This is a genomic window from Micromonospora sp. B11E3 (assembly GCF_039871625.1).
Taxonomy (GTDB): domain Bacteria; phylum Actinomycetota; class Actinomycetes; order Mycobacteriales; family Micromonosporaceae; genus Micromonospora.
Genome location: NZ_JBDPMC010000031.1, coordinates 1 through 55,411 on the forward strand (window position 1 = coordinate 1; position 55,411 = coordinate 55,411).

The following is a 55,411-nucleotide window of genomic DNA, read 5'->3' on the forward strand; positions in this document are numbered from 1 at the left end:
CGGATACGCCCATATCGCCGACGTAGCGGCATCCCCGCCACACAGACGCGCCCATATCGCCGGCGACGCGCATCGCCCAACACCGGGGCGGGGCGCCCGCCCCGGCGCAGTGATCGACTCCATGTCGCCGACATGGCGAGGTCCCCGCCATGCGGATACGCCCATATCGCCGACGTAGCGGCATCCCCGCCACACAGACGCGCCCATATCGCCGGCGACGCGCATCGCCCAACACCGGGGCGGGGCGCCCGCCCCGGCGCAGTGATCGACTCCATGTCGGCGATACGGCGGGGTCCCCTCCATGCGGATACGCCCATATCGCCGACATAGCGGCATCCCCGCCACACAGACGCGCCCATGTCGCCGACATGGCGGGGTCCCCGCCCACACCCGGAGGGTCAGGCCGTGTGGGAGGTGCGGCCCGACTGGTACGGGCGGCCGCGCAGGCCGCCCGCGCGGCGGTACGAGACGGAGCCGCCGCTGGCCGCCGCCGGCAGGTCCGCGGGGCGGTCCAGGCCCATCGCCGTACGGCGTACTGCCTCGCGCTGGGCCGCCAGGCGGCGCTGCGCCTCCCGGCGGGCCGCCTGGCGGCGGGCCTGCTCCCGGCGCACCTCGGCCTGCCGGGCGGCCAGCCAGGCGGCCTCGCGGGCCCGGGCCCGCCGCCGGCGGCGCTCGGCCAGCACCCTCCTGCGCAGGTGCGCGACGTACGCCACGAGCAGGGTGGCGGTGACCGAGAAGCTGATCCAGAACCCGGGGCTCACCAGCAGCACCCCGATCAGCTCGACGAGGTTGAGCAGCAGCAGGGCGGCCAACACCCGCCGGCGCCGGTAGACCGCGGGGGTGTGCGGCCGACGCCGGGGCGGGGTCCGTCGACGGGACTTCTCGGGCGGCGCCACGGCCCGCAGCCGGCTCGGCCGGCGCCGGGAGGGGGCCGGGGCGGGCGGCGCGGAGACCGGCGCGGACAGACCGCCCGTGACCGGATCTTCGCTCAGGGTGATGACGAGTGAGCGGGGTGCGTTGACCGGCCGGCGGCCGGGAACAGTGCGGCGCCGTCGGCGGCGTTGGAGCACCCGCGCCGTCGACTGCGCCCGCTCCGCCACCAGCCGCTCGGTGGCGTCGTACCGGCGGACGAGCGCCGGGGCGAGGGCGAGCAGACCGGCGGCGGCGAGGACGGCGAGGAGCACCGAGGTCGGCACCCTCACCCCTCCCGTCACCGAGTTCGGGCAACCGCCGTACGGCCGCAGGATCTTCGACGGTGCCCGGCGCGGGCGGTCGATCATGCGGACGGCCAGCCGTCGCCGCAGCTTACAGTTACTTGAGGTTACGGGCCGCCGACCGCGATGATTGCGCGCCGCGCCGAGCCGACGGGGGTGGGACGGTTCACCCGGTGGTCGCGCGCAGCCGGTGCCAGCGGGCCAGCAGACCGCCCTCGGCGAGCACTTCCTCGCTGGTCATCGCGTATCCGATGTGGTCGCGCCAGGCGCCGTCGATGTGCATGTAACGCACGTGGTACGACTCCTCGCGGAAGCCCAGCTTCTCCACCACCCGGCGAGACGGCGCGTTCTCCGGCCGGATGTTCACCTCGATCCGGTGCAGCCCGCCGGGGCCGAAGGCGTGGTCGACGGCGAGCGCCAGCGCCGTGGGGATGACCCCCTGGCCGGCGACCCGCGAGTCGACCCAGTAGCCGGCGTACGCGGAGCAGAACGCCCGCCGGACGATGCTGCCGATGTTGAGGTGGCCGACCAGCCGCTCCCGCCCGCACTCGCGCAGGCACACCGCGAACGGCATCCCGTCGCCCGTGCGGGCCGAGCGGCGCAGGTCCCGGTACATCCAGCGGAACGCGGCAGGCGAGTTCAGCTCGTCCCAGCTCCCCGGCAGGGAGGACTCCCACGGGGCCAGCCAGCTCCGGTTGGCGCGGCGCACCTCCGACCAGGCCGCCGCGTCCGAGCGCCGGTACGGGCGCAGCAGCACCGGACCGTCCGCGAGCACCGCCGGCCAGCCCGGCGACCGCCCGAACCACCCAGAACTCACCGGCGCCGGTCCAGCAGGAGGACGTCCACGGTGGAGCCGGCGGCGGCCGTGGTGACCCGCTCGCCGAGCACCATCAGCCCGTTCGCCTCGGCCAGCCCGGAGAGGGTGAACGGCCCGCCCGGCAGCGGCTGGACGGTGTAGCCGCCGCCGCGCCGCTCGGCGACGTGCGCCGGGCGGAACTCGCGCAGCCCGCCCGGCGAGGTGATGGTCTCCAGCAGGTGGGCGCGGACGCTCGGCCGGAACACGGGCTCCGCCCCGGCCAGCAGGTTGATGGCCGGGCGGGCCAGCACCTCGAAGCCGATCAGCGCCGCGCCGGGCTCACCGGGTAGACAGACCACCGGCACCTCCTCGGCGCCGACCGTACCGAACCCGAGCGCGGTTCCCGGATACAGGGCGACCTCCGTGAAGGCGACCGGTCCCGCCCGGCCGCCCTCGCGGCGGGACAGGATGCGGCGGACCATGTCGCCCGGCCCCGTCCCGGTGCCGCCGGTGGTGATGATCAGGTCGGCGCGCAGCGTCTGGTCCTCCAGGAGGCCGCGCAGCCCCTCCGGGTCGTCGTCGCAGATGCCCACCCGGTACGCCAGCGCGCCGACCTCGGCCGCGGCGGCGGTCAGCGCGTGCGAGTTGGCGTCCACCACCTGGCCCGGCTGGCTGCCCCGACCGACCTCGACCAGTTCGTCGCCGGTGGCCACGACGACCACCCGGGGGCTGGGCCGGACCACCACGTGCCCGATGCCGGTAGCGGCGAAGACGGCGACGAGCGCCGGGGTGACATACGTGCCGGCACGGGCGAGCACGGTGCCGGCCGGCAGCTCCTCGCCGGCCCGGCGCACCCCGTACCCGCGCTTGGGGGTGCGGAAGATCTCCACCGCGGCCATGCCCTGGTCGGTCCACTCCACGGGCACCACCACGTCCGCGGCGATCGGCAGCGGCGCCCCGGCGGCCACCGAGAAGCACGAGCCGGGGGTGAGCCGGACCGGCCGCCAGCTCGCCGCGCCGAGGTCGCCGACCACGTTGAGCCGCACGGTGCGCCCCGCGGGGCCGGAGCCGCGGTATCCCGCGACCCGGCCCGCGCCGGAGAGGTCCTCCCAGCGGGCCGCGTACCCGTCCACCGCCGCCTGGTCGAAGGCCGGGAACGAGTGCGGCGCGACGACGTCCTCGGCGAGGACGTTGCCGTACGCCTGGGTGAGGTCGAGGTCGAGCGGAGGCAGCGCGCGTAACCTGCGCAGCACGCTGCCCAGGTAGTCGGCGAGCGGCGTCAACTCGTTCGCGGCCGCCTCGGCGTCGGCCGTCGTGGTCATGTACTAGGACCGCCCGACGCGCCGCGCGCCCCGTTCAGGATCGCCGAGGTGACCGTCTCGTCGCCGGCGTTGACGAAGTCGGTGAGCCACGCGCGGAACGCGGCGCCCAGGTCCTCGCGCTCGCAGGCGATCTGCACCACGGTCTGGAGGTAGCCGAGGGGCATCCCTGTGTCGTAGCGGATGCCGCGGTAGACGATGGCGTGTACCGGGGTGCCCTCGGTGCGCAGCAGTTCCATCGCGTCGGTCAGCTGGATCTCGCCGCCGCTGCCCGGCTTCGTACGGCGGATCGCGTCGAAGATCTTGCTCGGCAGCACGTACCGGCCCAGGACGGCGAGGTTGCTCGGCGCCTCCTCCGGTGTGGGCTTCTCCACCAGGCCCGTCACCCGGACGACCTCGCCGATGTCGGTCAGCTCCGCCTCGGCCGGCTCCACGGAGGCGATGCCGTACCGCTTGGTCTCGGCCGGGTCGACCTCGAAGAATGCCAGCACCACGCCGCCGGTGCGGGCCTGCAGCTCCAGCATCGCGGGCAGCAGCGGCTCGGAGAGGTTGACGAACTCGTCGCCGAGCAGCACCGCGAAGGGCTGGTCGCCGACGTGCGACTCGGCGTACCCGACGGCGTGGCCGAGGCCGAGCGCCTGCGGTTGGCGGCAGGTGTAGATCTCGGCCAGTTCGCTGGGGCGGCGCACCGCCGCCAGCCTGGCGGTGTCGCCCTTCTCCTCCAGCTTCGCCTCCAGGTCGGGGCGCTGGTCGAAGTAGTCCACCATGGCTGTCTTGCCCCGACCGGTGACCAGCAGCACGTCGCCGATGCCGGCCTGGGTCGCCTCCTCGACGATGTACTGGAGGACCGGCCGGTCGACCACCGGCAGCAGCTCCTTCGGCACCGCCTTGGTGGCCGGCAGGAACCGGGTGGCCAGGCCGGCGGCCGGAATGACGGCCTTGACCGCGCGGGCGCGGCCGGTCGCGGCGGCCGCTGAGGAGTTCGCTGAGTGCTCCGACATGTCGCGAGACTATCGGCCACGGCTCTGCCGCGGCGGGTGAGGACCGGAAGACGCGCCGCCCGGTGCGACCCGCGCCACGTCCGGATCGGCCCGCGCCGGGTCGACCTCGGCGGGGCCGACCAGGGCGGCCCGCGCCACGGCCGGGTCGATCCGCGCGGGGTCGACCTCGGCCGGGCCGACCGGCGCGACCGCCCGGGGCGGGTCGTCCGGCGGGACCGCGGGAGCGCCCGCCCGCGGCAGACCGTCGGCCGGGGTGACCGCCCCGGCCAGGACGGGAAGTTCCCGGGTCGGGGGCCAGGGGCGCGGGTCGGCCAGCCGCCAGGCGTCCCGCCCGGCCGCCTTCGCCGCGTACAGGGCCTCGTCGGCGGCGTCGAGGACCTGCTGGCCGGTGGTGGCGTGGTCGGGATACACGGCGATGCCCACGGAGACGGTGACGGCGATCGCCACCCCGTCCGGGCCGTCGAGCGCCACCGGGGCGCCCCGGACCGCCGCGCCGAGGCGCTCGGCCACGATCGTCGCGCCCCGCGCGTCCGTCTCCGGCAGCAGCACCACGAACTCCTCCCCACCCTGGCGGAACGCCAGGTCCACCTCGCGGATCTCGCCCCGGACCCGCCGGGCGAACTCGACGAGCACCGCGTCCCCGGCGGCGTGCCCCCAGGTGTCGTTGACCGCCTTGAACCGGTCCAGGTCCAGCGCCAGGACGCTGAGCATCCGGCCGAACCGACTGGCCCGCTCCACCTCCCGGCGGATCGACTCGCGCAGGTAGCGGTAGTTCCACAGCCCGGTCAGCGGGTCGGTCAGCGACAGCCGCTGGGCCTCCTCGTGCGCCCGGACGTTGTCCACGGCCACCGCCGCGTGCCCCGCGAAGGTGCGCAGGGTGACCAGGTCGTCGTCGTCGAACTCGTCGGCGCCCAGCCGGTCGTAGAGAGCCAGCACGCCCAGGGCCGCCGCGGGTGGCGCCGGCTCCGCCCCGACCGGGTCCACGCCGGACCAGGCCGTCCCGCCCGGGTCCATGCCCGCCCGGGCCGCCCCGCCCAGGTCCACGCCGGACCGGGCCGGGCCGCCGGGGGCCGCGAAGGGCACCGCCACGTACGTCTCGCAGCGCGGCTCCCCCGTCAGGGGCGCGAACGGCTCCGCCCTCCCCCGGCGCGCCTCCCCGGTCGCCGCCACCGCGCCGACCACCCCGCTGCCCACCGGCACCCGCAGCGCCGACGCGTCGGCCGGCCCCGGCGCCGGGCTGGTGGGCCAGCGCCCGTCCAGGCCCTCGGCGCACTGCCCCACCAGCACGGCGCCGTCCACCAGCAGAACGGCCCCGGCCCGGGCGCCGGTGGCCGCGATCGCGCTGTGCAGGATGACCCGCAGGATGCGCTGCAGGTCGTGGGTGCTGGCCAGGGTGTCACCGAGCACCGCGAGGTGCCCGCGCAACTGGTCCCGGCTGCTGGTCAGCACCTGCACGTACGAGCCGGTCTCCTGGGTCATCCGGTTGAACGCGCTGGCGAGCCGGCCGATCTCGTCCCGGCTGCGCACCGGCACCCGGGTGTCCAGTTCGCCCTGGGTCACCCGGTCCACCGCGCCGGCCAGCTCCACCAGCGGCCGGGTGGTGACCCGGGCCAGTCGCCAGGCGGCGAGCACCGCCAGCAGCGCGGCGAGCACGACCGCGCCGGTCAGCGCCGCGTACAGGCCGGGGGGCTGCTCGCTCCGCACGGAGAGCACCAGCGGCAGGGGCTGCCCCGGCGCGGGACCCGCCCGGCGGACGTACCGGCCGTCGGCGGTCTCGGCGACCCGGTCGCCCGCGGCTGTGCCGGCGGCGGCCAGCACCGCGTCGCGTACCCCGGCGGCCTCGGTGGTGTGCGCGACCTGGTCGGCGCCGCCGGCGTCGTCGAGGAGGGTGACGGCGACCCCCGTGACCGCCGCCAGCCGGGCGACGAACGCCGGGTCGACGGGTTGCGCCGCGGCGACGGTGCCCAGGTCCCTGCCGGCCCGGTCGCGCAGCCCGACGCGGGCGCCGAGCACCCGCACCGGGCCGGGGGCGGGCCGTGCGGCGGAGCAGTCCAGCCAGGGCTGGGCGGGGGCGCCGGGGGTGGCGTAGCGGACCTGCCCGGTCACGTCGGCGACCACGACCGCGGCGGCCAGGCCGCGGCTGACCACCTGCCTGGCCGCGCCCGCCCGCCCCGCCGCGTCGGGGGCGAGGGCGACCGAGTCGGCCGCCGCGCGCAGTTGCTGGCAGAGGGCGTCGACCGAGGTACGGACGGTCGCGGCGGCCAGGCCGAGCCGTTCCGCCGACCGGCCGCGGTCGACGGCCGCCATGGTCGTGCCGACGAAGAACGCTCCGAGCAGGACGGGGCCGAGGACCACCACGAGGAAGGCCGCCGTCAACCGCCCGCGTAGCGTCAACGCTTCCCCCCGGAAGTTGCGCGTTCGATGCTAGCGATGCTGACACAGTGCGACGGCGGGGTAAACGTTGCGTCAGGAGTGTTGCGTGCCGGATTTTTCTGATGAAGCGGAAGTGACCCACGAGGCGAAACGCCGCCTCCGGGTGGAGTTGCTGGCCCGCCGCCGCGCGCTGCCGGCCGCGCGCCGGGCGCAGGCGGCGGCGTCCGTCCGGGCCGCGCTCGTCGACCTGGTACGCCGGCTGCGCCCGGCCCGGATGACCGCGTACGTCCCGGTCGGCTCGGAGCCGGGCGGGCCGGAGCTGCCGGAGGCGCTGCGCGCCGCGCTGCCGCCCGACGCCGAGCTGCTGCTGCCGGTGCTGCGGGAGGACCTGGACCTGGACTGGGCGGCGTACCCGGGTCCGGGGTGCCTGGTGGCGGCCGGGCGCGGGCTGCGCGAGCCGGCCGGCCCCCGGCTGGGCTGCTCGGCGGTCGCCGACGCGCAGCTGGTGGTGGTGCCCGCCCTGGCGGTGGACCGGGGCGGCCGGCGGCTCGGGCGCGGCGGCGGCTCGTACGACCGGGCGCTGGCCCGGGTCGGCGGGACCGCCCTGACGGTGGCTCTGCTGCACGACGGTGAGCTGCTGAAACACCTGCCCGCCGAGCCGCACGACCGGCCGGTGCGCGCGGTGGTCGCCCCGGCCACGGGGCTGCGTACGCTGGCAGCCGGCCCGGTGTCGGCCCCGGCACTTCCGCTGGACGAACCCGGGTCGGATGACGCACCATTGGCACTCGAATAAGTCGAGTGCCAACAGGCCGTGCCAGATCCGGAGGAGAACGTGCCCACGTACCAGTACGCCTGCACCGCGTGTGGCCACCAGCTCGAGGCGGTGCAGTCCTTCTCTGACGAGCCGCTGACCGAGTGCCCCGCGTGTGAGGGACAGCTGCGCAAGCTCTTCAACTCCGTCGGCATCGTCTTCAAGGGCTCGGGCTTCTACCGCACCGACTCCCGCTCCGGCTCCGGCTCCGGCTCCGACACCGCCAAGAACGGGTCCGGCAAGCCGGCCAAGTCCGAGTCGTCCTCCGGCGGCGACTCCGGCTCGTCGAGCACGTCCGGCGGCTCCACCAGCGCGTCCAACGGGTCGTCCGGCTCCTCCGGGTCGTCCTCGGGCGGCGCGGCGAAGGCCCCGGCGGCCAGCGCCTCCTGACCCGCCCCGTAGCAGATCCGCGCGCCCGGTGGGGGTTTTCCACAGGCGCCCCCGTTGTCCACAGGCCGTGCCCCGACCCGGGCGCGGCCTGTCGTCCGCCGCCTAGCCTGCTGCTCCCGGCGCCACCGCGGCGCGGGTGACGAGGCGGGAGGGCGGCATGGCGGCCAGCGGGGCGGTGGGGTCCGGGTCACTGCGGCCGGTGCGCTGGCCACGCCACCCCCGCCGGTCCACCCTGTTGCGGGCCGCCCTGGTCGCCGCCCTGCTCGGCCTCGCCGCGGCGGTGCTCCAGACGCCGTCCGGCTGCCCGTCGGCCCCCGGCGCGTCCGGGTCCCACGGGGCCACGGCGTCCCCGGGCGGCGGGCCGAGCGCCGGCAGCGGACCGGACGGTGCCTCTGGGACGAGCGGCGGGGCCGGGCCGAGCGGGCCGCCGACGGCCGCCGCCCTGCCACTGCCCGACGGGGCGGTCGGCGTGCCGGTCCGGCTGGCTGAGCCGGCCGCGCTCGCGGTGGTACGCCCCGGCGCCCGGGTCGACCTGCTCGCCGTACCGGCCGACGACCGGGCCGCCGAGGCCGACCTGCTGGCGCCCCGCGCGCTGGTGCTCGACGTGGTCGGGGCCGGCGCCGTGGACGGCTCCTCCGCGCTCTACCTGGCGCTCAGCCCCGAACAGGCACACCGCGCGGTGGGCCTGCCGGAGGGCAGCCGCTTCGCGATCGTGGTCCGCGGCTGAGTCGTGGTCCGCGGCTGAGTCGTGGTCCGCGGGCTGACGGCGCCCGACGCGGGCGGGAAGGCCGGCGAGAGCCGGGCACGAAGCGGACGGGAAGGCCAGGTGCGAAGCGGACAGGAAGCCCGACGCGAGGGTGCTCAGTCCCAGTGCGGGGGGCGCTCGGCGAGCAGCCAGTCGTCGTTGCTGCCGGACACCTCGCCCCAGCCCCGGTCCGTGTCGTCGGACGTCTGCTCGGGCAGCACCACGAAGTCCTCGCTCAGGTCGACGGCGCGGTCGTCGTCGCCGCGCGCCTGCGTCCCCGGGTCGATGCTCACGAAGGGCAAGAATACCCGGAATCGGACCCGCCTCCGACCGGCCGCGCGGCCCGCGGATTGGTAGCGTCGGACGACGTGACGACGCCCAGCGGTGAGCGCCCCGAGGACGACTTCTGGCGACGCCCGCCGGACACCCCCGGCGGCGCCTCCGGGCCGACCGCGGCGGTGCCGTCGAGCCCGACCGCAGCGGTGCCACCGGGGGGCCAGCCGCCGAGCCCGACCGCAGCGGTGCCACCGGGGGGCCAGCCGTCGGGCGCGCCCCCGGTGGGCGGCGCGGCCACCGGGTACGCCGGTCCGCCGCCGACCACGCCACCGCCGCCCGGCTGGCGGCCCCCGCTCCACCTCCAGGCGCCGCCGCCGCGGCGGTTGCCGCCGCAGGACATGGCCGAACTGGACGCCGCGGAGCAGCGGGCCCAACTGGTCACCTGGAGCGTCGGCGGGGTCGCGGCGGTGGTGCTGGTGGTCCTCGTCTGCGTGCTCTGCTCGCGGATGCTCTTCTGAGCGGCCCGCCCGCCGCCCGGGCGCGGGTCCGGACCCGGCCCGGACCAGGACCGGACCGGACGGTGGGTCAGAGAGTGCCGCCCCAGACGGCCTGGGCGCCGGTGTCGCCGGTCAGCACGCCGTAGACCAGCGCGGTGGCGGACAGCACGACCACCACGACGGTCAGCAGCAGGGGCGCCCAGGACGGCAGCCGGGACACCCGGTCGTCGTTGCGGGTCACCAGCAGCAGGAGGATGGCCGCCACGGCGAGGCCCACGGTGAACCAGAGCAGCGTGTCGCCGTACTCGGCGTGCTCGCGCACCTTGTCGAGGATCTGCGGCGGGTAGCCCTTCTCCGCCAGCACGCGCTCCAGTTCCTCGCCCGACTCGGTCGCCACCCAGGCGACGATCGGGCCCAGCACGGCCAGGATCGCCACCGCCCAGCCGAGTCGGGGACGCCACCGGGGCACCAGTCCGTACGCGGAGGCGAGCAGCGCCAGCAGCGGAACGAACACCACGGCTGCATGGACGATCAGGGCGTGCCCCGGCAGTCCGTTGATCTCCCTGAACACCGACACCTCCGGCAGTGGACGCGGTACCGCGGGCAGCCAGCGTACGACGACCAGCCGGGCGCGGCAGTACTGACGATCTGGCACACGCACGCGCCGGGCGCGCGGTTCAGCCACCAGCCCGGGCTCGGCGCGATGTCGGCGACATTGGGGACTCCGAACCTTCCCAATGCCGCCATGTCGGCGACATGGCGGCAACACCCCCGGATGGCGGCGCCCGGCCCGGGTGGGCCTCGCCGACGCTGTGGTCCGTGCCACCTGCCAGGACGCTCGGTTGTCGCCAGGTGGGGCGCGTGCTGTCATTGACTCATGACCAGCGGCGAGGAACTGCTCCGGTCGAGGGGCCTGCGGGTCACCCGGCCGCGCCTCGCCGTGCTGGAGGTCCTGGCCGCCGGCGGCCACCTGGAGGTCGACGAGATCACCCGCCGGGTGCGGGAACGCCTCGACTCCGTGTCCATCCAGGCGGTCTACGACGTTCTCGGCGCGCTCTCCCGCGCCGGGCTGTCCCGCCGGATCGAGCCGGCCGGCAGCCCCGCCCGGTACGAGGCGCGGGCCGGCGACAACCACCACCACGTGGTCTGCCGCGGGTGCGGCGAGATCGCCGACATCGACTGCGCGGTCGGCGCCGCCCCCTGCCTCGACCCGATCACCTCGCACGGGTTCGAGGTGGACGAGGCCGAGGTGACCTTCTGGGGCCTCTGCCCGGCCTGCCAGGCCCGCCGCTCCGCCGACGACTGACCTGGGCCCCGCCGCTCCGTCGACGACCGGCCGGCGGTCCGCCGCACCGTCGACTATCCACCTGGACGGCGTGGCAGGCTGGGGCGGTGAACTCCGATGACCTCGGCCTGTTCGGTCCGGGATCGGTCACGTGGAAGGTGCACGGGGAGCCGATCCTGATCGTCGCCGGCCTGCGCGCGCTCTACCTCCAGGCGTTGCACCCCCGGGCGATGGCCGGAGTGGCACAGAACAGCAACTACCGGGCCGACGCCTGGGGCCGGCTGGCCCGCACCGCCACGTACGTGGCGACCGCCGTCTACGGCACGACCGCCGAGGCCGAGGCGGCGGGCGCCCGGCTGCGCCGGCTGCACGCCCGGCTGCGGGCCACCGACCCGTTCACCGGGGAGCCGTTCCGGATCGACGAGCCGGAGCTGCTGCGCTGGGTGCACGTCACCGAGGTCGAGTCGTTCCTGAGCACCGCGCGCCGGGCGGGCCTGCCGCTCACCGACGCGGAGGCGGACCGTTACTACGCCGAGCAGCGCCGGACGGCGGCCCTGGTGGGGCTGGACCCGGCCGAGGTGCCGGGCAGCGCGGCCGAGGTGGCCGGATACTACCGCCGGATCCGGCCCGAGCTGCGGCTCACCCGGGAGGCGGCGGAGACGGCCCTCTTCCTGACCGCGCCGCCGCTGCCGTGGAAGCTCAGCCTGCCGGCCCGGCTCGGGTTGAACCTCGGGCCGGCGCGGTGGGCGTACCTGGGGGTCGCCGGCACCGCGTTCGCGCTGCTGCCGGCGTGGGCCCGCCGCCGGTACGGCGGGCTCGGCCTGCCGGTCACCGAACTGTCGGCGGACCTCACCGTGCGCGCCCTGCGGCTCACCCTGGCCGCCCTGCCCCGCCGCTGGCGGGAGGGACCCCTGCAGCAGGCCGCGAAGGAGCGGGCGCGGCTGGCCACCGCCGGCCTGACCGGTTGAGCCGCCGGTCCCGCGCCGGTCAGGACTCGTCGGGTACGGGGCCGGCGGGGCGTTCCAGCGCCGCCCAGGGCTCCTTTCCCGGCGCCTGGGCGCCGGCCGGGCAGGTACGGCGGTAGTCGCACCAGCCGCAGCGCGGCCCCGGGGTGGTCGGGAAGGCGTCGTCCGGGTCGGCGCCGTCGGCGACCGCCCGCTCGGCGGCCATGATGTCCCGCGCGGCGTCCTCGGCGCGGGTGACCTGGCGGGCCAGCGACTCGGGGGTGTGCTCGTGCGCCGCGACGGTGCCCGTCGGCAGGTGGTGCAGCTCCACCCGGCGGCACGGCCGGCGGAACACCCGCTCCGCGGCGTACGCGTAGAGGGCCAGCGCCTGCGAGCCCCGCGCGTCGTCCGCGTCCAGCCCCGTACGACCCGTCTTGTAGTCGACGATGACCAGCTCGGGGCCGCCGGGGCCGGGCCGCGCGTCGATCCGGTCGGCGCGGCCGTTGAACGCCAGCACCGCCGTCTTCACCGCCACCACCCGCTCGACGCCGACCGGCTCGGCTTCCGGCTCCAGGGTGTCGACGTAGGACTCCAGCCAGGCCAGCGCCCGCCGGTACGCGTCGCGCTCCTGCTCCTCGTCGCGGTAGCCCTCCCGGACCCACGTGCCCTTCAGCAGCGTCGGCAGCGCCTCGGGGCGGCGGCGGTCGGCGGGCAGGGCGTACCAGTTCTTCAGGGCGTTGTGCACGCTGGCGCCGAGCGAGTTGTGCGCCCACGGCGGGCCCTTCGGCGGCGCGGGCCGGTCCACGTACGAGTAGCGGTAGCGACGCGGGCAGTCCGCGTACGCGCCGAGCTTGCTGGGGGTGCAGACGAAGAGCCGCTCCGGCATGCCCTCGAAGCCGAGCTGCTCGGGCTGGGCGGCGCGGGGCCGGGGGGCCCGACCGGGCTCGGCGGCGGGTCGGCCGGATCGGCCGGACGGGGAGGGGGGTCGCACTCCGCGATCCTGCCACGCCCGTACGACATCCCGGCCCAGGCGGTCGCCGCGCGCCGGGGACGAGCGCCGGCGGGCGGCTCAGGCCATGTTCGCGTACTGGGTGACGAAGCTGGCGATCGCGTCGGCGATGAGCTGCACGGCGATGGCGGCCAGCAGCAGGCCGGCGATCCGGGTGAGCACCTCGATCCCGCCGGGGCGGAGGATCTTGACGATGCCGCCGGAGAAGCGCAGCACGACCCAGACGGTGAGCATCACCGCGACGATCGCCGCGGCGATCGCGGTGTAGTCGGCGGGCGAGTAGGCCTGCTGGACGAAGAGCATGGTCGCCACGATGGCGCCGGGGCCGGCGAGCAGGGGGGTGCCGAGCGGCACCAGCGCGACGTTCGAGGTGGCCTGCTGGGCGGGGTCGTCGGCCTTGCCGGTCAGCAGTTCCAGGGCGACCAGCACCAGCAGCAGGCCACCGGCGGCCTGGAGCGCCGGCAGGTCCACGTGCAGGTACGCGAGCAGGGTCTGCCCGGCCACGGCGAAGACGACGATCACACCCAGCGCCAACGCCACGGCCTGCCAGGCCGCCCGGTTCCGGTCCCTGGCGGGCAGCGCCCCGGTCAGCGCGACGAAGATGGGCATCATGCCGGGCGGGTCGACGATCACCAGCAGGGTCACGAAGACCTCGCCGAACAGCTTGAGATCCACTCCGCCACGGTAGCGGCGGGACGAGGAATGCTCAGGTCGAAGCGACGGGGGTCACCCCGGTGGCGGCGGCCACGATCCGCTCGTACGCCTCGACGTCGGTGGTGAACGCGCCGAGCCGGACGGTCTTGTGCGTGCCGTGGAAGTCCGACGAGCCGGTGACGAGCAGGCCCAGCTCGGCGGCGAGCGCCCGGACGTGCGCCCGCTCGGCCGGGGAGTGGTCCTCGTGGTCGGCCTCCAGCCCGGCCAGCCCCGCCCCGGCCAGCTCCACGATCAGCCGGTCGGGCACGATGCGGCCCCGCCGGGTGGCCCTCGGGTGGGCGAAGACGGGCACCCCGCCGGCGGCCCGGACCAGCCGCACGGCCCGGAACACGTCGATGTCCTCCTTGGGCAGCCGGTACCGCTCCCCCAGCCACGCCGGGCCGAACGCCTCGGTGGTGGTCGCCACGAGCCCCGCCCGGATCAGCGCCTGGGCGATGTGCGGCCGGCCCACCGTCCCGCCGGCCGCCCCGGCCAGGACCTCGGGCCAGCTGACGTCGACGCCGTCGGCGCGCAGCAACTCGACGGTCCGCTCGGCGCGCACCTCGCGGGCGGCCCGCACCCGGGTCAGCTCCGCGGCCAGCTCCGGCTCGGCGGGGTCGAACAGGTACGCGAGCAGGTGCAGCGGCACGGACGGTTCGACGCCGTACCAGCGGCAGGACAGTTCCGCGCCCCGGACCAGGGTGAGCCCCGGGGGCAGCGCCCGTACCGCGGGCTCCCAGCCGGCGGTGGTGTCGTGGTCGGTGATCGCGAGCACGTCCAGGCCCGTGTCGGCCGCGGCCCGGACCAGCTCGGCCGGGGTGAGGGTGCCGTCGCTGGCCGTGGAGTGGGCGTGCAGGTCGATCCGGGCGGTGGCCGCCACCGGGTACGCGCTCATCGCCCCGACGCTACCCGGCGCCCCCGGCGGGTGCCGCGTCGGCGACGACCACGATCCGCGTACCCGGCTTGACGCCGGTCACCGGGGTCGAGCCGGCCGCCTCGCCCGCGAGCGCCCGGTCGAGGCGTACCAGCACCAGGCCGCCGCGTCCGTCGACGTACCAGGCGGTCTGGGCCGGCGTCCAGGACACCGCGCCGGTCAGCGGCGGGCCGGCGGGCCGGGCCACCGGCGTCCGGTCGAGCGTGGACAGGTCGACCAGCAGCGCCGCGGCCGCCGACGAGCCGGCCCGGCCGTTCGCCAGCAGCCAGCGGCCGTCGGCGGAGACCGCGCCGGGCCCGTCGGCGTCGAGCGCCGGACCGCAGGCGGTACGGGTGGCGGCGAGGCCCCGGGCGGGGTCGAGCAGCGCGAGGCAGGGCCGGCGCGGCGTACCGGCCGAGACCAGGCCGACCGCCTGCCCGTCCGGTAGGGTCCCGTGGACGGCGAGGACGTCCCGTCCGGCCCCGGTGGTCAGCCCTCCGGCGAAGGGGCGCCAGAGCGCGTACCCGGGGCGGGCCGGGTCGAGACGGACCAGGACGGCGTCGCCGACGAAGCCGGCCGGCACGGCCGCGGCGGGGGCCGGCGTGCTGGTGACCGCGATCAACTTGCCGCCGGTGAGCCCGGCGACGGAGAGGTGGTCGCCGTCGCGCCAGGCGACCTGCCGTCCGTCGGCGGCGAGGACGATCGCCTGGGCCCCCACGAGCAACCGCTGGGTGGTCCCGTCGGCCCGCACGGACATCAGGGTGCGGCCCGCCGCGCTCGGCGCGCCCACGACCAGCCACCCCTCCTCGTCGCGGACGCGCTGCGCCCGATCGACCGAGGCGATCCCGGTCAGGACGATCTGCCGGTCCCGGGTCGTGGTGAGGACGTCGCCGACGACCAGGTCGACGGCGGACCGGACCACCGGCCGCGCGGGTCCGGTCGACGGCGTGGGCAGCGGGTCCGGGGAGGTCATGCCGGCGGCGCCGCGCGGGTCGCCGAGCACCACCGTGTCGGTGGCCGGCGGTCCCGCCTGCCCGCTGATGTTCACCATGCCGGCGCCGATCAGCACGGTGGCCACCCCGGCCAGGGCGGTGCCGGTCAGGGCGCGGCGGCGGCGGATGCGCCCGGCCCGCCGGATGGCCAGGCCGGCCGGGTCGGCGGCGAGCGGTCGGGGCGCGGCGACCTGCCGGGAGAACGTCTCCCGTACGGCTCGCTCCAGCTCGTCCCGTGTCACGTCCAGTTGACGCTCCCGGGCGGTCGTCCGGTTGTCAGCGGGGGTCGGCACGCCACTCACCTGCTCTCCGCGCCGACCACGTCGACCACGTCGACGGGCAGCGGCATCGCGCCGGCCTCCGCGGGCGGGGCGGGAGCCACGACGGGCGGCGTCGCGGGCGGCGTGGAAGCCACGGCGGGCGGGGTCGGTGCCGCCCGGCGCGGGGCCGGCCGGGCAGCACCGGGTCGGCCCCCGCCACCGGTACGGCCGCCGGCGCCGGAGGTCGTCGGCCGGTCGGCGCCCCTCGCCCCCGCCGTGTCGTCGGGCAGCTCCAGCGCGGCCTGCTCGCCCAGCCGGCGCCGTAGGGTGGCCAGCGCCCGGGAGGTCTGGCTCTTCACCGTGCCGGGCGAGATCTCCAGCAGGGCGGCGGTCTGCGCCTCCGACATGTCCTCGTAGAACCGCAGCACCAGTACGGCGCGCTGCCGGCTGGGCAGCGCCCTGAGGTGCCGCCACAGCACGTCCCGGTCGAGCTGCTGCTCGATCTCGTCCACGCCGGCCCGCTCGGGCAGCACCTCGGTCGGCCGCTCGCCGTGCCAACGCCGCCGCCACCAGCTCGTCGAGGTGTTGACCATGACCCGTCGCGCGTACGGCTCGATCGCCTCGATCCCGCCGAGCCGTTTCCACGCCAGGTACGTCTTGGTCAGCGCGGTCTGGAGCAGGTCCTCGGCCGTGGCCCAGTCCCCCGCGAGCAGGTACGCGGTGCGCAGCAGGGCGCCGGAGCGGGCCGCGACGAACTCACGGAACTCCTCTTCCAGCGGGTCCCTGTCGACCACCGCTCACCTCCCCGCCCCCGTGCCTGCTGGCAGGCTGTCATGCCGGGAAGAGTCGGGGCGAGGGCAAACGGTGCGCTTTTCCTCCGATGTTCGGACGAAAAGTTTCAGGCGCCGTCGTCGGCCTTGGCCTCGTCGGCCTCCTTGCCCAGGCGCGCCTCGACCGCCGCCGGCTCGTACATCTCTTCGACCACGCGCAGGTAGAGCTCGTTCGGGTTGGGCAGGTTCTTGATCTCGCGGAGCGCCTGGTCCTGACCAGCGGACTCCAGCACGAACGTGCCGTAGTTGAGCGCGCGGCCGGCCGGGCTCTGCTCGTACTTCATGTCGGTGACCCGGGCCAGCGGCATCATCGCCACCTTGCGGGTGACGATGCCGTTGACCACCATCACCCGCTTGTTGGTCAGGATGAACCGGTCGTACCACCAGTCGGCGACCCGCCACGCCACCCAGCCCATCACGGCGAACCAGAGCAGCACCGCGACCGTGGTCAGCGCGCCGACGTCCTGCCCGGCGAGGAACCCGGAGAGGTAACCGAGCACGAAGGTCGCCGCGATGCCCACCGTGATCGGGGTGGCGAGGTGGACCCAGTGCCGCTTCCACTCTCCCCGGTACCGCTCCGTGGGGAATAGGTAGCGCGCCGTCAACGAGCTGGGCTCGTCCTCCAGCGGCAGGACCCGCCGCGAGCCGGACGGGATGCCGGACGCGTCCACCCGCAGGCCGGCCAGCTCGTCCTCGGTGATCTGCGGAGGCTGGTAACCGGCCTCGGGATCGCGGACCCACGCGCGCCCGGAGCGACCCTCGCCCGAGTACGGACCGTCGCCGTAGCCGAAGTCGTCCGAGAAGGACGGACCGTCGGGACGGCCGTGGCCCGGGCCGGGCCCGTCCTCGGGCCCGATCCTCGGAATCGGTTCCGTGTCTCGCTCGCGGCGCTCCCGGTCGGGATCGTCGGGGTCGAAAGGGGGACCGGAGGGGCTTCCCATGGCCGGCTAGGCGATGAGGCTGGTGAAGAAGTCGCCGAAGCCCTGTGCGATGTCCATGATGCCGCCGCCGATGGACTTGAAGACGTCTGCGGCGGAGTTGGGCCGGTAGGCGACAAAGAAGATCAAGAACGCGATTCCGGCCCAGGTGAGGACCTTCTTGACCATGGCGGGCCATCCTCTCGCGCGGCGCCGGGTCCACTTACCGCAGCGGCACCCAGAGTATCAGTACGGTGTCGTAAAGTGAATCTCTGCGTCCGTTCTCCGACAGTCCGGGACGGTTGTCAAGCCTTCCCGTGCAGATACGGAGACGGTGCGCCGTACACGAGCTCGGCGGGCGTCCACTCGATGAGGTCGCACAACTCGACGTCCTCGGCGAGCAGATGCCCTGCGCTCGCCGGCCAGGTTATCGCATGAAGCCACATTCCCCGAGCCTCGCCGGCGTACGCGCTTCGATCCGTGAGGGAGTTCACCAACCACAGTGGAGTCGGATGGCCGGCCACCCGGATCCTGGCCTGCCCGATGTGCTCGGGGTGCCCCGGACCGGGATCGGACAGCGCCTCGGCGAGCTGCGGGCCGGGATCGGGGCCGGGCATCCCGGCGAGCCGGGTGCCCAGGCCGACGCCCGGCGCCTCGGCCACGAAGACCAGGTCGGCCGGGCCGCCGCCGAGCGGCTCCGGCCCCGCGCAGGCGACCGCGGTGGCCCGCACCCCGTCCCGCTCGTCCCCCGCGTACGCGACGCCGGTCAGGGTCCAGCCGGGCGGCAGCGGCCAGGGACACCAGAGCGGGGTGGCCGGGCCGTCCGGGGGCGAGGTGGCGGCGATCCGGTCCACCACGCTCGCCACGATCTGCGCGCCGATGTGCTCGGGCACGTGCAACGGCGCCACCGGGCCGCAGCGCGGGCACCGCCACTCGCTGTGCATCAGGTCCGGCTTGCGGACGGATCCACCGCACCTGGGGCAGCTCACCACGACACTCACGTTCCCACCGTCACCCCGCCGTGGTCGCCCGTCAAGCCGAGACGGGGTTTTCTCCGGCCACCGGACGGGCGCGGGCGGCGGCCCGGCCATGGGAGGGCGCGGTGCGGGGGCTCAGTCCGCCGGCGGCGGAGGCGCGGTGCGGGGCGCTCGGTCCGTCGGCGGCGGGCCGGCGGGGGCGCGGTGCGGGGGCGCTCAGTCCGTCGGTGGCGGGCCGGCGTGGGCGCGGATCCAGGCGTGCATCGCGATGCCGCTGGCCACCCCGGCGTTGATCGACCGGGTGGAGCCGTACTGGGCGATGGAGAACAGCTGCGCGCAGGCCGCCCGGGCCGGGTCGGACAGGCCCGGCCCCTCCTGGCCGAACAGCAGCACGCAGCGGCGCGGCAGCGTCGTCGTCTCCAGCGGCCGGGAGCCGGGCAGGTTGTCGATGCCCACCACCGGCAGCTCGCGCTCGGCAGCCCAGGCGACGAACTCCTCGATCGTCGGGTGGTGCCGCACGTGCTGGTAGCGGTCGGTCACCATGGCGCCCCGCCGGTTCCACCGGCGGCGCCCGACAACGTGCACCTCGGCGGCCAGGAACGCGTTGGCGTTGCGGACCACCGTGCCGATGTTGAAGTCGTGCTGCCAGTTCTCGATCGCCACGTGGAAGTCGTGCCGGCGCCGGTCGAGGTCCGCGACCACGGCCTCGCGCCGCCAGTACCGGTACCGGTCCACCACGTTGCGCCGGTCGCCGGTGGCGAGCAGCTCCGGGTCGTACCGGGGGTCGTCCGGGGGGTCGCCGGGCCACGGTCCCACGCCGACGTCGAGCTGGTCACCGGTCACGGTCTGCAGAGGGTACGGCCCGACCGGCCGCCCGGGGCCGTCGGGTGACCCGGCTCAGCCCAGGTCGAGCGCCCCGCCGAGCCGGTCCAGGAAGCGCCGGTCGGCCGGCGCGGTGGCCGGGGCGGCCGGCCCGCCGGCGGGGGCGGCGCGGCAGACCCGGGCGGCCACCGACAGCACCCACTGCCGGTACGCGGCCGAGTCGGCGGGGTCGGCGCGGCGGCGCAGTACGCGGACGGCGGCCCGGCACGCGGCCAGCAGGTCGACCAGGTCGGTGAGCCGGTCGGCCGGGGGCGTCGAGCCGTCGTGCCGGGAGTAGATGGCGGCCACCACGGCGCGGACCAGATCGCTGTCGAAGGCCCGGCCGGCCGCCACCGCGTCGAGGCCGGCGAGCCCGGCGGCCACGCCGCGCGGTGGGTGCCCGGGGGCGGGGGTGGCGGCGGCGACGAGCACCCGCCCGGGAAGGCCGGTCAGCAGCGTCCACTCGGCGGCGGAGTAGACGGCGGTGGTCAGCGGTGCGGCGCGACGGCCGGCGGCCGGCGGCTCTCCGGCGACGGAGTGGCTCATGGGAACCTCCGGCGCCAGCATATGCCCCGGATCGCGCGCCGGACCCCGCCCGCGGAGAACCCGGCGGGCGGGCCCCAGCGCGTACGGCGGTGGGGTCAGCGCGGTTCGGGGAAGCTGGGCCGCTCCGGGTCGACACCCTCCGCGACGGCCGTCGCGGCGTACTCCCGCTTGGGGACCATCACCCGACGGCGGAAGACGCAGACCATGGTGCCGTCCTGCTTGTAGCCACGGGTCTCGACCGACACCACGCCCCGGTCCGGCTTCGACTCCGACTCGCGCTTGTCCAGCACCGTCGTCTCGCCGTAGATGGTGTCGCCGTGGAAGGTCGGGGCCACGTGCCGCAGTGACTCGACCTCCAGGTTGGCGATGGCCTTGCCGCTGACGTCCGGCACGGACATGCCGAGCAGGAGGGAGTAGATGTAGTTACCCACCACCACGTTGCGCTTGAACTGACTCGCCGACTCGGCGTAGTGGGCGTCCATGTGCAGGGGGTGGTGGTTCATGGTGAGCAGGCAGAAGAGGTGGTCGTCGTACTCGGTGACGGTCTTGCCCGGCCAGTGCCGGTAGACCGCGCCGACCTCGAACTCCTCGTAGTAACGGCCGAACTGCATCGGTGTCCCCTTCAGGGCGGGCGACGGAGTTCGACCCAGGATGCCTTACCGGAGGTTAAGGTGGCGGCCGGGCCGGCGTCGAGAAATGTCACATCGATCGCGACCTGGGGAGACGCAATGAGCGGCGGGGCCCTCCCCGGCACCCGCCGCCCACGCTTTGATGAGGAAGATTCTGCCCCAGGCAACGACGGGCGCATAGAGATGGACGTCACATTTACGTTTCTGTGACATTACGATGAGTAGCCGGAGGCCGCCCCTCGAGCGACCTCCCCAGGCTGGATCGATGCCTGTCAAGCATCAGATCACCGATCCGTAACGGCTGGATGCGGCGGCCTCCTTGGAAGCGCTCTCATCACTCCTCGTCACGCAAGTGCTTCCTGCATGTGCGTCCTGCAACACTTGCCCCACAGATCTGGGTCGATATCCTGGCTCAGGCCGGCGGCCCGGCGGGGTTTCGGTGGCGACCACCCGGGAATTCGACGGAACCTGTCCTGGTTGCAGGAGGCGTAGGTGATTCCGCGGTGATCGGAGACTGCAAATGGCAACCGTTGAGCTGACCACGGCGAACTTCGACGAGGTGACCGGCAGCGACGGTATCGTCCTCGTCGACTTCTGGGCCGAGTGGTGCGGCCCCTGCAAGCGGTTCGCCCCGGTCTACGAGCGCTCCTCGGAGAAGCACCCGGGCATCGTCTTCGGCAAGGTCGACACCGAGGCGCAGCAGGCGCTGGCCGCGAAGTTCGACATCCGGTCCATCCCGACGGTCATGGCGGTGCGGGACGGCGTGATCGTGTTCGCGCAGCCCGGCGCCCTGCCCGAGTCGGCCCTGGAGAACCTGATCCAGCAGGTCGAGGCCCTCGACATGGACGACGTCCGCAATAAGCTGGCCGAGCAGAAGCACTGAGCCGAGCCCTCCGACGGCCGGGCCCCACCGGGGTCCGGCCGTCGGTGCGTCCGGCGGCGGCCGGCACACGGCCGACCCCTCGCCGGTGGCCGGTCAGGCGCCGCGCCGATCACGGGCCAGGCACCGCGCTGGTCACGGGCCAGGCACCGTGCCGATCACGGGCCAGGCGCCGTGCCGGTGACGGGCCAGGCACCGCGCTGGTAACCCGGTCAGGCGCCGGCGGTGGGACGCCCGGCCGGGCCGTAGAGGCGCTCGCGGGCCTCCTGGGGCAGCGCGCAGGCGGCGGTGCCACCGGGCAGCCGGTGCCGGTTGCGGGCCACCCACCGGTACGCGGGCCAGGCCAGCGCCCGCGCCGGCGCCAGGCGCAGCCCGGCCCCGGCGGCCCGCCAGAGCGGGCCGCTGCCGCCCAGCAGCTTCGCGATCGCGTCCGGCCCGGCGGCGCGGAAACCGTCCGCGCCGACCCACTGCACGGCCTCCTCGCACTCGGCGGCGGTGAGACCCAGCGCGTCGAGGTCGGCGAACTGCCAGGGCACCACGCGCGCCCCCGTGGGGATGCGGCGCTCGATGAACTCGGCGCAGCGGGTGCAGAACGCGCAGTCGCCGTCGTAGACGAAGGTCGACGTCTCCATTCCCCCATCCTCCCCCGCGCGGCGACGCGCCGGGCGCCGGTGTCCGACAGGTCACTTGCACTTCTCTCGTACGCATGTTCGAATGATGGCCATGCGCTGGGACAACCTCTCCGCTCCCCCGGACGAGGGGGTTCCCGAGCGGGCAGCGCCGGCGGCTCCACCCCTGCCGCTGGCGCTGCCCGGCGCGATCGCCCGCACCTTCGACACCCCCGGCTTCGCCGGGATGACCTTCTACGAGGTGCGGGCAAAGTCGATCATCAACCGGGTGCCCGGCGCGTCGCGCGTCCCGTTCGAGTGGACGATCAACCCGTACCGGGGCTGCAGTCATGCATGTCTCTACTGCTATGCGAGAAACACGCACACCTACCTGGACCTGGACGCCGGGGCGGACTTCGACCGGAAGGTGGTCGTCAAGGTCAACGCTGGCGAGCTGGTCCGGCGGGAGCTGGCCGCGCCCGGGTGGCGCGGCGCGCACGTCGCGATGGGCACCAACGTGGACTGCTACCAGCGCGCCGAGGGGCGCTACCGGCTCATGCCGCAGATCATCGAGGCGCTGCGCGACTTCGCCAACCCGTTCTCGATCCTCACCAAGGGCACGCTGATCCTGCGGGACCTGCCGCTGCTGCGCCAGGCCGCCGAGGTGACCCGGGTGGGCGTCTCGTTCTCGGTGGGGTTCGTGGACGAGGCGCTGTGGCGGTCGGTCGAGCCGGGCACGCCGAGCCCGCGCCGCCGGCTGGACGCCGTCCGGGCGCTCGCCGACGCGGGCTTCGCCGTCGGGGTGCTGATGGCGCCCATCCTGCCGGGGCTCACCGACACCGACGAGTCGATCGACGCCACCGTGGCGGCGATCGCCACCGCTGGCGCCACCAGCGTGACGCCGCTCGCCCTGCACCTGCGCCCCGGCGCCCGGGAGTGGTACGCGGGCTGGCTCGGCCGGGAGCACCCCCGGCTGGTCCCCCGCTATCGGGAGCTGTACGGGGCCGGGGCGTACGCGCCGCAGGCGTACCAGCGGGAGCTGACCGCCCGGGTGCGGATGGCCGCACGCCGGCACGGCCTGCACCGCGCTGAGGTCGGCGACAATCGCCGGCTGCCGGAGCCGCCGCCGAAGGCGCCGCCGGCCGAGCAACTCACCCTGCTGTGAGGTCGCCTGTCGATTAGAGTCGCGGGGTGCGTACCGCTCAGCAGATCCTCGCCGACGCCGCCGTGATCGCCGTCGTCGGCGCGTCCAGCGACCCCAGCAAGCCGGCGCACACCGTGCCGGCGCAGATGCAGCGGTACGGCTGGCGGATCATCCCGGTCAACCCGTGGCTGGAGGGCGAGCTGTTCGGCGAGCGGGCGTACCGGTCGCTGGCCGACATCCCGCACCCGGTCGACCTGGTCAACGTGTTCCGCCGGCCGGCCGACGCCGTCGAGGTGGTCCGCCAGGCGGTGGCGATCGGCGCGCCCGCGGTGTGGTTGCAGCTCGGAATCATCTCGCCGGAGGCACGGCGGATCGCCGAGGAGGCCGGAATCGACTACGTCGAGGATGCGTGCCTCATCATCGAGCGCGCCGCCGCCGGCCTCACCCGGCTGGGCTGACAGCGGGCTGCCTCGCTGTCAGATCAGATGGCGCGGGCGACGGCGATCGTCGTGTGCAGCCGCTGACCGGCCTCGTAGAACATGTACTGCACGCCGTCCTGGCTGCCGAACGAGGCGGCGGCGCTGCGTCCGTTGTCGGGGGCGCCGGTCATCGCGTAGTGGAAGACGCCGAGATGGATCTCACGGTCGAGGTTCGGGCCGACCTCGGTGATGAACATGTTGCCGCCGTTGCCGTGGTAGATGACGTAGGCGGTGCCGTTGCGGGTCACGAACGTCGGCGCCGCGATGTCAGTCTGCCCGTCCGGCTCCGGCCTGACGAGCGGGGTCGGGTCGAACTGGAACGTCTTACCCGTCGATGACCAGCCCCAGAAGATCTTCCGGGTCCCGTTCGTGACGCCCATGAACAGCATGATGTACTTGTTGCCCAGCCCCGCCACGCTGTGCTGGAAGACGCGGGCGTACGAGGTCTCCGTCGAGCCGGGGATGACGCCGGTGTGCAGAACCCGGCCGTAGTAGTTGAAGTGGATGCCGTCGGTGGACCAGGCCATCCGGGTCGTCGTGTTCTCACCGTGGAAGTACAGGTAGAACTGGCGCGCGTCGGCGTCCCAGATCACGTGGGGCGAGGACACGTGGCTCACGCTGTAGTACGGCGACCAGACGTTGGAGATGATCGGGTTGTACGGGTACTCCGTGAACTGGCCATCGAGCGAGTTGCCGTAGGCGAGGCAGATCCCGCCCGGCGCGTCGTGCGGCGCGTAGTACAGGTAGTAGCGGGCGAGCGCGGTGCTGACCTTGTCGGAGACCCCGCGGATGCAGGGGAAGATCAGCTCGCCGGTGGGGTTGTAGCGCAGGTTCGCCTTGGTGAACGGTGTGCCGATGTACTGGTAGCTCGGGAACCCAGCCGGCGCCGCGAAGGCCGGGGCCCCACCCGTCGCGGCGCCGAGGCCACCGACGGCGGCCGCTCCGCCGAGCAGCGCCGCGCCGCGCAGCACCTGCCGGCGATCCATGGGGATGCTCATGGTCATACCTCCGTTCAATCGATCGAGTGATTGATGAGTCTCCGACTCCGATCGAACGGCGTCAAGATGCTAATACGAATTAGCAAGGGCTTACAGGGCCTGCTGAAGAGTCCGCCGGGCCACGCCCGGGTGTTGTGTCCCTGCCCGCGGATCCGGGTCAGAGCTTGTACTCCTTGAGCAGGCCGCGGGAGATGATGGTCTTCTGGATCTCCGAGGTGCCCTCGCCGATGAGCAGGAACGGCGCCTCCCGCATCAGCCGCTCGATCTCGTACTCCTTGGAGTAGCCGTAGCCGCCGTGGATGCGGAACGCCTCCTGGACGACCTCGGCGCAGTATTCGGAGGCGAGCAGCTTGGCCATGCCGGCCTCGACGTCGTTGCGCTGGCCGGCGTCCTTGAGCCGGGCGGCGTTGACCATGAGGGCGTGCGCCGCCTCGATCTTGGTGCCCATCTCGGCGAGCTTGAACGCCACGGCCTGGTGCTTGGCGAGCGGCTGGCCGAACGTCCTGCGCTGCTGAGCGTACGCGACGGCCAGCTCGAAGGCCCGGATGGAGATGCCGCAGGCGCGGGCGGCGACGTTGACCCGCCCGACCTCGATGCCGTCCATCATCTGGTAGAAGCCGCGGCCGAGCCGCTCCGGGCCGCCGAGGATCGCGGTCTCGGGGACGGCGACCCCGTCGAGCACCATCTCGGTGGTCTCGACGCCCTTGTAGCCCATCTTCTCGATCCTGCCGGGGATGGTGAGGCCGGGCGCGGTCTCGCCGAAGCCGGGCTCCTTCTCCAGCAGGAAGGTGCTCATGTTGCCGTACACCGAGTCGGCGCCGGTGTCCGTCTTGACCAGGGTGGCGACGACCGACGAGTATGCGCCGTTGGTCAGCCACATCTTCTGCCCGTTGAGGACGTACCGGTCGCCGTCGCGGACCGCCCTGGACTTGATGGCCGAGACGTCGGAGCCGCACTCCGGCTCGGACATGGAGAACGCGCCGCGCACCTCGCCGGTGGCCATCCTCGGCAGCAGCCGGGACTTCTGCTCGGCCGAGCCGTGCTGGGAGATCAGGTACGCCACGATGAAGTGCGTGTTGACGATGCCGGAGATGGACATCCAGCCCCGGGACAGCTCCTCCACCACGAGGGCGTACGTCAGCAGGGACTCGCCGAGCCCGCCGTACTCCTCGGCGATGGTGAGGCCGAACAGCCCCATCTCGCGCATCCCGTCGAGGATGTCGGCGGGGTACTCGTCGGCGTGCTCCAGCCGCTGGGCGTGCGGAATGATCTCCTTGTCGGCGAACTCCCGGACGGTCTCCAGGATCGACCGCTGCACATCGGTCAGGCCGGGTGTCTGGGCGAGTCGGGCCATCTCAGCCTCCGGGGATCGACGCATTACTCGTAGGTAACTGAACGCGCGGTCAGTATCGGCCCGCCCGGCCGGGAAGGCCAAGGTGACCAGTCCACACAACCTTTGTGAAAAGGTTCACCGGTGCGGGTAGCGTCCGCAATACAGGCCTGGTCACAAGGTGCGAGGGAGGCGGCGGATGGAGCACCCACCGCGGGAGCCGGACCAGCCGCCGTCCCCGTACGAGCCGCCGGGCGCGGGCGGCCACGGCCCATCGGGCCTGGGCGGCCACGGCACGCCCGGCCCGCCGATCGGGTACGGCCCACCGCCGGGGTACGGCCCGCCCGGCGGGTACGGCCAGCCGGGTCCGGGCCGGCGGACGAACGTGCTCGCGGTGTTGTCCCTGGTGTTCGCGTTCGTCTTCGCCCCGGCCGGGATCGTGCTCGGGCACGTGGCCAAGCGGCAGATCCAGCGCACCGGCGAGGAGGGCGACCAGCTGGCCACCTGGGGGCTGATCCTCAGCTACGTCTTCACCGTGCTCTGGGTGCTCGCCTGCTGCGGCTGGATCGCACTCGCCATCTGGGCGAATCACGACGGCGGCATGTACCGCTGAGACGGCCCGCCCGCGCGGCGACCGCCCGCGCGAAGGGGCGGCTCAGCGGAACCGCGCCTCCCGGACGCTGTTGCCGCCGTCCACCACCAGCATCTGGCCGGTGATGTAGGACGCCGCCGGCGAGCAGAGGAAGGCGACCGCGGCGGCCACCTCGTCGGGGGTGCCGGGGCGGCCCACCGGTGTGCCGAGGCCCTGCCGCAGCTCCGCCACGGTGGACGCGGCGGTGTGGATGATGCCGGGGGCCACGGCGTTCACCGTCACCCCGTCGGCGATCATCTCCATGGCCAGCGCCCGGGTCAGCCCCACCACGCCCGCCTTCGCCGCGGCGTACGCGGCCTCGGTGGGCAGGGCGTTGACCGGGCCGGCGGTGGCCGCGACGTTGACGATACGCCCCCAGCCCCGCTCGGCCATCCCGCCGATGAACGCCCGACTGCACAGGAACGCCGTGGTCAGGTTCCGGTCGATCTCGCCGCGCCACTCGTCGTAGCTCAGCTGGGCCACCGGGCGCAGCACCTCGGGGCTGGCTCGGCTCGCCAGGCCGGCGTTGTTGACCAGGACCTCGACGTCGCCGAACTGCTCGACGACCGCGTCGGCGAGCGCGCCGACCTCGGACTCGTCGGTCAGGTCCGCGACGAAGCCGGTCACGCCCAACTCCCCCGCGCGCTCATGGATGCGGCGGGTGGTGGAGACGATCGCCACCCGGGCGCCGAGGTCGGCCAACCGGCGGGCGGTGGCGTACCCGATGCCGTCCGGGCTGCCGGCCCCGGTGACCAGGGCGACCCGGCCGTCGAGCCGCATGGTGACCGGCTCGGCCAGCGGCGCCGGCGCGTCCTGCCCCGTCCGCACGTCGATTGCCATGCCGCGATCCTGCCCGCTTCCGGCGCACGGGGCAATGCGCCGCCCGGCGACGCGTGCACCCGATTTTGCCTCGGTCTGGCTACCCTGACGGCGCACCCTCGACCAGACGGAGACGAACCGATGACATATCCTCCGCCGTCCGGCGGCCCGAACGACCCCTGGGCGCAGCCGTCGGCCCCGCCGGCCGACCCGACACTGGCGATGGGCGGGCAGCCGATCCCGGCCCAGCCGGCCAACCCCGACCCGTACGCCCCGGCCGACCCGTACGCGGTGGCCAAGTCGGACCAGGTCCCGGCGGTGGGCGGCGACCCGTACGCCGCGCCGGGCTACGGGCAGCCCGGATACCCGCCCGGTTACCCCACGCCTGGTTACCCCACGCCCGGTTACGGCTACGCGCCGCCGCAGAAGACCAACGGGATGGCCATCGCCGCCCTGGTGCTCTCCCTGGTCGGCATCGCGTCCTGCATCACCGCGCCGATCGGCGCGATCCTCGGGCACGTGGCCCGCAAGCAGATCCGGGAGACCGGCGAGGGCGGCGAGGGGATGGCGAAGGCGGCCATCATCGTGGGCTGGATCCTCACCGGCCTGCTGGTACTGATGATCATCTTCTACGTCGTGGTCATCGTGCTGGCGATCGCCACCGCCGACACCGGCGGCAGCACCCCCACCTTCTGACGCGCGGTGCCGCCCCGGGGCCCGGGGCGGCACCGGCGGCGAGAGCCCGGCCGACGACGGGGCTCAGCCGGCCGGCGGGGTGAAGCTCGACGTGCGGGTCATCCCGGCCGCGCGGCCCTTGGCCGCGATCACCAGCGCCATCTTCCGGGACGCCTCGTCGATCATCTCGTCGCCCAACATCACGGCGCCGAGCCTGCCGCCCGCCTCCGAGGTGTAGTGCTCGTACGCGTCGAGGATCAGCTCGGCGTGGTCGTAGTCGGCCTGGCTCGGCGAGTAGACCTCGTTCGCGGCGTCGATCTGGCCCGGGTGCAGCACCCACTTGCCGTCGAACCCCAGCGCGGCCGAGCGCTTCGCCACCTCGCGGAACGCGTCCACGTCGCGGATCTGCAGGAACGGGCCGTCGATCGCCTGCTTGTCGTGCATCCGGGCGGCCATCAGGATGCGCATCAGGATGTAGTGGTACGGGTCGCCGGGGTAGTCGGGGATCAGCGCGCCGACCGCCAGGGACTTCATGTTGATCGAGGCCATGAAGTCGGCCGGGCCGAAGATGATGGTCTCCACCCGGGGCGAGGCGGCGGCGATGGAGTCGACGTTCACCAGGCCGGCGGCGTTCTCGATCTGCGCCTCGATGCCGATCCGGCCGACCTCCAGCCCGAGGGTCTTCTCCAGTTGGGTGAGCGTCAGGTCCAGCCACTGCACCTGGGCCGCGTTCTGCACCTTCGGCAGCATGACGCAGTCCAGGTTGGCGCCGGCGCCCTCGACGACCTCGATCACGTCCCGGTACGTCCACGGGGTGGTGAGGTCGTTGACCCGGACCACCCGGGTCTTGCCGGCCCAGTCGCCCTCGTTGAGGGCGGCCACGATGTTCTTGCGGGCGTCCGGCTTGGCGAGCGGGGCGACCGCGTCCTCCAGGTCGAGGAACACCTGGTCGGCGGGGAGGCCCTGGGCCTTGCCGAGCATCTTCACGCTGGAACCCGGCACGGCGAGGCAGGACCGGCGGGGGCGACCGACAGCGGCCATCGAGTGCGCTCCTTCCCGCGTCGGCGGACGGGCCGACGGGCAGACGGATGCCGCCGCACCGGGCGGACTTAACGATCCCAAAGGTGTTTGTGACGTCACGGTAACCTCGCGCCATGACCGGGGTGAATGGACCTGTGGAAGATCTCACTGGGCGTCGGATCGTGGTGGTGACGGGCGCCAGCTCCGGCATCGGACTGGCCGCCGCCGTCGACCTGGCGCGCCGCGGCGACCAGGTGGTATTGGTCGGTCGGGACCCGGCCCGCCTCCAGTCGGCGGGCGACCGGGTACGCGAGGCGTCCGGCGAGCGTCCCGAACTGTTCCGCGCCGACTTCGCGGTCCTCGACGACGTACGCGGGCTGGCGGAGCGGCTGCGCGCGGCGTACGACCGGATCGACGTGCTGGCCAACAACGCCGGCGCGATCGTGCTGCGGCCGGTCACCACCGTGGACGGCTTCGAGCTGTCCATCCAGGCCAACCACCTGGCCCCGTTCCTGCTCAGCAACCTGCTGCGGGACCGGGTGGGCCGGATCGTGGTCACCGCCTCGGGGGCGCACCGCAGCGGGGTGCTGGACCCGGGCGACCTGAACGCGACGCTGCGCGGCTACCGGCCGATGCGCGCGTACGGCACCAGCAAGCAGGCGAACATCCTGTTCACCGCCGAGGCGGCCCGGCGCTGGCCGGAGATCCCCGCGTACTGCTTCCACCCCGGCGTGGTGCGGACCCGGTTCGGCGCGGACAGCCGGCTGGTGGCCCTCGGCATGCGGCTGCTGCCGTTCCGCAGCCCGGAGCAGGGCGCGGAGACCCTGGTCTGGCTGGCCAACCAGGACCCGGCGCGGCTGGCGGACGGCGGCTACTACTTCGACCGTCGGCCGCGGCGACCGCTGCGCAAGGCGGCCGATCCCGGCCTCGCCGCCCGCCTCTGGGCGACCAGCGCGCAGGCGGTCGGCCTCCCGGAGGCGTAGCCCCGTGGGGCCGGGGCAGGCCGTGACTAGCCGCGGCCTCACCGGGTACGCGTCCGCCATGGGTAGCCACAAACCAAACAAACACGACAGCGGCGGCGAATCGGCGCGGGCCGGGCGGAATCCGGGCAGCGGCGCCCGGGGCCGGCAGGGTTCGGAGGTCGAGCACTCGCCGAAGCGCCGGCACGAGCGGGCGGCGACGGGCACCTCCGGCAGCGAACGCGACCACGGCCGGTCCAAGCTCGCGCACGAGGGGCGGATCCACCGCCAGGGTTCGGGGTGAGCGGGTGCCGGACCCGTACCCGAGCGGCCCGCACGTGAGGTGCGGGCCGCTCAGACCGTACGCTCCTCGGTCACCGGGCCGGCGGCGGCCGGGAACATGTGGCGTACGTCGGGATCGTCGTCGGCGATCTCCCGGACCCGCTGCTCGGCCTCCTGGTCGGCCTCGGTGAGCCGGCCCCCGTGCTGGCGCAGGTGCTCGTCCCAGGACGGCACCAGGTAGACCTCCACGAAGCGGTCCCGGCACTCCGCCTCGTGGAACAGCCCCCAGCGCATCGCGCCCGTACGCTGCCGCGACCCGCGGACCAGTTCCATCGCCGTCAGGAAGTCCGCCTTCCGCTCCGGGCGCACGGTGTAGGTGATCTCGATCAGCACCGGCCCGACCCGGGGATCGGGCTGGAGCGCGAGGTTCAGGCGCGGCCAGTAGGTCGCCGGGTCCCTCTTGACCCCGCGCAGTTCGGGCAGCGGCCAGATCTGGGACGTCACCGCGCTCAGCAGCATCAGCGCGCCCGCCCCGACGAACGCGGCGACCAGCCCGGCGATGTCCGCGACCACGCCCCAGGCGAACGCCCCGACGGCCTGCCCGCCGCCCTGCACCACCTGGAAGACGGCCAGCCCCCGGGCGCGGACCCAGCCGGGCAGGAACAACTGGATCTCGGCGTTGACGTTGGCGAGCACGACGACCCAGGCCAACCCGGCCGGCAGCAGGGCGACCAGCACCACCGGGACGATCCGGACGGACGCCACCACGAGCAGGGTCGCGCCGTAGAGCACCCCGGCCAGCAGCAGGAACTGGTTGGCCGTCAGCCGGGTCCGGATCCACGGCAGCAGCACGCCGCCCGCGATCGCGCCCACGCCGAGGGCAGCCAGGAGCAGGCCGTACCCGCTGGAGTTCATGCCGAGCCGGCGGCTGGCCACCAGCGGCAGCAACGCCCACAGCGCGCTCGCCGGCAGCACGAACACCAGCGCCCGCCGCAGCAGGCGGCGGACGATCGGCGAGTGCCGGACGTACCGGCCGCCGGCGCGCAGCGCCGCCGTGAAGCGCTCCGGGACCTCGACGGCGCGGGCGTCGCCGGGCCGCCAGCGCAGCAGCGCGTACGCGAAGACCAGGAACGCCACGCCGTTGAGGGCGAACACGGGCGCGACGCCCAGCCGGGCGATCAGCACGCCGGCCACGGCCGGCCCGACGGCCCGGGCCAGGTTCACGCTGATCGAACCGAGCGCGGAGGCCGCCCGCAGGTGCTCCCGGGACACCAGCTCCGGGATCACCGACGCCCAGGCCGGCAGGGTGAGCGCCTGCCCCACGCCGAACGCGAAGGTGAGCGTGAGCAGCAGCGCGGGCGGCATCCGGCCGGCCGCGGTGAGCAGGGTGAGCGCCGTCGCCACCCCCACCAGGAACAGTTGCACCGAGATCAGCAGGTGCCGGCGGTCGAAGGTGTCGGCCAGCGCGCCGGCCGGCAGCGCCAGCAGCAGCACCGGCAGCAGGCTCGCGGTCTGGACCAGCGCCACCAGCGTCGAGGCGTTCGACTGGTTGACCAGCAGCCACTGCGCGCCGACCGTCTGCATCCAGGTGCCGATGTTGGCGGCCAGCAGGGCCAGCCACAGGTTGCGGTAGACGGCGGTCCGCAGCGGCGCCCACGCCGAGGCCGTCGGCTCGGTGCCGCCGCCCGGCGTCACCACCGTCCGTCAGCGCGCAGCACGCGCTCCCCGGAGACGTAGAGGTCGTCGGGGTCCAGCAACAGCAGTCGTACGACCTCCTCGGCGACCTGCTCGGGCAGCGCGTAGACCTCGTCGAGGAAGTGGTCGCCCACCCGCTCCTGCAGCCGCGTCGGCATCGGCCCCGGGTGCAGCTGCATCACCTTGATCCGGTTGCTGTGCTGGGCCTCCGCCAGCGACTCGACCAGGCTGCTGCCGTAGCTCTTGGTGGCCCGGTAGACGGGGATGCCGGGGCGCGGCTGCACCACCGCCATGGCGCCGACGTAGACCACGTTGCCGTAGCCCTGCCGGCGCAGGTGGTGCAGCGCCTCCTTGAGCACGTACGTCGTGCCGAGCGCGTTCACCTCCACCGCCCGGCGGATGTGGCCCGGGGTGAGCTGCTCCAGGTCGCCGCCCGCCCACACCGAGGCGCAGGCCGCGACGCCGTCGATCACGCCGTACCGGTCGGCCACCTCGGCGAAGACCGCGCGCACCTGGTCGTACGACGAGACGTCGCAGACGGCGCCGGCGCAGCCGAGTTCGTCGCTCGCCCTGTCGACCTCCTCCTGCTGGTCGCCGAGCACGACCACGCGCTGCTCCTGGACGAGCAGCCGGGCGACGGCCAGCCCGAGCCCGCTGGTGCCGCCGGCGACCACGAAGGTGCGGGCAGCCGGGTCTCCGGCCGCCGCGGCGTTCGACGGGTCGCGCACGGGCGCCGCCTTCCCGCTGCCGCGGGTTCCACACCCGGACCACTCTCCCGCCGCGCGACGGTCGCCTTCGCCGTCAGCCGGGCAGGTGCACCGGGACGCTGGTCACCACCACCCCGGGCAGTCTGCGCAGCGCCCGGCGCAGCCGCTGCTCCGCCTGGCTGTGCAGCGGGCGGTACCAGCTGCGGCGCAGCACCACCTCCGGCACGATCACGGTGAACACGAGGTCGGGCCGGGAGGCGTGCAGCGCCTCCAGGTAGTGCGCCAGCGGCCCGATCACCGCCCGGTACGGCGAGACGACCGTCTCCAGCCGCACGTGGTCTCCCCACGCCTCCCACTGCTCGCGGAACCGGTCCGCCTCCCGCTCCTCCGGTGCGAGGTGCACCGCCAGGGTCGGCTGCCCGAGCGACGCCGCGTACGCCAGGGCGCGCAGTGAGGCCAGGTTGAGCCGGGCGACGGGCACGATCACGAGGTGTCGTACCTGCTGCGGCGACTCCTGCCCCTCCGACGGGCCGGGCGCCCGGTCGTCGGGGGCGGGGCCGGCGGCGGGCGGCACCCCCGGTGGTCGCAGGGCCAGCGCGCGGTTCAGCCGCCGGTAGTGCACCTGCACGCGGTGGAGCAGCAGCACCAGCAGCGGCACGGCGACGACGACCACCCAGGCGCCCTCGGTGAACTTGGCGGACGCGGCGGTCAGCAGCACCAGCCCGGACAGCGTCGCGCCGAGCGCGTTGACGGCCAGCCGGTGGCGCCAGCCCGCCCCCCGGCGCCGGCGCCAGTGCACCACCATCCCCGCCTGGGACAGGGTGAACGCCAGGAACACCCCGACCGCGTACAGCGGGATCAGCGACTGGGTGTGCCCGCCGAACGCCACGAACACCACCGCCGCCGTGACCGACAGCACCACCAGGCCGGCGCTGAACGCCAACCGGTCGCCCAGGTGCAGGAACCGGCGGGGCGCGTGCCCGGCCCGGGCCATGAAGAACAGCAGGCGCGGAAACCCGTTGTACGCGGTGTTCGCCGCCAGCAGCAGGATCAGCGCGGTGGCCGCCTGCACCAGCGCGTACCAGGGCCCGGTCGGGAAGCTGTGCCGGGCCAGTTGGGACAGCACCGTCTGCCCCGGCGCCGGCACCACGCCGTTCAGGTGGATCAGGACGACGATGCCGGCGAAGAGGGCCACCAGCATGCCCACCATGAAGCTGAGCGTGGTGCGGGCGTTGCGCCACTCCGTCGGCCGGAACGCCGGCACCGCGTTGGACACCGCCTCGATGCCGGTCATCGACACCGCCCCGGAGGCGAACGCCCGCAGCACCAGCAGCAGGCCCAGCCCCTCGACGGCCGGCACGGGCGGCGGGGGCAGCGGCGCGAACCCCCGCCCGGCCGCCTGGACGAAGCCGGCGCCGAGCACCGCCACCAGCGCGAGCACGAAGGCGTACGTGGGAATCGCGAAGATGTTCCCGGCGGTGCGTACGCCGCGCAGGTTGCCGGCGAGCAGCAGCGCGATGACCAGGATGCCGAGCGGAACGGTGAACCGGGTGAGCCCCGGCAACGCCGAGGTGACGGCGTTGACGCCCGCGGCGATCGACACCGACACGGTGAGCACGTAGTCCACGATCAGCCCGGCCGCGGCGGCCAGGCCCGCCACGGGACGCAGGTTGTCGCAGGCCACGACGTACGAGCCGGCGCCGTGCGGGTACGCCGGGATGGTCTGCCGGTACGAGACGCCGACCGCGACCATGAGCACCACCAGCAGGGCGGCCAGCGGCAGCGACAGCCCCAGCGCGCCGCCGCCGGCCAGCACCAGCACGGACAGCATCGCCTCCGGCCCGTACGCCACCGAGCTGAGCAGGTCGGACGAGAGCACCGGGAGGGCGACCAGCTTGCGCATGCGCTCGTACAGCACGGCGGAGCTGCGCAGGGGCGGGCCGAACACCGCGCGGCGCAGCCGGGCCAGGCCCCGGCCGAGGCGGGACCCGGGCAGGGTGGCCGGCTCGGTGGCGACCAGCTCCTCCGGCTCGTTCTCCTCCGATCGTTTCCCGCCTGCCGCGGCCTTCCCCGGCGGCTCTCCGCCCGCCGCGTTGGCCCGGAACATCTCGATCGGCGTCAGCCGGCCGAACCGGCTGGGCGTGGGACGACCCCGGTACCGGCCGAGCGTCGGATCGACCGGCAGCTCCCGGGACCGGCCCGGGCGCCCCGGGGCCGTCCGCCACTGCGCCCCGATGCGCCGCAGCGCGTCGAGTTCAGCCGGGGTCAGCGGCGGGAACTCCGCGGAGGGCGTGACGACGGTCCCCTCACCGCGCCCCTCGCCCACCCGCCACCACCCCTCTCCCCTTCGCACTCTCACCGAAAGCGCCCGGTCCGGCGGCGGAATGCCGAGTCTTTCCGGAAAAATGCGCGCGGCGTCGGGCCGGCCCGCGGCAGCGCGGGTCAGGTGGTGGGCAGTCCGGGAGGGGCTGGGCGGCAGCGGGAGATGGCCGCCCCGGGAGCGGCCGGCGGCGGACTCAGGCCGGCGGGCGCTCCGACAGTGGGGTGGCGTCGGCCGGCAGCGGGGTGGGAAGCGGCGCGGCCGGCCGGGCGGCGCGGGCCGCGCCGAGCACGACCACGACGACCCCGAGCAGGAGCACCGCCAGCCCGGGTAGCGCGACGGCCGGGGGCAGCTGCCCGAGCCACACCCAGGCGACCAGGGCCGCCCCGGGCGCCTCCAGCAGGGCCAGCACGCTCACCGTCGTCGCGGGGATCCGCCGCAGCAGGTGGTTGAACATCGAGTGGCCGAGCAGTTGGGCGCCGCCCACCAGCCCCAGGATCGCCAGCCAGGTGCCCGTGTCGTACCCGGCCAGCGGCACCCCGCCGACCAGGCAGACGACCAGCAGGATCAGCGCGCAGACCCCGTAGCAGACGGTGGTGTACGTGGTCGTGCTGACCGTGGTCCGGGCCCGCTCGCCGAGCGCGGTGTAGACCGCGGCGAACGCGCCACCCGCCACCGCGAGCAGGTCGCCGGCGAACGCCCGCCCGGAGACGGCGAAGTCGGCCCCCGAGGCGAGCACCGCCCCGGCGACGGCCACCCCGATGCCGGCCCACACCGCCGCCGGCAGCCGCCGTCCCTGGGCCCGGGCGATGAGCCCCTGCCAGACCGGCTGGGTGGCCACCAGGGCGGTGGCGGCGGCCACCGAGGTCAGCTTGGTGCTCGGCATCCAGGTGGCGAAATGGGCGGCGAGCGCCACCCCGGACAGCACGCAGTACCAGCCCTCGCGCCGGCCCGTGCCCACCGTCAGCGCCCGGAACTCGGCCCGCCGCCGGGCCAGCGCGAACGGGCCGAGCGCGGCGACCGAGAGCAGGTTCCGCCAGAACGCGATCGCCAGGGCCGGCGCGGCGGCGAAGGCGACCAGCGGTGCGGACGAGGAGACCGCCGCGACGGCCAGGACCACGATGCCGGCGGTCAGCAGGTCGGGCGAACGGTGGGGTACGGGTGCGGCCACGGGACGGAATCCTGGCACGAACAGGCCAACACACACCGTCAGCATTCCATTACGATCATGGACATCCCGCCGGCAACCTCCTCGACCATCCGGAGGCACTTCCGCATGCCCGTCTTCCAAGCGGTGCTGTTCGACTTCTTCGGCACGCTCACGTGTCCCGTGCAGCGGGGCAGCGCGCACCGGCTCACCGCCGAGCTGCTCGGCTGTCCGGTCGACGCGCTCGCCGCCGTACTCGACCGCAGCTACTACGAGCGGGCCAGCGGGCGGTTCGGCACCGCCGAGGCGACCATGCGATGGGTGTGCGACCAGGCCGGCGTACACCCGCCGGAGGGCGTGCTGCGCGCGGCGGTGGCCTCCCGGCACTCGGCGGTACGGGCGGACACCCGGCTGCGCGACGAGGCGGTACCGGTCCTGACGGGGCTGCGCCGGCGGGGCGTACGCACGGGTTTGATCAGCGACTGCACGCATGAGCTGCCGGCGTTCCTGCCGGAGCTGGCCGTGGCGCCGCTGCTCGACGTCCGGGTGTTCTCGGTGCAGGTGGGGCGGTGCAAGCCCGACCCGGCGCTCTACCTGGCGGCGTGCGGGCGGCTCGGTCTGACACCGGCCGACTGCCTGTACGTCGGGGACGGCGGCAGCCGGGAGCTGACCGGCGCCGAGCGGGCCGGCATGACGGCGGTGCGGCTGGCCGCCCCGGACCTCACCGGGCACATGGTCTTCGACGCCGAGCCGGCCTGGGGCGGGCCGGCGCTGCGCTCGCTCGACGAGGTCCTCGACGTGGTGGACCGGGCCGACGTACCGGCCGGCTGCCGCTGACCACGGCCTCGGCGCGGCCGGCCGGCGCAGGCCGGACGGCCGGTCTCGGCGCGGGCAGAGGGCCTCAGCGCGACCGGCCGCCGCCTCAGCGCGGGCGGACGCGGTGCAGCCGGAACGGCTTGCGGGTGACCCGGACGACCGGGGCGTCCCGGGGCGGCTCGGCGAGCGAGCCGTCCGGCAGTCGGTCGCCCGCCGCCGGCTCGCCGGCCGGGGTCAGCCGGCTGAGGGCGCAGCCGCTCGCGGCCCAGCGGTCGACCAGCTCGGCGGTGGGGCCGGGGGCGTTCAGCCGCTTGACGGCCACCGTCGGGGCCAGCGTCGTCCACTCCTCGGTGCCCGGCTGGATCCGGGTCACCCGGGCCGGCCAGGTGACGATCCGGCCGGCGTGGTCGCCGCGCAGGGTGACGTCCGCGCCGGCGGCCTCGGCCAGTCCGGGCGCGGCCTGCTCCCCGGGGCCGCTGACGATCAGGAGCGACCCCTCCGCCGGCACGCACCACAGCGCCCGCGCCGGCCCGCCCGCGACGCTCACCCAGGCGACGGCGGCCTTCTTCACCGCCTCGTCGACCAGGGGCGTGCCGACCCGATCCCGCACCTCGTCAGTCACCTCGGCATCCTCCCGCATTCCGCCCCTCCCGCACACCCCGTCAGCCGACGAACGGCGGGACGGCGATCTCGCCGCGGGCCACCGGCATGACGCCGCCGCTGACCGTGGCGCCGACGGCGACCCCGTCGACGGCGGTGACGGCGCAGGCCAGGAAGGAGGGGCGGCCGATCTCGACGCCCTGCCGGACGGCGTACTCCGCGCGGCCGTCGCCGGGGAGGAGGCCGCTGGCGACCAGCCACACGCCGAGCCCGAGGGCGGCCGACCCGGTGGCCGGGTCCTCCGGCACGCCGAGGCCGGGCACGAACACGCGGGCGTGCGCGGTTTGCGCCGCCGGGTCCCAGGAGAAGACGCTGATGTGCTCGATGCCGTACCGCTCCGCCGCCGACGCGTCCACCCGGGCACGGGCCACCGCGTCCGGGCGCACCGGCAGGTACGGGAACTCGAGTCCGCAGCCGGCCACCCGGGGGGCCGGGCCGGCGTGGTCCCCGGCGGTGAGACCGGCCATCTCCAGCAGCGGCTCCGGGTCCAGCTCCGGGCCGAGGGTGGGGACGCCGCCGGTCAGCGTGGCACCGGTGGCGGTCACCTCGATCGGCAGGACCCCGGCGCCGCACTCCTGGCTGACCTGCCCCACGCCGAACATCCCGCGCCGGCACGCGGTCACCGCCGCGCCGACGCTGGGGTGACCCGCGAACGGCAGCTCCTCGGCCGGGGTGAAGATCCGCGCACGGTAGGTGGCCCCGACCTGCGTGGGCGGCAGCACGAACACCGTCTCGGACAGGTTGAACTCCAGCGCGAGCGCCTGCATCTGTTCGGTGGCCAGCCCTTCGGCGCCGAACACCACCGCCAGCGGGTTGCCGGCGAAGGGGCGGTCGGTGAAGACGTCCACGATCTCGTAGGCCAAGGTCGACATGTTGATAAACAGTAGGCGCTTAGGCTGGTGGCCGTGAGCACGCCGAACCGGGTCTACATCGCCAGACTCGCCGGAGTCGCCGTCTTCGATCCCAACGGCGACCAGGTGGGACGGGTGCGGGACGCGGTGGCCCGGCTCCGGGCGACCCCGGGTCCGCCAGAGGTGGTGGGCCTGGTCGCGGAGATGCCGATGCGGCGGCGGATCTTCCTGTCCATCAACCGGGTCACCTCGATCGACCCCGGCGCCGTCGTGCTCGGCAGCGGCACGCTCAACCTGCGGCGGTTCGAGAAGCGGCCGAACGAGCTGCTGGTGCTGCAGGAGCTGCTGGACCGGCGGGTGCAGCTGGAGCCCGCGGGCCAGCCGGGCACGGTGGTCGACGTGGCGATGGAGTGCAACCGGGGCGGCGAGTGGTCGCTGACCCGGGTCGCGGTCCGGGAGCAGACCGGCCGGCTCAGCCGCCGGGGCCACCTGCACCAGGTGACGTGGGACCGGGTGCGCGGCCTGAACGGCATCAGCGGGGACCGGGGTACGGCCAACCTCCTCGCCGTCCTGGAGGACATGCGCCCGGCGGACCTGGCGAACGCCCTGCAGGACCTGCCGGACGCCCGGCGCAACGAGGTCGCGGCGGCGCTGGACGACGAGCGGCTGGCCGACGTGCTCAGCGAGCTGCCCGAGCACGACCAGGTGGAGATCCTCGCCGCGCTGGACCGGGAACGTGCCGCCGACGTACTGGAGGAGATGGACCCGGACGACGCGGCCGACCTGCTCAACGAGCTGCCCCCGCCGGAGCAGGACGTGCTGCTCGACCTGATGGAGCCGGACGAGGCCGACCCGGTGCGGCAGCTGCTGAAGTACAGCTCGGGCACGGCCGGCAGCGTGATGACCTCGGAGCCCGTGATCCTGCCCCCGGACGCCACGGTGGCCGAGGCGCTCGCGCGGATCCGCGAGGAGCAGCTCTCCCCGGCGGTGGCCGCGCAGGTCTTCGTGACCCGCGCGCCGATGACCACCCCGACCGGCCGGTACCTCGGCATGGTGCACTTCCAGCGGCTGCTCCGCGAACCCCCGGCGGACCTGCTCGGCGGGGTGGTGGTCAACGACATCGACCCGCTGCGCCCGACCACCCCGCTGCCGGAGATCACCCGCCGGATGGCCACCTACGACCTGGTCGCCATGCCAGTGGTGGACCGGAACAACCGGCTGGTCGGCGCCGTGACGGTGGACGACGTGCTGGACCACTCGCTGCCGCCGGACTGGCGGGAGCGGGACGCGGCGACCGTCCCCGCCCCCGCCGACGAGCTGCTGGACGGCGGGAATGAGTGAGCCGCGCCGGGCCGAACGGCTGGACCAGCCGCGCGAGCCCCGGGGCCTGAGGCTGCCCCGGATCGACCAGGAGGCGTTCGGCCGCTGGTCGGAGGGGATCGCCCGGAACATGGGCACGGCCATGTTCATCGTCTACATGACGCTGGTGATCGCGATCTGGTTCGCCTGGAACACCCTGGCCCCGACGAGCTGGCGGTTTGACCCGTACACCTTCACGTTCCTGACCCTGGTGCTGTCGTTGCAGGCGTCGTACGCGGCCCCGCTGATCCTGCTCGCGCAGAACCGGCAGGCCGACCGGGACCGGGTGGCGCTGGAGGAGGACCGGCGCCGGGCGACCATGCAGAAGGCCGACACCGAGTACCTGGCCCGGGAGATCGCCGCGCTGCGGATCGCGATGGGCGAGGTGGCGACGCGGGACTTCCTCCGCTCCGAGCTGGCCCGGCTGGCGGAGGAGCTGGACGAGGCGAACCAGCGGCGGCAGCGGCTGGAACGCCGGCAGCCGGACCGGACGTCGGCGCGCGGCGGGGAGCGGCCGCTCGACGAGCCGCGCGACGAGCTGGACGGCGACCTCCCCCGCGACGGTCGCCCGGAGGGGCCGGTCCGGGAGCACTGAGCCGCCCGGCACGTCCCCGATCGACTCGCTCACACCGGGCCCCGCCAGCGGCCGGCACGGACCAGCCCCGACGTAGCATTGCGGGCATGTCAGCACCCGTCAGCACCGTCGCGGACGCCGTCCAGGCCGCCCTGGCCACCGTCGACGACCCGGAGATCCGCCGGCCCATCACCGACCTCGGCATGGTCCGCTCCGCCCAGGTCGGCGACGACGGCGTGGTCCGGGTCGAGCTGCTGCTCACCGTCGCGGGCTGCCCGCTGAAGGAGAAGCTGCGCACGGACATCACCGCCGCCGTCGGCGCGGTGCCCGGGGTGACCGGGGTCGAGATCGAGTTCGGGGTGATGAGCCCGGAGCAGCGCCAGGCGCTCCAGTCGAAGCTGCGCGGCGGCGCCACGGAGGAGCCCGTCATCCCGTTCGCCCAGCCCGGCTCCCGCACCCGCGTGTACGCCGTGGCCAGCGGCAAGGGCGGCGTCGGCAAGTCCAGCGTCACGGTCAACCTGGCCGCCGCGCTGGCCGCCCGGGGGCTCTCCGTCGGCGTGGTCGACGCCGACATCTACGGCCACTCCGTGCCCCGGATGCTCGGCGCGGACGGCCGCCCCACCCGCGTCGAGGACATGATCATGCCGCCGCAGTCGCACGGCGTGAAGGTCATCTCGATCGGCATGTTCACCGCCGGCAACGCGGCGGTGGTCTGGCGCGGCCCGATGCTGCACCGGGCGTTGCAGCAGTTCCTCGCCGACGTGTACTGGGGCGACCTGGACGTGCTGCTGCTCGACCTGCCCCCGGGCACCGGCGACGTCGCCATCTCGCTGGCCCAACTGCTGCCGAACGCCGAGATCCTGGTGGTCACCACGCCCCAGGCGGCCGCCGCGGAGGTGGCCGAGCGGGCCGGTGCGATCGCGCTCCAGACCCACCAGCGCGTGGTCGGTGTCATCGAGAACATGTCCTGGCTGGAACTGCCGGACGGCTCCCGGATGGAGATCTTCGGCGCCGGCGGCGGCCGGGCCGTCGCCGAGTCGCTGACCCGGACCATCGGCGCCGAGGTGCCGCTGCTCGGCCAGGTCCCGCTGGACACCCGGGTCCGGGAGGCCGGCGACGCCGGCAACCCGGTCGTGCTCGCCGAGCCGGAGTCGCCGGCCGCGAAGGCCCTGGGCCAGGTCGCCGACCGGCTGGCGGTGCGCCGCGAGTCGCTGCTCGGCAAGCCGCTGGGTCTCAAGCCGGCTGGCCGCTGACGGGCGGGTCGCTGACGGCGGGTCGTCGCATGGGGTGGTTGCGGTGGGGTGGGGCCCGCCGTGACCGGCTCCGGGCGGTCAGGCTTGATCCCTGCGCCGGTCACGGCGGGCCCCACCCGGTCCGTACCGGGCGCTGTCCGTCGGTCCGTCGCGGTTCTGGGGACGCCCCCTACCCTATTCGCGTACGGGACGGGGGCCCGCTCCGTCCGGAGCGGGCCCCCGTTCTGAGGTCCTGGCTGGGGCTCAGGTGATGTCGTCGTAGCCGGCGGTCCGGGGGGCGGGAGCGGGCGCGCCGCCGCCCGAGGTGGCCGTGGTCGTCGGGCCGCCGGTCGGCCTGCGGATGTCCGCCGCCCTGGCCACGTCCTTCAGGTCGTTGTGCACGCCGCCGACATCGGCCTTCAGGCTGTCGTAGACCCCCTGGAGCGGCTTCCGGATCGCCTGCTCGTCCTCCTCGCTGAGCAGGTGCTTGCGGATGAACGCCTTCGGGTGCAGGTCCTCCAACTGGATGTCGGTGCCCAGCTCCCGGCTCAGGTCGCTGGTGGCGTTGCGCGCCATGTTGCGCAGGTTGCTCACCAGCCGCAGCCCGTCACCGATCACCTTGGGCAGCCGGTCGCCGAAGATCAGCAGCGCCAGGAGCAGCAGCGCGCCGATCTCCCACCAGTTCAGGTTCTCGAACACGCCACTGGCCTCCTCGTCGCCGTCACGCCAAGACTACGCACGTCGGAGCCGGTCGGGGAGGGGTGGCCGGCGCCCTACTTGGCGTCTGCGGCGAGGGTCACGGAGGCGTTCAGCCGGGCGGAACCCCGCCGATACTCCACGGTCACCACCGAGCCCGGCGCGAACTTGCGGACCAGGGCGATCAGGTCGGTGGGATCGGTCATCGGGCGGCCGTTGAGCCGCAGGATCACGTCCCCGGCCTTGAGCCCGGCCCCGGCCGCGGGCCCCGACGGTTCCACCGTCGCCAGGCGTACGCCGCCGGCGCCCGTGGCCGAGCCGGTGCCGCCCACCTGCGCGCCGATCACCGTACGGCGGGCCTTGCCGGTGCCGATGATGTCCTGGGTGACCCGCTTGGCCTGGTTGATCGGGATGGCGAAGGCGAGCCCGATGTTGCCGGCCTCCTGCCCGTCGGCCACCAGCGACTTGATCGTCGAGTTCACGCCGATCACGCGGCCGGCCGAGTCGACGAGCGGGCCGCCGGAGTTGCCGTGGTTCACCGCGGCGTCGGTCTGGATGGCCGCGTAGTAGCGCGTGGGGCCGCCCGGCTCGCCGGCCTGCATCGTCCGGTCGAGAGCGCTCACGATGCCCGCCGTCACCGTGTTCGCCAGCGACAGCGGCGAGCCGATCGCCAGCACCGGGTCGCCCACGGCCAGGGCGTCGGAGTCGCCGAACTCCACCGGCCGCAGGCCCGTCCGGGTCACCTTGATCACCGCGAGGTCGGACTCCGGGTCCTGCCCCACGACGCTGGCCGAGGCGGTGCTGCCGTCGTTGAACACCACCGTCGCCTTGCCGGTGCCGCCGGCGACGACGTGGTCGTTGGTGACCACGTGCCCCTCGGCGCTGACGATGAAGCCGGAACCCTCGCTCGTGCCGCCCATGCTCGCCACCCGGACGGTGACCACGCTGGGCAGCACCTTCTCGGCGACCCCGGCCAGCGACTCCGGCCGGCGCTGGGCGAGCGCGGGCGGGTCCGCCGGGTCGGCGCCGAGCACCGGCTGCCCGGTCACGCCGCCGCGCACCGCGAACGCGTACCCCAGGGCACCGCCGAGGGCGCTGGCGAGCAGCGCGGTGACCAGCGGAATCAGCAGCAGCTGCCGCAGCCGCGGCCGGCCCGGCGCGTCCGGGTCGGTGACCGGCTCGGGCTCCGTACCGGCGGCACCGACCGGGCCCGGGACGATCACCGCCGCCGGGGAGCGCGGGTCCCGCCACGGATCGGTGAGCGCGTCGGACCACCAGGGCGAGGTCGGTCCGCTCGGGGCGCCCGGGAACGTCGTCGGCCGTTCGGCCGGCGCCGCGCCCGACGCCGGCGGCGTCGGGCTTCCCCCTGGCTGACGCCAGTCCCAGCCGTCGGTCACGTCGTGCCTCCCAGTCGTCCCCGCATCCCTCGCCACGCGCCCGGCCCGGGTGGCCGGTCCCGACAACGGGGATGCCGCCTCCAGGATTGCACGAATGCCCCGAGCGCAGTCAGCGCTTGTCCGCATGATCGTCCGGCCGCAAACCACCCCGGCCGGGCCCGTTCCGCCGATGATCGTCGGGCACCGGACTCGCGGCTGCGTGCGTCCGGCCCCGCCTCTAGGCTCATAGCGCCAGCCCGCCCCTGACGGAGGTGTCCCATCGCCACGGCCGCCAGTTCCGGTAGTTCGCCGACGCAGGCGTTGCAGTTCGCCGAGTCGTACGTCACCGAGGACCTCGTACTGCGGACCGCCCGCAGCCTCGCCCACGAGGTCGGCCTCGACGCGGTGACCCCCGGCGCGGGCGCCGCGCTGCGGCTGCTCGCCGCCGCCGGTAGCGCGCGGGCGGTGGTGGAGATCGGCACCGGCACCGGCGTCAGCGGTGTCTGGCTGCTGCGCGGGATGCGCCCGGACGGCGTCCTCACCACCATCGACGTCGAGGTGGAGCACCAGCGGATCGCCCGCCGGATCTTCACGGAGGCCGGTTTCCCCGCCGGGCGTACCCGGATCATCACCGGCCGGGCGCTGGACGTCCTGCCCCGGCTGGCCGACGGCGCGTACGACCTGGTCTTCGTCGACGCGGAGTCGACCGGCTTCAACGCCTGCATGGACGCGGCGCTGCGGCTGCTGCGCCCGGGCGGGGTGCTCGTCCTCAACGGCGCACTGGCCGGGGGCCGGATCGGCGACCCGGCGGCGCGGGACGTGGAGACGGTCACCGTCCGGGAGGCCATCAAGGCGATCCGGGAGTCCGAGCACTGGATCCCCGCGCTACTCCCCCTCGGGCACGGCCTCCTGGCCGCCGTCAAGTGCTGACCCGCCCCGGCATGCTCCTGGTCAGGCGAGCGTGGCGAGCCAGCGGAGCAGGCCGCGGACGCCCCAGCCCGTGGCGCCCCGGCTCAGCTCCGCGTCGTCACGCTCGGCCCAGGACGGCGCGGACATGTCGACGTGCAGCCAGCGCTGCCGCAGGTCGCCGGTGAACTCGCGCAGGTACAGCGCGGCCACCACCGACCCCGCTCCCTGAGTGGGGGCGCTGTACAGGTCGGCGATGTCGCTGCGCAGGTACTGGACGTAGTCGGCCGGCAGCGGCATCCGCCACGCCGCCTCGCCGGCCGCGTCGATGGCGGCCAGCAGATCGGCGGCCAACTGGTCGTTCTCGCTGTACAGGGCGCCCGTCCGCGTGCCCAACGCGATCGCGTTCGCGCCGGTGAGGGTGGCCAGGTCGATCAGCAGGTCCGGCTTGAGGTCGGCGACGGCGTACGCGAGCGCGTCGGCGAGCACCAGCCGCCCCTCGGCGTCGGAGTTGGTGGTCTCGCTCGTGACGCCGCCGTAGTGCCGGACGACGTCGCCGGGGCGGAACGCCGACCCGCTGACCATGTTCTCCGCCAGCGGCGTCAGGGTGGTGACCCGGACCGGCAGCCGCAGCGCGGCGGCGCCCAGCGTCGCGGCGACCACGGCGGCGGCGCCGGCCATGTCCTTGCGCATCAGCTTCATCGCGTCTCTGGGCTTGATGGAGATGCCGCCGGTGTCGAACGTGATCCCCTTGCCGACCAGGACCACGTGCGTGCGCGCCCCCACCGGCCGCCAGTCCAGCTCGACCAGCCGCGGCCCGCTGGCCGAACCGCCGCCGACGGCGAGGATGCCGCCGAAGCCCTCGGCCGCCAGCTCGTCCGGCTGCCGGACCCGCAGGTGCAGGTCAGGCTCGCCGGCCGCGGCCGCCTCCACCTGCTCGGCGAACCACTGCGGGTTCTTCACGGACGACGGGGTGTTGGTCAGGTCCCGGGCCAGACGCGTCATCCGGGCCGTGACGACGGCGGCCTCGACCGCCTCGTCGTACGCGGCGGGGTCGGTCACCACGACGTCGACGCCGGTCAGCGTCGGCGCCTCGTCGGCCGCCCGCAGCCGGAACCGGTACGACGCCAGCAGCAGCCCCTCGACGAGGCCGCGCACCGAGGCGGCCGGGGCGCCGCCCGGCACCGCGACAGTGACGTGCGTCTCATCCGCGGCCGACCGGGCCAGCGCCGCGCCCGCCGCCCGCCAGCCGCGCTCGTCCGCCTCGCCCACCCCGGCCAGCAGCAGCCGGCCGGGGGTGCGCCCCGGTCGCAGGTGTACGTGCACCTCGCCGGCCCGCCCCGTGGCCCGGGCGGCGGGAACCAGGGCAGCCGCCTCGGCCAGCAGCTCGTCGGCGACGGCCGGCAGGCTCGACTCCAGCGTGGCCCGGGGACCGTCGCCCTCGGCATTCCCGGTGGGCCGGATGGGCAGGACCAGAGCATCGGGCCGCTCGGGCGCGGTCACCAGACGGATGGCCAACACGCTGGACCGTACCTCCAGAAAAGTCGGAAAAAGCGGGGGCTCGCCCACCAGGCCGGCCGCCCGCGGCGGTGAAGGCCCTGAGCCACCGGCCGGGCCGGTGGCTCAGGGACGTATGGACCGTCCGCTCGACGAACGCCGCCCGGACCGCTTCTCGGTCAGCCGGCGGCTGCCTTCAGCGCGTCACCGAGCGCGTTGGCCTCGTCGGGAGTCATCTCGACGACGAGCCGGCCACCACCCTCCAGCGGGACCCGCATGACGATGCCCCGGCCCTCCTTGGTGACTTCCAGCGGACCGTCGCCCGTCCGCGGCTTCATCGCCGCCATGTTGTCTCCCCTCAGACCTACACCAGGGTCGGTGGGTTGCCCCACAGCCTCTTCGCAACACCCGCCGCAACGTGCGGGGGCGCCGACCAACGATTTTCCCTGATGAACACCGCCGGACCCAAACCGAAGCAGCATTGATGTAACAGCACCTAGCATATCTTGAGAAAGCCTGTCACAATGTGCGGTCATGCAGGCACGGTCGGCACTCTTCGACCTGTACGGCGACCACCTCCGGGCGCGGGGTGGCCGCGCGCCGGTCGCGGCCCTGGTCAAGCTACTCGCGCCGCTCGGGATCGCACCCCCGGCGGTGCGGACGGCGGTCAGTCGGATGGTCCGCCAGGGTTGGCTGGACCCCCTCCGCCTGCCCTCCGGACCGGGATATTCGATCACGGCGAAGGCGGCCCGGCGGCTCGACGAGGCGGCCGCCCGCGTCTACCGCACCGGCCGGGTCAGCTGGGACGGGCGGTTCGATCTGCTCGTCCTGGAGGCCCCCACCCCGCGGCGGGACCGGCAGCGGCTCGCCGCCATGCTCAGCTTCCTCGGCTACGGCGCCCTCGACGAGCAGACCTGGGTGGGCACCCGCCCCGCCGAGGACATCGACGTCCTGCTGGAGGAGGCGGGCGTGCGGTACGAGCGGTTCACCGCCGCGCACGCCGCGGGCACCCCCGGCGCGATGGGAGTGGTCCGCCGGGCCTGGGACCTCGCCGAGATCGGACACGCCTACGAACGGTTCGTCGACGAGCAGCGCCCACTGCTGGCCGGGGTGACCGCCCGGAGCAGCGACGAGGAGGCGTACGCCGCCCGGTTCCGGCTCGTGCACGCGTGGCGTACCTTCCTGTTCCGGGACCCCCAGCTGCCGCCGGCGTTGCTGCCCGACCGCTGGCCCGGCACCGCCGCGGCCAGCTTCTTCGACCGGCACGCGACCCGGCTGCGTCCGGCCGCCGACCGGTACGTCGAGCAGTGCCTCGACGCCACGAACCGCATCGCCCGACAGAAGGGTCGTTAGAGAGTGACCGAGCCGCTGCTGGTCGACCGCACCGACGCCGTCGTCACCCTGACGCTGAACCGCCCGACGGCGATGAACTCGCTCGACGTGGCGCTGAAGGAGGCGCTGCGGGACACCCTGGCCGAGCTGGAGGCCGACCGGGCCTGCCGGGCCGTGGTGCTCGCCGGCGCGGGCGGCTCGTTCAGCGCCGGCCAGGACCTGCGTGAGCACGTGCAGACCCTCGAATCGGGGACGCCGGACCCGCTGCGGACGGTGCGGGCCCACTACAACCCGATCGCCGCCCGGCTGGCCAACCTGCCCAAGCCGGTGGTCGCCGCGGTCCGGGGCATGGCCGCCGGGGCGGGCGCGTCGCTGGCCTTCCTGGCCGACTTCCGCATCGGCGGGCCGGGCACGCGCTTCCTGATGGCCTTCGCCGGGGTGGGACTCGCCGCCGACACCGGCGCCTCCTGGACGCTGCCCCGGCTGGTCGGCCACGCCAAGGCCGTCGAACTGCTGATGCTCGCCGAGCCGGTGCGCGCCGAGGAGGCCAACCGGCTCGGCCTGCTGACCAGGCTGGTCGACGACGACGAGCAGGTGCTGCCGACCGCGCAGGAGCTGGCCGCCCGGCTCGCCGCGGGCCCCACCGTCGCGTACGGGGCGATCAAGCGGCAGCTCTCCATCGCCGACGCGGGCACCCTGGCCGACGCGCTGGCCGCCGAGGCCCAGGCCCAGTCCATCTGCGGCGCCACGGCGGATCACCGCGACGCGACGCTGGCCTTCGTCAACAAGCAGAAGCCGACCTTCGCCGGCCACTGAGGCCCGTCGCCCAGCCGTTGCGGGCGCGGGCTCCGGCGCGCGGCCGGTCAGCGGCCACGGCCACCGTCGCTGGCACCCGGCCGGTCAGCGGCACGCGGCCACCCTCGTCGGCATGCGGCCGGTCGGCGGCATTCGCCCGTCGGCGGACGCGGCTCTCGCGGGCGGGCGCCGTCAGCGGGCCACGTAGCCGCCGTCGACCGGAATGGTGTGGCCGGTGATCCAGGCCGCGTCGTCGGAGGCGAGGAAGAGCACGACTCCGGCCACGTCGTCCGGGGTGGGGATGCCCGGTTTCGGGTTGAACGACTCCATCTGCCGCCGCATCTGCGCCGGGTCCGGCGCGCTGTCGATGAAGTGCTCGACGAGCGGGGTCATCACGACCGTCGGGGCCACCGCGTTGACCCGGACACCCCGGGCGGCGTACTCGACGGCGGCGGACCGGGTCAGACCCAGGATGCCGGCCTTCGTGAAGGTGTACGGGGAGATGTTCTCCTGGGCGGCCAACGCAGTCGTGGAGGACGTGTTGACGATCGCTCCCCCGCCGTTGCGCAGCAGCGCCGCGATGCCGTACCTGAGGACGAAGAAGACGCCGTCGCCGTTGACCCGGCGGACCCGTTCCCAGTTCGCCACGTCCATCTCGTGCAGCGGCTGCTGCTCGCCGTCGATCCCGGCGTTGTTGAAGATCACGTCGAGCCGGCCGTACCGGTCGACGGCCTCCGCGACGGCCCGCTCGACCGACCCGGCGTCGCCGGTGTCGACGGTGACCGCGTGGGCGTCCGCCAGGCCGTCGGCCACCCGCCGCACCCCCTCGGCGTCGATGTCGGCGATCACCACCCGCGCCCCCTCGGCGGCGAACCGCCGCGCGGCGGCCTCGCCGAGCCCGGAGGCACCGCCGGTGACGAAGACGACCCTGCCCTGGAACCGCATCGGCCCTCCCTGCTGGGCCGGCGCGGGCCGACCCGACACCGGGCCCGTTACCCAGCCGGGGTCGGGTTAGTCGCGGGGTCAGTCGTCCTCCTCCGGGTCCTGGTTCGCCTCCGCACCCAGCACGTACGCCTGCATGGCCAGCTCGTCGCCGGCCGGTGAGACGAACGCGGGCAGTTCCCGCGGGCCGAGATCCCGCACGTACGACCAGAACAGCCGGACCGCCTCCGCCCGGGTGGCCGCCTCGACCGGGATGTCCACGCTGACCAGCCAGGACCGGCGGGCCGGCGGCGGGCCGAGCCGCTCGGCCAATTCCCGGTACGCGGCGGCGGGCAGCGGGGAGACGGGCCCCTCGATCGCCAGCCCCTCGGCCGACACCGGCTCGTCGAAGATCCGCCGGGTGTACGTCACCACGAGTGCCCCGGGGGCCGGGTCGGACTGCGGGTCGTCCGGGTCCTCCCGGCGCTCGACGGTGGGCCGGGCGACCCGCCCGAGGGCCACCAGCCGCAGCGGCTCCTCGACCAGCACCGCCACCGGGTCACCGGGGCGGGGGCCCGGGCCGGACGGCCCGCCCGGAGCCTCGATCCCGGTCAGCTCCAGCGTGTCGTGGTGGACGAGCCGCTCGGCGTCGTACCGGCCCGGGGGAAGGACCACGGCCCAGGCGCCGTCGCCCCGCCCACCGTCGCCCCGGGCGGGGCTCGCGCCGCTCACGCGGTGGTCGGTGTCCGTCATGCGCCCAATCCCATCACGCCGGCCCGGCGGCGGCGACGTGGCAGCCGGCCAGGTGGTCGTCGACCATCCCCGTGGCCTGCATCAGCGCGTATGCCGTCGTGGGACCCACGAACCGGAAGCCGCGCTTCTTCAGCGCCTTGGCCATGGCGGTGGACTCGGGGGTCAGCGCCGGCACGTCGGCGAACGACTCCGGCCGGGCGGCGCGGGGCGGCGGCGCGTACGACCAGAGCAGGGCGGAGAGACCGTCGGGCAACTCCAGCGCGACCCGGGCGTTGGCGATCGCCGCCTCGATCTTGGACCGGTTGCGGACGATCCCGGCGTCGGCGAGCAGCCGGGCCACGTCGGCCTCGCCGTAGCCGGCCACCTTCTCGATCCGGAACTCGTCGAAGGCCAGCCGGAAGGCGGGGCGCTTGCGCAGGATGGTCAGCCAGGACAGCCCCGACTGGAACGCCTCCAGGGTCATCCGCTCGTAGAGCGCGTCGTCGCCGTGCAGCGGCCGGCCCCACTCGCTGTCGTGGTAGACGGCGTAGTCGGGGGTGCTCGCCCCCCAGGCGCAGCGGGACAGCCCGTCGGCGCCGATCACCAGGTCAGTCACGGCGTACACGCTAGTGCGGGACGCCGACAGCGGGCCGCCGTGGCGGTCATGTGGGGGTGTCCGACCCGCCGGGACACCGCCACGTCGCCGGACCGGGGTGATCCGCCGGCCGGCGGCCCGCCCGTCAGGGCAGGCGGCCCTGTTCGACGAGCCGGCCGAACTTCCGCAGCGCCTGGTTCAGGCTGATCTTGGAGCCGGGCCACAGCACCGGCCAGGCCACCCGCCCGGCCGTGCCACCCGGCAGGTGGAACCACTCGTGCCAGACCACCTGGGTGCGGCCGCCCTCGATCGGGGTGCAGCGCAGCACGCCGGGCCCGCGCAGCAGCTTGCCGCAGTGCACCACGCCGACCTCGTAGGGCGCGTCGACGCGGACCACCCGCATCTCGTCCCGCAGGACGGCGGGACCGATCGCGGTGACCGCCTCCACGACGCTGCCCTCACCGCCGTCCCCCTCGACCACCCGGACGGTGGTGAACGGGATCCAGTCGGACTGCCGCTCCCAGGCCGTGAGGGCGGCGAAGACCCGGTCGGCCGGGGCGTTGACGATCACGGTGGCGGTGACCTCGCCGGCCCCGGGATGGGCGGCCTCGCCGAGGCCGTCGGCGTCGGCCGGCCCCGTCACGCCGGCTCCGGCCGGACCGCCGGCCCGCGCCCGCCCGCCGCGTCGGACACGCCCTCGGCGGGCGCCTCCACACCGGCCGCCGCCCCGGTCACAGCAGGCGCCTCCGCCTCGGCGGGCGTCCCGGTCGCAACCCTCGTCTCCGCGCCCGGCGGTGCCTCGGCCACGGGGTTCGTCTCCGCACCCGGCGGCGCCTCGGCCCCAGCGGGCACGTCGGCTTCCGCACCCGGCCGCGCCTCGGCCACGGCGGTCGCTTCCGCAGCCGGCCGCGCCTCGGCCACGGCGTTCGTCTCCGCACCCGGCGGTGTCTCGGCCCCAGCGGGCACGTCGGCTTCCGCAGCCGGCCGCGTCTCGGCCACGGCGGTCGCTTCCGCAGCCGGCCGCGCCTCGGCCACGGCGTTCGTCTCCGCACCCGGCGGTGTCTCGGCCCCAGCGGGCACGTCGGCTTCCGCACCCGGCCGCGTCTCGGCCACGGCGTTCGTCTCCGCACCCGGCGGTGTCTCGGCCACGGCGGGCGCGTCGGCGGCGTTCGCCTCCCGATCCGCGGATGTCTCGGCGGCCAACCCGGCGTCCCGCCGGTCGGCCCCGGCCGCGTCCGCCACGGCGGCGGGGGCGGGGGCGGCGGGTTCGGCGACGGCTGCCGCCTGCTCGCGGGTGCGGCGCAGTGCGTCGGCGTCCGCGACACGCCCCTCGCGCAACGCGGTGACCTCCGCCTCCAGCACGCCGATCAGCTCCGACTTGTACCCGATGTCGTAGGCCGCCCGGCGCAGCGCCTGGTCGACCTGGGCCATCCGGTACCCGCGCAGCGCCGTGTCGAAACGAACGCCCCCGATGTCCGACTCGTGCAACGGTCGGCTGGCCGGCAGGGGAACCGCCCGCCCGTCGGGCTCGGCCGGCACAAGGCCGGGATCACGGCCGGTGACCAGCACCGTCACCCCGAACACCACCGCCGCGACCGTGAGGGCGACGACCAGCAGGAGCAGCACCTGACCCATGGAAGAGATCGTGGCACGCGGACGGGCCGGGAGCGAACCCGCCGGGCGGTCCCGCCGCGGATCCGTACGCGGGACGTGCCGGGCGGGCCGGCCGCCGGCCGACCGGTTAGCGTCGGGGCCGACCGGTTAGCGTCGGGGGCGGCCGGGGCGCCCGGCCGACGGCGGCAGGGACGGGAGGCGGGCATGGCGGGAGCGCTTCGGCTCGGGAGTCGTACGTTCGCACCCGGCGAGCTGGTCGTGATGGCGATCGTCAACCGCACCCCGGACTCCTTCTTCGACCGGGGAGCCACCTTCGCCGCGGACAGCGCCCTGCGCGCGGTCGAGCGGGCCGTGGCCGAGGGCGCGGAGATCGTCGACATCGGCGGCGTCAAGGCCGGCCCCGGCGACGAGGTGGACGTGGCGGAGGAGATCCGCCGGACCGTCGACACCATCGCCGCCGTGCGGGCCGCCTTCCCGGACGTGGTGATCTCCATCGACACCTGGCGGGCCGAGGTGGCGGTCGAGGCGGTCGCGGCCGGCGCCGACCTGCTCAACGACACCTGGTCCGGAGCGGACCCGGCGCTGGCCCGGGTCGCCGCCGAGACCGGCGCCGGCCTGGTCTGTTCGCACGCCGGCGGGCTCGCGCCGCGCACCCGCCCGCACCGCGCGGCCTTCGACGACGTGGTGGCCGACGTGGTCGCGACCGTGACCGGCCTCGCCGAGCGCGCGGTCGCCCTGGGGGTACGCCCCGACGGCATCCTGATCGACCCGGCGCACGACTTCGGCAAGAACACCCGGCACTCGCTGGAGATCACCCGCCGCCTCGACGAGCTCACCGGCACGGGCTGGCCGCTGCTCGTCGCGCTGTCGAACAAGGACTTCGTCGGGGAGACACTGGACCTGCCGGTCGCGGAACGGCTGGAGGGCACGCTCGCGGCGACGGCGGTGTCGGCGTGGCTGGGCGCCCGGGTGTTCCGGGCGCACCAGGTGCTGCCGACCCGCCGTGTGCTGGACATGGTCGCGTCCATCCGGGGCGACCGCCCGCCGGCCCGCACCCGGCGCGGCCTGGCCTGACCGCCGCCAGCACCGCGCGATCGGTCGCCGCGCGGGTCAGGCCGGCGCGCGGGTCAGGCCGGCGCGCGGGTCAGGCCGGCGCGCGGGTCAGGCCGACGCGGGTCAGGCGCGGACCCGGCCGACGCGGGTCAGGCCCAGCGGAGGATGTTCTTCCGCCAGGCGTAGAGGATGCCGAGCGCCAGCACGGCCACGAAGACGCCCATCTCGGCGACGGTCACCAGCCCGAACCCGGGCCGGTCGAAGACGACCGCCCAGGGAAAGAGGAACACGGCCTCCACCGCGAACAGCACGTACAGGTATGCGTACACGTAGTAGCGGATCTGCATCTGCGCCCAGTCGCCGCCGACCGGGTCGAGTCCGCACTCGTAGCTCGTCCGCTTGCCGGGGGGATCAGCCGGACGGCTGGGTTGTAACACCCGATTGGCCGAAAACGCTGTAACGAAGAAGAGAACGCTGGCGAGCAGCAACAGCCCGAGCGTCGCGTACGAGCCCAGGTAACCGGTCACGGTGGGTCAGCCTACCGGCCGCACACCCGGTTTCGCACCGAGCACGGTGCGGGGTTGTTTCCCGGCGGGACCAGCACCACGCACCAACTGTTGCCGAAAATTGAACGTACTCCTGGTCACGGAGGACACATGGCCCGCGTGGACGTACGGCCCGCCCGACAGCCGGCCGGGCGACGTGTCGCGTCGCTGCTCACCGCGTCCCTCGCGATCGGCGCGCTGGCCGCCGTCGCGGCCCCGGCCGGCCAGGGGGGCGCCCCACGGCCGGCGGCCGCTGTGGCGGCGGCGACCGACCCGGCCGGGGAGCCGGTCGGCGGCACGCCGGGCGAGCCCTCCCCGACGGACCCCACGCCCAGCGCCCCGCCGTCGACCCTGCCGCCTCCGGAGACGAGCGCCCCCGCGCCCACGCCGACCGAGCCGCCCGAGGCGACTGCCGCACCCTCCACCGGCGCCCCGACCACCACCGCCGCACCGCCGCCCGCGACCTCCCCGACGCCCGGCGCGGACCGGCCCGCGCCGGGCCGGCTCGGCGTCCGGGTCACGACCCAGGACGTGCGGCTGACCGAGGCGTACTGGAGCGCCCGGAGCACCACGACCACCCTCCGCGTCACCGTCACCAACACGGGCGAGGTCGCGGCGCGGATGCGCCTGGCGTACGCGCTGCCACCCGGCGTCACCGACGCCGGCACGGCCGGCTGCGCCCCGGCGGGCGGCGGCGACCACCGCTGCGGCGCGTGGGAGACCGCGCCCGGCGCGCGGTTCAGCACCCTGCTCCGGGTACGGGTCGACGGCGCCGCCTGGCACCGGATGCCGCTCAACGGCACGGTCCGGGTGAGCGCGAGCGCCCCCGGGGCGCCCGGCTCGGCCGACGACAGGGAAGGCTTCGCGGTGCTCTTCCCGCCCGGCCCGCCCGTGCCCGGCATCGCGTTGCGGGCGGGCGAGGTGGCCTTCGACATCGGCGGAAACGCGAGCGAGCTGGACGTCCGGCTCGGCAACACCGGCCGGGTCGACGCCGCCGGCCGCATCGAGGTCGTGCTGCCGCCCGGCGTCAGCGTCCCCGCCCCGCCCGCGGGCTGCGCCGCGGTCAGCGCCACCCGTACCCGGTGCGACGTCGGCACCGTGCCGTCCGGCGAAGCCGCCACCCTGCGACTGGCGGTGGCGGCGACCGCCGAAGCCCAGCGCGCCGCGCCGCTGGCCGGCGCGGTGGTCGGCCGGCTCGACCCCCGCGGCGGCCGGGCCCGGCAGGTACAGATGAGCTTCCGGATCACCGCGGCAGCGGCGCTGGAGACCTCGGTCGCCACGCCCGCCCCGGTCGGTTCGCAGGGGCTGATCGCCGCCGCCGGCCCGGCCGCCTTCGGCGCGGGTGGCTCGGTACGGCAGGCCGCCGTCGCCCTGATCGCGGTCTCCGGCCTGCTGGTCGCGCTGGCGCTCGGGCTGGCCGTCGCCTCGCTGCGCCGCCGCCTGGCCGCTCCGGGCGATCCCGCGCCGCCCCCGGTCCCCTCGGACTGATCCGGTCCGGCCCGCCCGTTCCCGGCCGGTACGTCGGCAACGGGCACCCGGTAGGCGGCACGGCGACCGGATCGACGCGCGATCGAGGCCTGATCGATATCCGGTGATTCTGCTTACGGCCGCCGGGACGAAACGACACGATCGCGGACATACAGCCCCGGATTCCGGTTCCACTGGGCGGACCTACGGACAGGTTCGGCGTCCCCTTGGACGTAGGCTCTTGAGGAAGAGAACTACTACGAACCCGGACCAGCCACGGGCGGTGCGGTGCAGCGGTGCGTCAAGGAGGTCACGTGGCCGGGCAAGGCGAGGTCACCATCATGTTCACCCGCCCGCGCGACCGCGCTGAGCGAAGCGAGGTGCAGGCGTGACCAAGCAGATCCGTCAACTCGACCGG

The 55,411-nt window shown here is 74.8% G+C and carries 61 protein-coding genes and 1 pseudogene (1 of these 62 cut by a window edge); 23 read left to right on the forward strand and 39 right to left on the reverse strand.

The window, feature by feature from the left end; all coding sequences use genetic code 11:
* Positions 1-398: 398 nt before the first annotated feature.
* From ABGB16_RS17135 to ABGB16_RS17155, 5 genes are all read right to left on the reverse strand, one after another.
* Positions 399-1,202 carry a hypothetical protein gene (locus tag ABGB16_RS17135; RefSeq protein ID WP_347669065.1) on the reverse strand — a complete coding sequence of 268 codons (804 nt, stop codon included), beginning with the start codon at positions 1,200-1,202 and terminating at the stop codon, positions 399-401.
* Positions 1,203-1,380: 178 nt separating this feature from the next.
* Positions 1,381-1,989, reverse strand: coding sequence for a GNAT family protein (locus tag ABGB16_RS17140; protein WP_347669144.1), 609 nt, complete (start codon positions 1,987-1,989; stop codon positions 1,381-1,383).
* A gap of 38 nt (positions 1,990-2,027) precedes the next feature.
* A complete protein-coding gene (gene glp, locus ABGB16_RS17145; RefSeq protein WP_347669066.1) occupies positions 2,028-3,332 on the reverse strand; it encodes a gephyrin-like molybdotransferase Glp in 1,305 nt (434 codons plus the stop codon).
* On the reverse strand, positions 3,329-4,330 hold the full coding sequence (locus ABGB16_RS17150; protein WP_347669067.1) for a UTP--glucose-1-phosphate uridylyltransferase: 1,002 nt from the start codon (positions 4,328-4,330) through the stop codon (positions 3,329-3,331). Before ABGB16_RS17150 ends, glp begins: the two co-directional genes overlap by 4 nt.
* A gap of 9 nt (positions 4,331-4,339) precedes the next feature.
* Entirely contained in the window at positions 4,340-6,724 is a 2,385-nt protein-coding gene (locus ABGB16_RS17155) for a diguanylate cyclase (protein WP_347669068.1), read from the reverse strand.
* Positions 6,725-6,809: 85 nt separating this feature from the next.
* Here ABGB16_RS17155 and ABGB16_RS17160 point away from each other — a divergent pair, with 85 nt between their 5' ends.
* The 3 genes from ABGB16_RS17160 to ABGB16_RS17170 all read left to right on the forward strand — a co-directional run bounded on the left by ABGB16_RS17160 (position 6,810) and on the right by ABGB16_RS17170 (position 8,631).
* Positions 6,810-7,496 (forward strand): 5-formyltetrahydrofolate cyclo-ligase, encoded by a 687-nt coding sequence (locus ABGB16_RS17160; protein ID WP_347669069.1) that lies wholly within the window; start codon positions 6,810-6,812, stop codon positions 7,494-7,496.
* A gap of 18 nt (positions 7,497-7,514) precedes the next feature.
* Positions 7,515-7,904, forward strand: a complete 390-nt coding sequence (locus ABGB16_RS17165; protein WP_347669070.1) for an FmdB family zinc ribbon protein — start codon at positions 7,515-7,517, stop codon at positions 7,902-7,904.
* Positions 7,905-8,040: 136 nt separating this feature from the next.
* Positions 8,041-8,631, forward strand: a complete 591-nt coding sequence (locus ABGB16_RS17170; RefSeq protein WP_347669071.1) for a flagellar biosynthesis protein FlgA — start codon at positions 8,041-8,043, stop codon at positions 8,629-8,631.
* Positions 8,632-8,765: 134 nt separating this feature from the next.
* Here the strand turns inward: ABGB16_RS17170 and ABGB16_RS17175 are convergent, their stop codons facing one another.
* The gene (locus ABGB16_RS17175) at positions 8,766-8,951 is read right to left on the reverse strand and encodes a hypothetical protein (protein WP_347669072.1); all 186 of its coding nucleotides are present in this window, start codon (positions 8,949-8,951) and stop codon (positions 8,766-8,768) included.
* Between the two features lie 66 nt (positions 8,952-9,017).
* Here ABGB16_RS17175 and ABGB16_RS17180 point away from each other — a divergent pair, with 66 nt between their 5' ends.
* Positions 9,018-9,443, forward strand: coding sequence for a hypothetical protein (locus ABGB16_RS17180; RefSeq protein ID WP_347669073.1), 426 nt, complete (start codon positions 9,018-9,020; stop codon positions 9,441-9,443).
* A gap of 67 nt (positions 9,444-9,510) precedes the next feature.
* Here the strand turns inward: ABGB16_RS17180 and ABGB16_RS17185 are convergent, their stop codons facing one another.
* Positions 9,511-9,993 (reverse strand): DUF2231 domain-containing protein, encoded by a 483-nt coding sequence (locus ABGB16_RS17185; RefSeq protein ID WP_347669145.1) that lies wholly within the window; start codon positions 9,991-9,993, stop codon positions 9,511-9,513.
* A 306-nt stretch (positions 9,994-10,299) separates the two neighbouring features.
* Between ABGB16_RS17185 and ABGB16_RS17190 the strand changes: the two genes are divergently transcribed.
* Together ABGB16_RS17190 and ABGB16_RS17195 are read left to right on the forward strand one after the other, a co-directional pair.
* Entirely contained in the window at positions 10,300-10,728 is a 429-nt protein-coding gene (locus ABGB16_RS17190) for a Fur family transcriptional regulator (RefSeq protein WP_347669074.1), read from the forward strand.
* Positions 10,729-10,814: 86 nt separating this feature from the next.
* Positions 10,815-11,675: an oxygenase MpaB family protein gene (locus tag ABGB16_RS17195; RefSeq protein WP_347669075.1), complete on the forward strand. Its 861-nt coding sequence runs from the start codon at positions 10,815-10,817 to the stop codon at positions 11,673-11,675.
* Positions 11,676-11,694: 19 nt separating this feature from the next.
* Here the strand turns inward: ABGB16_RS17195 and ABGB16_RS17200 are convergent, their stop codons facing one another.
* From ABGB16_RS17200 to ABGB16_RS17250, 11 genes are all read right to left on the reverse strand, one after another.
* Positions 11,695-12,537 (reverse strand): PD-(D/E)XK nuclease family protein, encoded by an 843-nt coding sequence (locus ABGB16_RS17200; RefSeq protein ID WP_347669146.1) that lies wholly within the window; start codon positions 12,535-12,537, stop codon positions 11,695-11,697.
* 183 nt (positions 12,538-12,720) lie between these two features.
* On the reverse strand, positions 12,721-13,335 hold the full coding sequence (locus ABGB16_RS17205) for a MarC family protein (protein ID WP_347669076.1): 615 nt from the start codon (positions 13,333-13,335) through the stop codon (positions 12,721-12,723).
* A gap of 31 nt (positions 13,336-13,366) precedes the next feature.
* A complete protein-coding gene (locus tag ABGB16_RS17210; protein ID WP_347669077.1) occupies positions 13,367-14,248 on the reverse strand; it encodes a PHP domain-containing protein in 882 nt (293 codons plus the stop codon).
* A gap of 10 nt (positions 14,249-14,258) precedes the next feature.
* Positions 14,259-15,551, reverse strand: coding sequence for a hypothetical protein (locus ABGB16_RS17215; protein WP_347669078.1), 1,293 nt, complete (start codon positions 15,549-15,551; stop codon positions 14,259-14,261).
* Positions 15,552-15,556: 5 nt separating this feature from the next.
* Entirely contained in the window at positions 15,557-16,312 is a 756-nt protein-coding gene (locus tag ABGB16_RS17220; protein WP_347669079.1) for a SigE family RNA polymerase sigma factor, read from the reverse strand.
* 104 nt (positions 16,313-16,416) lie between these two features.
* Positions 16,417-17,289 carry a PH domain-containing protein gene (locus tag ABGB16_RS17225; RefSeq protein ID WP_347669080.1) on the reverse strand — a complete coding sequence of 291 codons (873 nt, stop codon included), beginning with the start codon at positions 17,287-17,289 and terminating at the stop codon, positions 16,417-16,419.
* Between the two features lie 6 nt (positions 17,290-17,295).
* Positions 17,296-17,454: a hypothetical protein gene (locus ABGB16_RS17230; protein WP_165878125.1), complete on the reverse strand. Its 159-nt coding sequence runs from the start codon at positions 17,452-17,454 to the stop codon at positions 17,296-17,298.
* A 116-nt stretch (positions 17,455-17,570) separates the two neighbouring features.
* Complete coding sequence (locus ABGB16_RS17235) at positions 17,571-18,266, reverse strand: DUF6758 family protein (protein ID WP_347669081.1); 696 nt, start codon at positions 18,264-18,266, stop codon at positions 17,571-17,573.
* 192 nt (positions 18,267-18,458) lie between these two features.
* Positions 18,459-19,085, reverse strand: a complete 627-nt coding sequence (locus tag ABGB16_RS17240) for an RNA methyltransferase (protein WP_347669082.1) — start codon at positions 19,083-19,085, stop codon at positions 18,459-18,461.
* Between the two features lie 54 nt (positions 19,086-19,139).
* A complete protein-coding gene (locus tag ABGB16_RS17245; RefSeq protein ID WP_347669083.1) occupies positions 19,140-19,670 on the reverse strand; it encodes a hypothetical protein in 531 nt (176 codons plus the stop codon).
* A gap of 74 nt (positions 19,671-19,744) precedes the next feature.
* Complete coding sequence (locus ABGB16_RS17250; protein WP_347669084.1) at positions 19,745-20,260, reverse strand: MaoC family dehydratase; 516 nt, start codon at positions 20,258-20,260, stop codon at positions 19,745-19,747.
* 538 nt (positions 20,261-20,798) lie between these two features.
* Here ABGB16_RS17250 and trxA point away from each other — a divergent pair.
* Positions 20,799-21,161: a thioredoxin gene (trxA, locus tag ABGB16_RS17255; protein ID WP_347669085.1), complete on the forward strand. Its 363-nt coding sequence runs from the start codon at positions 20,799-20,801 to the stop codon at positions 21,159-21,161.
* Positions 21,162-21,370: 209 nt separating this feature from the next.
* On the opposite strand, the gene ABGB16_RS17260 is transcribed toward trxA, so the two are convergent.
* Complete coding sequence (locus ABGB16_RS17260) at positions 21,371-21,790, reverse strand: DUF393 domain-containing protein (protein ID WP_347669087.1); 420 nt, start codon at positions 21,788-21,790, stop codon at positions 21,371-21,373.
* A gap of 91 nt (positions 21,791-21,881) precedes the next feature.
* Between ABGB16_RS17260 and ABGB16_RS17265 the strand changes: the two genes are divergently transcribed.
* Together ABGB16_RS17265 and ABGB16_RS17270 are read left to right on the forward strand one after the other, a co-directional pair.
* Positions 21,882-22,931, forward strand: coding sequence for an Rv2578c family radical SAM protein (locus ABGB16_RS17265; RefSeq protein WP_347669147.1), 1,050 nt, complete (start codon positions 21,882-21,884; stop codon positions 22,929-22,931).
* A gap of 26 nt (positions 22,932-22,957) precedes the next feature.
* Entirely contained in the window at positions 22,958-23,368 is a 411-nt protein-coding gene (locus ABGB16_RS17270) for a CoA-binding protein (protein ID WP_347669088.1), read from the forward strand.
* 23 nt (positions 23,369-23,391) lie between these two features.
* On the opposite strand, the gene ABGB16_RS17275 is transcribed toward ABGB16_RS17270, so the two are convergent.
* Positions 23,392-24,387, reverse strand: a complete 996-nt coding sequence (locus ABGB16_RS17275) for a hypothetical protein (protein ID WP_347669090.1) — start codon at positions 24,385-24,387, stop codon at positions 23,392-23,394.
* Positions 24,388-24,544: 157 nt separating this feature from the next.
* Positions 24,545-25,741, reverse strand: a complete 1,197-nt coding sequence (locus tag ABGB16_RS17280) for an acyl-CoA dehydrogenase family protein (protein WP_347669092.1) — start codon at positions 25,739-25,741, stop codon at positions 24,545-24,547.
* Between the two features lie 175 nt (positions 25,742-25,916).
* Here ABGB16_RS17280 and ABGB16_RS17285 point away from each other — a divergent pair, with 175 nt between their 5' ends.
* Positions 25,917-26,330, forward strand: coding sequence for a DUF4190 domain-containing protein (locus ABGB16_RS17285; RefSeq protein ID WP_347669094.1), 414 nt, complete (start codon positions 25,917-25,919; stop codon positions 26,328-26,330).
* Positions 26,331-26,372: 42 nt separating this feature from the next.
* Here the strand turns inward: ABGB16_RS17285 and ABGB16_RS17290 are convergent, their stop codons facing one another.
* Entirely contained in the window at positions 26,373-27,188 is an 816-nt protein-coding gene (locus tag ABGB16_RS17290; protein ID WP_347669096.1) for an SDR family NAD(P)-dependent oxidoreductase, read from the reverse strand.
* A gap of 120 nt (positions 27,189-27,308) precedes the next feature.
* Between ABGB16_RS17290 and ABGB16_RS17295 the strand changes: the two genes are divergently transcribed.
* Positions 27,309-27,863 carry a DUF4190 domain-containing protein gene (locus tag ABGB16_RS17295; protein ID WP_347669098.1) on the forward strand — a complete coding sequence of 185 codons (555 nt, stop codon included), beginning with the start codon at positions 27,309-27,311 and terminating at the stop codon, positions 27,861-27,863.
* A gap of 63 nt (positions 27,864-27,926) precedes the next feature.
* Here ABGB16_RS17295 and ABGB16_RS17300 read toward each other — a convergent pair whose 3' ends face one another.
* A complete protein-coding gene (locus tag ABGB16_RS17300) occupies positions 27,927-28,883 on the reverse strand; it encodes a CoA ester lyase (protein WP_347669100.1) in 957 nt (318 codons plus the stop codon).
* A 134-nt stretch (positions 28,884-29,017) separates the two neighbouring features.
* Between ABGB16_RS17300 and ABGB16_RS17305 the strand changes: the two genes are divergently transcribed.
* Both ABGB16_RS17305 and ABGB16_RS17310 read left to right on the forward strand, forming a co-directional pair.
* The gene (locus tag ABGB16_RS17305; protein WP_347669101.1) at positions 29,018-29,845 is read left to right on the forward strand and encodes an SDR family NAD(P)-dependent oxidoreductase; all 828 of its coding nucleotides are present in this window, start codon (positions 29,018-29,020) and stop codon (positions 29,843-29,845) included.
* 58 nt (positions 29,846-29,903) lie between these two features.
* The gene (locus tag ABGB16_RS17310) at positions 29,904-30,125 is read left to right on the forward strand and encodes a hypothetical protein (protein WP_347669102.1); all 222 of its coding nucleotides are present in this window, start codon (positions 29,904-29,906) and stop codon (positions 30,123-30,125) included.
* A 50-nt stretch (positions 30,126-30,175) separates the two neighbouring features.
* Here ABGB16_RS17310 and ABGB16_RS17315 read toward each other — a convergent pair whose 3' ends face one another.
* The 4 genes from ABGB16_RS17315 to ABGB16_RS17330 form a co-directional block, all read right to left on the reverse strand.
* Positions 30,176-31,801, reverse strand: coding sequence for an MFS transporter (locus tag ABGB16_RS17315; protein ID WP_347669103.1), 1,626 nt, complete (start codon positions 31,799-31,801; stop codon positions 30,176-30,178).
* Complete coding sequence (locus tag ABGB16_RS17320; protein ID WP_347669104.1) at positions 31,795-32,526, reverse strand: SDR family oxidoreductase; 732 nt, start codon at positions 32,524-32,526, stop codon at positions 31,795-31,797. Before ABGB16_RS17320 ends, ABGB16_RS17315 begins: the two co-directional genes overlap by 7 nt.
* Positions 32,527-32,599: 73 nt before the next feature.
* A complete protein-coding gene (locus ABGB16_RS17325; RefSeq protein WP_347669105.1) occupies positions 32,600-34,831 on the reverse strand; it encodes an APC family permease in 2,232 nt (743 codons plus the stop codon).
* 190 nt (positions 34,832-35,021) lie between these two features.
* Complete coding sequence (locus ABGB16_RS17330) at positions 35,022-35,996, reverse strand: DMT family transporter (protein WP_347669106.1); 975 nt, start codon at positions 35,994-35,996, stop codon at positions 35,022-35,024.
* A gap of 105 nt (positions 35,997-36,101) precedes the next feature.
* Here ABGB16_RS17330 and ABGB16_RS17335 point away from each other — a divergent pair, with 105 nt between their 5' ends.
* Positions 36,102-36,809, forward strand: coding sequence for an HAD-IA family hydrolase (locus ABGB16_RS17335; protein WP_347669107.1), 708 nt, complete (start codon positions 36,102-36,104; stop codon positions 36,807-36,809).
* A gap of 85 nt (positions 36,810-36,894) precedes the next feature.
* Here the strand turns inward: ABGB16_RS17335 and ABGB16_RS17340 are convergent, their stop codons facing one another.
* Positions 36,895-37,428, reverse strand: coding sequence for a hypothetical protein (locus tag ABGB16_RS17340; RefSeq protein ID WP_347669108.1), 534 nt, complete (start codon positions 37,426-37,428; stop codon positions 36,895-36,897).
* A 22-nt stretch (positions 37,429-37,450) separates the two neighbouring features.
* Positions 37,451-38,320, reverse strand: a complete 870-nt coding sequence (locus ABGB16_RS17345) for a PhzF family phenazine biosynthesis protein (protein ID WP_347669109.1) — start codon at positions 38,318-38,320, stop codon at positions 37,451-37,453.
* A gap of 33 nt (positions 38,321-38,353) precedes the next feature.
* On the opposite strand from ABGB16_RS17345, the gene ABGB16_RS17350 reads away from it, so the two are divergent.
* From ABGB16_RS17350 to ABGB16_RS17360, 3 genes are all read left to right on the forward strand, one after another.
* Positions 38,354-39,640: a CBS domain-containing protein gene (locus ABGB16_RS17350; protein WP_347669110.1), complete on the forward strand. Its 1,287-nt coding sequence runs from the start codon at positions 38,354-38,356 to the stop codon at positions 39,638-39,640.
* Complete coding sequence (locus ABGB16_RS17355; RefSeq protein WP_347669111.1) at positions 39,633-40,253, forward strand: DUF1003 domain-containing protein; 621 nt, start codon at positions 39,633-39,635, stop codon at positions 40,251-40,253. The genes ABGB16_RS17350 and ABGB16_RS17355 overlap by 8 nt, the downstream gene beginning before the upstream one ends.
* Before the next feature lie 86 nt (positions 40,254-40,339).
* Positions 40,340-41,485: a P-loop NTPase gene (locus ABGB16_RS17360; RefSeq protein ID WP_347669112.1), complete on the forward strand. Its 1,146-nt coding sequence runs from the start codon at positions 40,340-40,342 to the stop codon at positions 41,483-41,485.
* Positions 41,486-41,728: 243 nt separating this feature from the next.
* Here ABGB16_RS17360 and ABGB16_RS17365 read toward each other — a convergent pair whose 3' ends face one another.
* Positions 41,729-42,163, reverse strand: a complete 435-nt coding sequence (locus tag ABGB16_RS17365; protein WP_347669113.1) for a preprotein translocase subunit TatB — start codon at positions 42,161-42,163, stop codon at positions 41,729-41,731.
* Positions 42,164-42,237: 74 nt separating this feature from the next.
* On the reverse strand, positions 42,238-43,557 hold the full coding sequence (locus ABGB16_RS17370; protein WP_347669114.1) for a trypsin-like peptidase domain-containing protein: 1,320 nt from the start codon (positions 43,555-43,557) through the stop codon (positions 42,238-42,240).
* 300 nt (positions 43,558-43,857) lie between these two features.
* Between ABGB16_RS17370 and ABGB16_RS17375 the strand changes: the two genes are divergently transcribed.
* Positions 43,858-44,466 carry an O-methyltransferase gene (locus tag ABGB16_RS17375; protein WP_347669115.1) on the forward strand — a complete coding sequence of 203 codons (609 nt, stop codon included), beginning with the start codon at positions 43,858-43,860 and terminating at the stop codon, positions 44,464-44,466.
* A gap of 21 nt (positions 44,467-44,487) precedes the next feature.
* Here ABGB16_RS17375 and ABGB16_RS17380 read toward each other — a convergent pair whose 3' ends face one another.
* Together ABGB16_RS17380 and ABGB16_RS17385 are read right to left on the reverse strand one after the other, a co-directional pair.
* Positions 44,488-45,963, reverse strand: a complete 1,476-nt coding sequence (locus ABGB16_RS17380; RefSeq protein ID WP_347669116.1) for a leucyl aminopeptidase family protein — start codon at positions 45,961-45,963, stop codon at positions 44,488-44,490.
* A gap of 155 nt (positions 45,964-46,118) precedes the next feature.
* Positions 46,119-46,286, reverse strand: coding sequence for a DUF3117 domain-containing protein (locus ABGB16_RS17385; RefSeq protein WP_007455245.1), 168 nt, complete (start codon positions 46,284-46,286; stop codon positions 46,119-46,121).
* Positions 46,287-46,473: 187 nt separating this feature from the next.
* Between ABGB16_RS17385 and ABGB16_RS17390 the strand changes: the two genes are divergently transcribed.
* Complete coding sequence (locus ABGB16_RS17390; RefSeq protein ID WP_347669117.1) at positions 46,474-47,292, forward strand: PaaX family transcriptional regulator C-terminal domain-containing protein; 819 nt, start codon at positions 46,474-46,476, stop codon at positions 47,290-47,292.
* 3 nt (positions 47,293-47,295) lie between these two features.
* Entirely contained in the window at positions 47,296-48,087 is a 792-nt protein-coding gene (locus ABGB16_RS17395) for an enoyl-CoA hydratase-related protein (protein ID WP_347669118.1), read from the forward strand.
* 171 nt (positions 48,088-48,258) lie between these two features.
* Here ABGB16_RS17395 and ABGB16_RS17400 read toward each other — a convergent pair whose 3' ends face one another.
* The 5 genes and pseudogenes from ABGB16_RS17400 to ABGB16_RS17420 form a co-directional block, all read right to left on the reverse strand.
* The gene (locus tag ABGB16_RS17400) at positions 48,259-49,011 is read right to left on the reverse strand and encodes a glucose 1-dehydrogenase (protein WP_347669119.1); all 753 of its coding nucleotides are present in this window, start codon (positions 49,009-49,011) and stop codon (positions 48,259-48,261) included.
* A gap of 78 nt (positions 49,012-49,089) precedes the next feature.
* Positions 49,090-49,740: a hypothetical protein gene (locus ABGB16_RS17405; protein WP_347669120.1), complete on the reverse strand. Its 651-nt coding sequence runs from the start codon at positions 49,738-49,740 to the stop codon at positions 49,090-49,092.
* Positions 49,741-49,753: 13 nt separating this feature from the next.
* On the reverse strand, positions 49,754-50,335 hold the full coding sequence (locus ABGB16_RS17410) for a DNA-3-methyladenine glycosylase I (RefSeq protein WP_347669121.1): 582 nt from the start codon (positions 50,333-50,335) through the stop codon (positions 49,754-49,756).
* 124 nt (positions 50,336-50,459) lie between these two features.
* Entirely contained in the window at positions 50,460-50,957 is a 498-nt protein-coding gene (locus ABGB16_RS17415) for an SRPBCC family protein (protein WP_347669122.1), read from the reverse strand.
* Between the two features lie 620 nt (positions 50,958-51,577).
* Positions 51,578-51,949, reverse strand: a pseudogene (locus tag ABGB16_RS17420) (DivIVA domain-containing protein); the annotation flags it as partial.
* Positions 51,950-52,132: 183 nt separating this feature from the next.
* Here ABGB16_RS17420 and folP point away from each other — a divergent pair.
* A complete protein-coding gene (folP, locus tag ABGB16_RS17425) occupies positions 52,133-53,002 on the forward strand; it encodes a dihydropteroate synthase (protein ID WP_347669123.1) in 870 nt (289 codons plus the stop codon).
* A gap of 128 nt (positions 53,003-53,130) precedes the next feature.
* On the opposite strand, the gene ndhC is transcribed toward folP, so the two are convergent.
* On the reverse strand, positions 53,131-53,508 hold the full coding sequence (gene ndhC / locus ABGB16_RS17430; protein ID WP_347669124.1) for an NADH-quinone oxidoreductase subunit A: 378 nt from the start codon (positions 53,506-53,508) through the stop codon (positions 53,131-53,133).
* Between the two features lie 129 nt (positions 53,509-53,637).
* Between ndhC and ABGB16_RS17435 the strand changes: the two genes are divergently transcribed.
* Positions 53,638-55,014: a hypothetical protein gene (locus ABGB16_RS17435; protein WP_347669125.1), complete on the forward strand. Its 1,377-nt coding sequence runs from the start codon at positions 53,638-53,640 to the stop codon at positions 55,012-55,014.
* A 367-nt stretch (positions 55,015-55,381) separates the two neighbouring features.
* A protein-coding gene (locus ABGB16_RS17440; RefSeq protein ID WP_347669126.1) for a 2-oxoacid:acceptor oxidoreductase subunit alpha crosses the window boundary here: on the forward strand, positions 55,382-55,411 show its 5' end (the start). 1,818 nt of this gene lie beyond the right edge of the window; 30 of the gene's 1,848 nt are visible here — the first part of the coding sequence; the start codon lies at positions 55,382-55,384; its stop codon lies off the right edge, out of view.

Coding starts and splice junctions, on each gene's coding strand:
- glp (WP_347669066.1), bottom strand. CDS start 3,332: ATGACCACGACGGCCGACGCCGAGGCGGCCGCGAACGAGTTGACGCCG.
- ABGB16_RS17150 (WP_347669067.1), bottom strand. CDS start 4,330: ATGTCGGAGCACTCAGCGAACTCCTCAGCGGCCGCCGCGACCGGCCGC.
- ABGB16_RS17190 (WP_347669074.1), top strand. CDS start 10,300: ATGACCAGCGGCGAGGAACTGCTCCGGTCGAGGGGCCTGCGGGTCACC.
- ABGB16_RS17200 (WP_347669146.1), bottom strand. CDS start 12,537: ATGCCGGAGCGGCTCTTCGTCTGCACCCCCAGCAAGCTCGGCGCGTAC.
- ABGB16_RS17210 (WP_347669077.1), bottom strand. CDS start 14,248: ATGAGCGCGTACCCGGTGGCGGCCACCGCCCGGATCGACCTGCACGCC.
- ABGB16_RS17225 (WP_347669080.1), bottom strand. CDS start 17,289: ATGGGAAGCCCCTCCGGTCCCCCTTTCGACCCCGACGATCCCGACCGG.
- ABGB16_RS17230 (WP_165878125.1), bottom strand. CDS start 17,454: ATGGTCAAGAAGGTCCTCACCTGGGCCGGAATCGCGTTCTTGATCTTC.
- ABGB16_RS17245 (WP_347669083.1), bottom strand. CDS start 19,670: ATGCTGGCGCCGGAGGTTCCCATGAGCCACTCCGTCGCCGGAGAGCCG.
- ABGB16_RS17250 (WP_347669084.1), bottom strand. CDS start 20,260: ATGCAGTTCGGCCGTTACTACGAGGAGTTCGAGGTCGGCGCGGTCTAC.
- trxA (WP_347669085.1), top strand. CDS start 20,799: ATGGCAACCGTTGAGCTGACCACGGCGAACTTCGACGAGGTGACCGGC.
- ABGB16_RS17260 (WP_347669087.1), bottom strand. CDS start 21,790: ATGGAGACGTCGACCTTCGTCTACGACGGCGACTGCGCGTTCTGCACC.
- ABGB16_RS17265 (WP_347669147.1), top strand. CDS start 21,882: ATGCGCTGGGACAACCTCTCCGCTCCCCCGGACGAGGGGGTTCCCGAG.
- ABGB16_RS17275 (WP_347669090.1), bottom strand. CDS start 24,387: ATGAGCATCCCCATGGATCGCCGGCAGGTGCTGCGCGGCGCGGCGCTG.
- ABGB16_RS17280 (WP_347669092.1), bottom strand. CDS start 25,741: ATGGCCCGACTCGCCCAGACACCCGGCCTGACCGATGTGCAGCGGTCG.
- ABGB16_RS17285 (WP_347669094.1), top strand. CDS start 25,917: ATGGAGCACCCACCGCGGGAGCCGGACCAGCCGCCGTCCCCGTACGAG.
- ABGB16_RS17290 (WP_347669096.1), bottom strand. CDS start 27,188: ATGGCAATCGACGTGCGGACGGGGCAGGACGCGCCGGCGCCGCTGGCC.
- ABGB16_RS17295 (WP_347669098.1), top strand. CDS start 27,309: ATGACATATCCTCCGCCGTCCGGCGGCCCGAACGACCCCTGGGCGCAG.
- ABGB16_RS17300 (WP_347669100.1), bottom strand. CDS start 28,883: ATGGCCGCTGTCGGTCGCCCCCGCCGGTCCTGCCTCGCCGTGCCGGGT.
- ABGB16_RS17310 (WP_347669102.1), top strand. CDS start 29,904: ATGGGTAGCCACAAACCAAACAAACACGACAGCGGCGGCGAATCGGCG.
- ABGB16_RS17335 (WP_347669107.1), top strand. CDS start 36,102: ATGCCCGTCTTCCAAGCGGTGCTGTTCGACTTCTTCGGCACGCTCACG.
- ABGB16_RS17340 (WP_347669108.1), bottom strand. CDS start 37,428: ATGCGGGAGGATGCCGAGGTGACTGACGAGGTGCGGGATCGGGTCGGC.
- ABGB16_RS17345 (WP_347669109.1), bottom strand. CDS start 38,320: ATGTCGACCTTGGCCTACGAGATCGTGGACGTCTTCACCGACCGCCCC.
- ABGB16_RS17355 (WP_347669111.1), top strand. CDS start 39,633: ATGAGTGAGCCGCGCCGGGCCGAACGGCTGGACCAGCCGCGCGAGCCC.
- ABGB16_RS17360 (WP_347669112.1), top strand. CDS start 40,340: ATGTCAGCACCCGTCAGCACCGTCGCGGACGCCGTCCAGGCCGCCCTG.
- ABGB16_RS17385 (WP_007455245.1), bottom strand. CDS start 46,286: ATGGCGGCGATGAAGCCGCGGACGGGCGACGGTCCGCTGGAAGTCACC.
- ABGB16_RS17390 (WP_347669117.1), top strand. CDS start 46,474: ATGCAGGCACGGTCGGCACTCTTCGACCTGTACGGCGACCACCTCCGG.
- ABGB16_RS17400 (WP_347669119.1), bottom strand. CDS start 49,011: ATGCGGTTCCAGGGCAGGGTCGTCTTCGTCACCGGCGGTGCCTCCGGG.
- ABGB16_RS17405 (WP_347669120.1), bottom strand. CDS start 49,740: ATGACGGACACCGACCACCGCGTGAGCGGCGCGAGCCCCGCCCGGGGC.
- folP (WP_347669123.1), top strand. CDS start 52,133: ATGGCGGGAGCGCTTCGGCTCGGGAGTCGTACGTTCGCACCCGGCGAG.
- ABGB16_RS17435 (WP_347669125.1), top strand. CDS start 53,638: ATGGCCCGCGTGGACGTACGGCCCGCCCGACAGCCGGCCGGGCGACGT.